Here is a 57,257-nt window from a genome sequence, read left to right as displayed (position 1 = left end):
CCCCAGATGCTCGGCCAGATCCGACAAGATGAGCCAGCCCTCGCCATTCGCGCTTAGATGCTGTGGCAACCGTTTCAGATACTCGCGCAACATCCTGCTGTCCGGGTCATAAATCGCATATTCCACCGGCGCGCTAGGCCGCGCGGGCAACCAGGGCGGGTTGCACACGATTAACGGCGCCTCGCCCTCGGGGAACATATCGGCCTGCAACAAGGTGACGTGTTTATCCAAGCGTAGGCGAGCCAGGTTCTCACGCGCGCAAGCCAAGGCCCGCGGGTCCTGATCGGTCGCGATCACCTCGGTCACGCCACGCTGCGCCAGGACGGCGGCCAGCACGCCCGTCCCCGTTCCGATGTCGAAGGCTCGCGCGTGATCGGCCGGCAGCGGCGCGCGCGCGACCAGATCGATATATTCGCCGCGCACTGGGGAAAAAACCCCATAGTGCGGATGAATGCGCGCATTGAGCGCTGGAATAGGCACGCCTTTTTTTCGCCACTCATGGGCGCCGATGATGCCCTGCAATTCACGCAACGACGCCAAATAAGGCCCTGGCGCGGGACCGAAGGCTTCCAGGCACGCTGGCCTGACATCGGGCGCGCGGCGCAGCATCACCGTGTGATCGGCATCAAAGGGCAACAACACACTGCCCAGTATCCGCGCCCGCTGCGATTGCGCCTGACGGTGGCGGTTAAACGCATCCAACGGGGTTGCGGCCGGCTTGCGCGGTTTTTTATCGATACGCCGGGCCAGCGCCTGCACCAGCTGCCGTGCATTGTGAAAATCCCCACGCCAGAGTAGCTGCGTCCCCTCGCACACCAGTCGATAAGCGCCATCGGCTGACAGTGTGTCATCGGCGATCTGGATACGCGCCGGCACGGGCGCACCCGATTCGGAACGCCAGAATGCGGATTGGGGCTGACCGGATTCGGTCCATTCAACGAGGGGCAATGCGGACATGGCGATAGACAAGAAAGGAGTCCCCGGCAATGTAGCAGTTTCCCGTTGGTAGGGTCGCGCCATCGCGCAGACCGTCGGCGTAGACGGCGCAGCCGTAGCACAGCTCCCCCGCTTAGACATCGAACCCTTGCAGCAACCGCAACCCGAAACCCATCGCGGTGGCCACGTCGCCTGGCACTTCCCAACTCTATTTTTGGGGACAGCGTGACGACTGACGACACTGAACAACGTAAAATGTCGGGCTTCCTGCTTCCACATGCTCCCCTGATGAACCTTGACCGCCTGCGTCGTGAATTTCCCGACTTCGACATAACCACCCTGCCCTCCCTACCCGAGGGGTACGTCGACACGTCGGCCTACATCGATGCAGCGCCCTCATTCGAGAACGCGGAGCGCGGTTTGAAAGTGTATGTCGACTACGCCAACTATGACGACCGCGAATCCGGCCGGAGCGAGCGCTTCTGCGTTTCGCGCTACGACGAGGAAGAGGGCGACTACGAGGACGTCGCTCTGTCGACTAACGACTGGGCCGAAGTCATCCGCTTCCTGAGCGCTTGAACGCGCTCGCGGAACCAGCGTGCCGTAGCTGCGCCACCCGGCCACGCGCGACCTGCTGGGTCGCAGGCGTGGCCGTCCACTAAGGCTGCCCGATCCCCGTCAGCCCGACCAAGCCACCCAACGCAAGCAACCACAAAGGATGCACGCGTGAAAACGTCGCCACCACCGCGACAATGGCCGTGATCGCGCCCAGCAGCCAGGTATGCACCGATGCCTCGGTAATGAGCGAGGCGCTAGCTGCGACGAGGCCCACGGTTACGGGGAAGATCCCAGTCTGCACGATACCGCGCCATGGCTTGTCCTTGAACCGTTCCCATAATCCCAACGCGATGCCAGTCAGTATCGAAGAGGGACCGAACTTGGCGATCGTTGCTACCAGCGCCCCCTGCCATCCCGCGACCTGCCATCCGACCAGCGTCACGATCATCATGTTCGGCCCGGGCGCGGCCTGGCTTAACGCGAAGAGCGCGCTGAATTCGGCGGCCGTCATCCAGCCATGGACCTCGACGACTTCCCGCTGCATCTCCGGCAGGATCGTATTGCCGCCGCCAAACGCCAGTACCGAAAGCTGCGTGAAAATAATAAAGAGGGCAATCAATACGGAAGTCATCGACGCAGCCTCCAGCTGACCAGGATACTGATAGGCGTCAACACCAACATGGTGGACACCAAGGGAAAACGCAGCACCGCGATGCACACGAAACAGATTACGGCCACGGCGATGCCAAACCACTGCCCGCGCAATGGGCGGGCAATTTTGACCGCCATCGAGATCAGCAAGCCCGCGGCGGCGGCGGCCAGACCGGCGAACAGATGCTGAATATGCGGATCGTTCGCGTATCGGTCGTACACCATGCCCAGGGAGATGATGATGAGCGATGGCGCCAGAATCAGGCCCATCAGCGCGACGAAGCCACCTTTGACCCCACGAAATTTCAGGCCTAAAGCAACGGACATATTGATCATATTTCCGCCGGGCAGAAACTGGCACAGACCCAGCAATTCCGTAAACGCGTCGGGCGAGAGCCAGCGGTTCTTCTCCACCACCATGTGTCGCGCCAACGGCAATGCGCCGCCAAATGCCATCACGCCCAGCAAGAAAAAGTTTTTGAATAGCGCCCAGCAGGTAGGCGGCGAGCTAGTGACACCGGTGGCATCGAAGGTAGGAGGGGATGAAGGCATCGAAGGGTCCTGCAATGTCTAGAAAATGACCGGCCCCCGCATTGGCGCGAAAACAGTGTCAGCATGAGCACCGGAAACGGCACGAAGCCTACTCCTGAGTGGAAAAGACCGCAACGCGGGCGCCGGGGCTGTCCCGTCTAAGCCGACGCCAACATCGTCGGCTCGTGGCAAACCGCGCCCGCGCGCGAACCCTCTCGTGCATTGACTTAGAATGACAGCCCCTTATCGCGCCCAGCGCATGCGCAATGTCCAGCCCTAGCTCTCAGACGCCGTCGTCGCTCACTCCCATCCTCCTGCTCATCCTGGCCATGGCTTCGCTTCAGGGCGGTGCGGCGCTGGCCAAGACGCTCTTTCCCGTGATCGGTGCGGAGGGTACGTCCGCATTGCGTTTGTTGTTCTCCGCCTTGATGCTGCAGCTCTATTTCCGGCCGTGGCGGGTACGGATGAACGCGCGCGGCTGGGCGCTGATCGTGGCGTATGGCCTGTCGCTAGGCGGCATGAACCTGCTGTTCTATATGTCGTTGCGCACGATACCGCTAGGGATCGCGGTGGCGCTGGAATTCACCGGGCCGCTGGCCGTGGCGCTCTTGACCTCGCGCAAACGCATGGACTTTCTATGGATCGCGTTGGCGGCCGTGGGGATCTCGCTATTGATTCCGCGCGGGTTTGCATCGCAGCCGCTGGACCCCGCCGGGATGATGTATGCCCTGACGGCGGGGCTGTGCTGGGCGGCTTATATTGTGGTGGGCAGACGGGCGGGCCAAGCCCACGGCGCGCAGACAGTCGCGCTGGCCTCCACGGTGGCCGCGCTATGCCTGCTGCCCATCGGGCTGCTGCACGCCGGATCCGCGCTGTTTGCCCCCGATATACTGCCTTGGGCGCTTGCCGTGGCGCTGCTCTCGAGCGCCCTGCCCTATGCCCTGGAAATCAATGTATTGCCGAAATTGCCGGTACGTGTGTTTGGCACACTGCTGAGTCTGGAACCCGTTCTGGGCGCATTGTGCGGCTTGATGTTCCTGAAGGAAACCTTGACCTTCATGCAATGGATGGCGATCCTGGCCATCGTCACGGCCTCGGCCGGCATCACGCTCGGCAATCGGCGCGCCTCGGAGAAAACATCAACATCTAAGCGCAGGCGCCGTCCCTAGTCGGATCCAGAGGCAGCAGACCAGCTGCCTCTGCAATTACCCGATCAGTCGCGGAAGTTCTGAAACTGCAAAGGCAGATCCACGTCCGTCTTGCGCAGCAAGGCGATCGCTTGCTGCAAGTCATCGCGTTTCTTGCCGGTCACGCGCAGCTTGTCGCCGTTGATCTGGCTTTCGACCTTGAGCTTGGCACCCTTGATGGCGGCGATCAGCTTTTTGGCCACGGGTTGTTCGATCCCTTGGCGCACCGTGATTTTCTGCCGCGCGCCACCCAGGTTTTCCAACGGAGCGTCGATCTCCAGGCACCGCACATCGATCCCGCGCGCCGACAGACGGCCGCGCAGGATATCTATCATCTGCTTGAGCTGAAACGCACTGGGTGCGCTTTGGGTGACGACAAAACCTTCGAGTTCGAATTTGGCGTCGGTTCCCTTGAAGTCAAAGCGCGTGGCCAGCTCGCGATTGGCCTGATCGACCGCGTTGCTGAGTTCGTGTTTATCTACTTCGGACACCACGTCAAAACTGGGCATGGATGCATCCTACGAAAAATGATTCAAAACCAGTGCCGCCAAACCGGCGACACTTTTCACACAGAATGCAAGTGTAAGACCTTTCGAGCAGCTATGATGCCCAAGGCGCGGCACGCCTTATCCCCGAAGCCGCCATAATGAGGACGAACTACGATGTTTTATAGCATTCTGAAGCTCGCGCATCTGCTCGCCATCGTGCTTTGGGTAGGCGGCATGATTTTCGCGCACTGTTTTCTGCGTCCGTCGTTGGGCGCATTGGAACCCCCGCACCGACTGCGCCTGATGCAGGATGTCTTAGGCCGCTTCTTCAGTGCGGTACTCGGCGCCGTAATTGTGGTGCTGGCCAGCGGCGCCTGGATGATAGGACGCACGGCGCGTCAGGTCGCGGAAACGGGTGGCAGCTTTCAGATGCCGTATGCCTGGATCACGATGGCGATTCTGGGCGTGGTCATGGCGGCAATCTTTGGCCATATTCGTTTTGCGCTCTATCCGCGCCTGGATCGTGCGGTACAGGCCGCGCAATGGTCCGACGGCGCGAACGCCATGGCCGCGATCCGGAAATGGGTCACCGTGAACCTGGCGCTGGGCGTGTTGACCATTGCGGTCATCATGCTCGGTTGACGCGCCGGTAGTGACGCGGCCCGCCGGAATCATCCAAGCGGGCCGCGCGACAGGCGAGTCAGAATCAATCCACGGTCGCACCCGACATCTTCACGATTTCAGCCCAGCGCTCGATATCTGCCTTGTGCACTTTTTCGAACGCGGCCTGGCTCGGATCCGACGGCGGCGTAATGCCTTGGGTTTCGATCAGCCAACGCTGAAACTCAGGCTTGCTGATCTCTTCGATCACGGCTTCGCTCATGCGCTTCTGAATGTCGGCGGGCAACTTGGCCGGCCCGAACAGACCATACCAAGTGCTGCTTTCATAGCCCGGCAAGCCACAACCCTCGGCCACGGTGGGCACATCCGGCAACGCCTCCATGGGTTTGGAAACGGTCACACCCAACGCGCGCGCCTGGCCAGATTTCACCGCGGCGATGGACGCCGCGCTCTGGTTAAAGAAGAAATCCACCTCGCCCGATAGCAGCGCCGTCATCGCGGGACCTTGGCCCCGATACGGCACATGCACGATATCCACATCGGCCATCTTGGTAAACAATGCGCCAGCCAGATGGCCCGAAGCGCCGTTGCCGGTCGAGGCGTAGTTCATCTTGCCGGGATTCTTGCGTGCCAGCTCGATCAAGTCCTTGCAGGTCTTGATATCGGGATGTTTCTGCGGATTCACGAGCAGCACGTTGGGCACATCGCCCAACAACGCGATATGGGTGAAGTCGTTCCACACATCGAACGGCAGCGTCTTGTACAGCGACGCGTTGATCGCGTGCGTCCCGGCCGTGCCGAACAGGAACGTATAGCCATCGGGCGCCGAACGCGCCACGACGTCAGAAGCAACGTTGCCACCCGCGCCGGTGCGGCTCTCGGCCACGATGGGCACGCCGAGTTTTTCCGATAATCCTTGGCCGAGTTTACGCGTGTACAGGTCCGTACCGGCACCTACGGGAAACCCGCCAACGATGGTGATAGGACGAGTGGGCCACTTGGTGTCCTGCGCCATGGCGGGCGCGAGCGAGGCCAGGGTGAGAGCCGCGACGGCGGCTAATTTGAATCGACGCAACATAGTAGTTCCCCTTGGTGATGTGCTTACTACTGACTACATGGTTTAGGTCAACTGCTTGACGGCCTGCGCGATGCGTTGCAAGGCCGTCTTCAACTGCGCCTCCGAGGTGGCGTAGCTGATACGGAAATACGGCGCCAGGCCAAAGATCGTGCCGGGCACGACGGCCACATCGTGATCCAACAACAGGTATTCGCAGAAGTCGGCATCGGTCTCCAGACGTTTGCCCTTGGGTGTGACACGGCCCAGTACGCCCGCGCAGCTTGCGTAGGTGTAGAAGGCGCCCTCGGGGCGGCGACAACTGAGGCCCTCGATCGCGTTCAAGCCATCGACCACCAAGTCACGACGTTTCTGGAAAGACGCACGGCGTTCGGCCAGCACCTCCTGTGGGCCATCCAGCGCCTCGATGGCGGCGGCCTGACTGATCGAGCACGGGTTCGACGTGCTCTGACTTTGCACCACGGCCATGGCGGCGATGAGTTCCTTGGGCCCGCCCGCGTAACCCAAGCGCCAGCCCGTCATGGCATAGGCCTTGGACAGGCCGTTTACCGTCAGGGTGCGCGACTTCAGGCGCGGCTCGACCTGCGCCATGGTCTTGAACGCAAAGTCGCCGTAAATCAGATGTTCGTAAATATCGTCGGCCAGAATCCACACATGCGGGTGGCGCAACAACACGTCCGCCAACGCGCGCAGATCGGCTTCGCCATAGGCGGCGCCTGTCGGGTTCGACGGCGAGTTCAGCATGACCCAGCGCGTGCGCGGCGTGATGGCGCGCTCGAGGTCCTGGGGCTGCATGCGAAAGCCGTTTTCTTCGCGGCAAGCGACTTCGACCGTTTTGCCGCCCGCGATCGCGATCATGTCGGCATAGGACGTCCAATACGGCACGCCCACGATGACTTCATCGCCTTCGTCCAGCGTCGCCATCAAGGCGTTGTGCAGCACTTGCTTGGCACCGGCGCCGACATTGATTTCGTCCAGCCCGTAGGTCAGGCCATTTTCGCGCTCGAACTTGCGGGCGATCGCGGCTTTCAAAGCCAGCGTACCATCGAGCAGCGTGTATTTGGTTTCACCGGCATGAATCGCACGGATAGCGGCTTCTTTGACATTGTCGGGAGTGTCGAAATCGGGCTCGCCCGCACCCAAGACAATCACGTCACGCCCTTCGCGCTTGAGCTGCGCGGCGCGCGCGCCAATGCGCAGGATCTCGGATACCGCAATCTTGGAGATGCGGCTGGCACGGCGAAACGCGGGGGAATCCATAGACATTGCTTAACCTATCACTCTGCAAAGCTGCGCCGACCGCGGCGCAGCTGGGTAAAAAACGCCTCTTACAACGCGGCGGTCACCATGATTTCGACCAGGATCTCGGGCGCGGCCAACTCCACCGAGCCGCAGCAGCGCGCAGGCGCTTGCCCTTGCACGATCCAAGCGTCGTAGACTTCATTCATGGCGTTGAAGTCGCTCATGTGCTGCAGCCAGATCGTGACGTTGAGCAGCTTGGATTTATCCGTGCCCGCGGCGGCCAGCATCTCGTCGATCTTGGCCAGCACCTGACGGGTTTGACCAGCGGCATCCAGGCTGCGGTCATCGGCGGTATGCCCGGCGAGATAAACCGTGCCGTTATGAATCACGGCGCGCGAACGGCGGGTATTCTGATCCAGACGGGTGATGGGCGCGCTCATTGTTGAACTCCTTGGCCCGAGATACGGCGGCAGTGATTCAGCGCGGCCTGGAACAGGTTGTCGCTGGCCTCGGGCGTACGGAAGGCCGAGTGCGCGGACAAGGTCACATTTTCCAGCTTGGTCAACGGATGATCCTTGGGCATCGGTTCCGTCACGAACACATCCAGACCGGCATGCAAGAGCTTGCCGGACTTCAACGCCTCGATCATCGCGTCCTCGTCGACCAGCGCGCCGCGCGCGGTGTTGATCAGGATCGCGCCATCGCGCATGGATTGGATGCGCTCGCGCGTGATCATGCCGCGCGTTTCGTCGGTCAAGAGCAGGTGCAGGGACACGACATCGCTCGTAGCCAGCAGTTCGTCCAGTTCGACGAAGGTCACGCCGGGGTGCGTTTTGGGGCTGCGGTTCCAGGCGATAACTTTCATGCCCGCGCCCGTGGCCAGGCGCGCGAGTTCGGCGGCGATACCGCCAAAGCCGACCAGACCCAGCGTCTTGCCCGTCAGTTGCACAGCGTCGCTGCGCAGCCAATTGCCCGCACGCATTTCACGATCCATACGACCGAAGTTCTTGGCCGAGGCCCACATCAAGGCAAACGCGCATTCGGCCACGGCCGTATCGCCATAGCCCTTGATGATGTGCACTTCGATGCCGATTTCGGCGAGCTCTTCCGGGTTCATGTAGGAACGCGGGCCCGTGCCCAGGAAGACGACGTGCTTCAAGTTCTGGCATTGACGCGCGATGTCGGTCGGCAGATGCGTATGGTCGATGATGACAATCTCGGCATCGCCCAGCGCGGCCGGCACTTGCTCGGACGTGATGTCCGGTTGGCGATTGATGATCAACTCCAGATCATCGGGGCGATGCAGGCGCTCTGCAACGGCCGCCAAAGTGGGGTTGGCGTCAATGAAAACAGCTTTCATGAAATCTTCCTCTGTAAGAGTGCTTCGGAAAACAAAACGGCAGATGAATGTCGGTGCGTTTTTGCGGAGATGCGTTATGAAAGAGCCGAAACAAAGCGGCGATGGATGAACGCTCGCGTCCGGCGGTTCCGGTAGGAAAGTAAGTGACCCGGCTTACCCTCCCTGCTCCGCGGAGGCCAGCTCTTTCGCGCCTTCGACAAATCGCGATTCCGCATAGTCGGCCAAGGCGTTGCCGGTATAGATCTCGGCATAACCCGCGCGCGTCAATTCGATAACTTGATCCAAATGCTTTTCGATGTGCTGGCTCATCAGCGCCTGCACCGTAGCCTGATCGCGCGCTTGCAGCGCGCGAACGATATCGGGGTGATCGTTACGCGTCTGCGACCGCCGCACTTTCAAATCGATCCAGCGCGGAAAGCGCAAGCGTTCATTAATGGACCGCACCGAACGCAGGAATTCGGGATTGCCCGCCAGCGCGGCGAGACGCTCGTGAAAGGCTTCGTCCAGCGATAACAGGCGCAGCGCCTGCGCGTCGCTTTCTACCTCGTCGCGGCTGCCTTCGACCATTCGGGCCAGATCGGCCAGTTCCTCGTCAGTCGCGCGCTCGCAGACCAGCCGCACGACACCCAGCTCTACGGTGGCGCGGTATTCGTACAGCGCCATGAGCTGTTTGGCGTCAAGCGGACGCACGGAATAGCCACGGTTTGGCGTCGCGATCAGGAAGCCCTCAGCCGCGATGCGATTGAGCGCCTCGCGCACGGGAGTGCGGCTGACGCCCAGTTGGCGCGCCAATTCCAGTTCGTTGACCTTTTCCCCGGGCCGAAGCCGGAACGTCGTGGCCATGGCCTTGATACGGTCATAGACGGCGCCGTGAGGACTCGTCACAACGTGTGGTTCGGAGACAACTTCCATGGCTTACGCACGTAGAAAAGTGGATAGCCACTATCTTGCCCGAGTGCACACCAAGTTGTCTACACCATCTGAATAATTTTTTGTATACACTTTGTTTTTGGGCGCGATCCCGCGCGACCCGTCGGATCGACGAGCCCATGAAGCGCGGATGTATGTAGGCCTGCTACGCTGCCCTGGCGCCCTGGAGCCTGAACACCAATGAGTCCAACTGAGCGACCCCGCGTGTTTTGAATTTAGGCTCTTTGTCGAGGATGTCGCGCCGGTCGATCAAGGTCGCCATCGAATGCGCCGAGTAAAGGCGCTGGACTTCATCGGCGGAAACGCTGAACGGCGGCCCTTCCATTTGGGATTGCTCGTAATCCAAGGTGATCAACAGGCCCCGGTAATCCGGGGCAAGTCGACCATATACCGTGGCGGCGTATTGCGCACGCATGGATTGCGGCAGGGCGACGAGGGCGGCACGGTCAAACACGCCGGTGCATGCGCCCAACACCTCTGGCGGCATGTCGAAAATATCGCCGCAGTAAATCTCGATGGGTCCTGCGGCGTAATAGCGCCCGCCGTCCGCCTCGCGTAGGGTCGGGGTCAGGTCGTTTTCCTCGTAGAACTGTTCTACGGCCAACGATGACAGTTCGGCGCCCAACACCTGATGCCCCTGCTCGGCGAGCCACAACATGTCGAGCGTTTTCCCGCAAAGCGGCACCAGCACCTTGCTGTGCGCGGGCAATTCAAGCGTGGGCCAATACTTCGTCAGCGGGGGCGTCACCCGCGTTTGATGAAAATGAGTGCGCCCATCGCGCCACCGTTCCAGCCAGAATTCTGCGTCCATCCTTGTTTTCCTGTTCGCGGTCGATAGCAGGAATAGTACAGAATGGCGCTACCATGCCGATCAGTCGGCTGCCTGGGTTTGTGACCGAAAGCCGGAGCTTTGTGAGCCTGCATTCAATAATAGCCGGCCCAAGTCGTAACCAAAATCGTCGTGATTACGATAAGAACGCGCAGAGCGTCCATTGCGATCTTTAAGGTCGGGATCAGCACCCGCGTCGATCAGTGCCTCGATAATCTCTAAAGACTTTGCGTGTATCGCATGCAGAAGGGGCGTAAGCCCTTCGTTGTCGCGTTCATCGATGCGAGCCCCGTTGGCCAGCAGCACAGTCACCAAATCCACGTATTTTCTTTCAGACGCATAGGACAATGCGGTGCGTCCCGAATTGTTCTTCGCATTGACGTCGGCGCCTTGTCTGATCAATTCCTTTACGATATCCAACGAACCTTTCGCCGCAGCGATCAACAACGGTGTATTTCCGACATGATCGCGTGACTCCAACGTCTCGGAAGGCGACGATGCCGTCAGGCCCAAGGCATGCAAAAGGGATTTCACCATTTCCAGCGATCGCGACCATACCGCCCAGAACAGCGCAGTCCAGCCGTTGTCGTCGGTAGCGGTGGGATCGGCGCCAGCGTCGAGCAGGAAGTTCGCCGACTCCACGGTGTCCGCCCGCGCTGCGTGCATGAGAGGTGTCAATCCCTCGGTTCGAGATTCCAACAGCGCGGGCATATAGTAGTACGCCACCTCCCACACCTCTTCCTGCCGCTGCTTCGCACACACGACGTTGAACGCTCTGCACGTGCGGATGCGGTCGTCCGCGGCCAGTGCTTTTAGTACGTCCTCAGTACAACGCGACAACCAGTACTCGAGTGACTGTACATTCAAATCGAGAATCGCCGAGCGCACGTGGTTAACGAGCCGGTCCGACGGCTCATGGATATCTTGCACCAAGCCGGCAAGGGCGGGACTGAGTCGATTTGTAATTTCCATGGGTGAAATCCTAAATGTAGAGTTGGTATGCGTCCTCGGAGGACGAGCTCAGCCAAATGAGCGCCCTCTGAGTAACGCTCGCCTGTGCAACCGTTCCCGCTATGTCTCAAGGATTTTTCCAGCTGAAACCATAGATTTCACCCCTGCGGGTCGTAGCCCGACTTATCCGCTCGACGGGTGCACGACAGCTTGTCGTGTCATGCCATCCGCGTGTACGCTGGTCATTCACGACCCGGCGTAGCCAGCCCAGCATCGCGGCCGGCGATGTCAGGGCTCCACAGAACTCATGGGAGACAGTCATGCAAGGTTTGCGCATCACTCTGTTCACAGGCCTGCTCGCGGCCAGCGCATACGCTCACGCCGACGTGAGTGTTCCCGTGCACGCGGTATCGGCTGACGGTGTCGGCCCGCAGATTGGCTCGGTCTCGTTGGCCGATAGCAAGTACGGGCTGGTGGTCACGCCCGATCTGAAGAACTTGCCCGCGGGCGTACACGGCTTTCACGTGCATGAGAAAGGCAGTTGCGACGTGACGCAGCAGGATGGCAAGCCGGTGCCCGCCGGGGCGGCGGGAGGCCATTACGATCCGGATGGCACGAAAAAGCACAGCACGCCTTGGGACGACGGGGGTCATCGTGGCGATCTGCCTGCGCTCTATGTGAGTAGCGATGGCACGGCCACGACGCCCGTGCTCGCCCCGCGCTTGAAGGCGTCTGAAGTCGCCGGGCGGGCAATCATGGTCCATGCCGGCGGGGACAACCACAGCGATCATCCCAAGGCACTAGGCGGCGGAGGCGGACGGATCGCTTGCGGCGTGATCCCACAATAGAAACCTGGGAGAAGGCTTTGTGCGTCAGGGCGGCTCGATTCCAGCGATCGAAGGCGTCCCGCGACTCTTGCGCGTCGCGCGGGCGCTGCGCGTCAGCGTTCCACTCGCGATGCGCTTTCGAAGCCATCGATCGTTGCGTCGATATACTGCATCGCGGTCATACCGGCGTGGTCCTTGATGTTTTCATCGGCGCCCGATTCGACCAGCCAGGCGATTTCTGCCCCCGTGGTCATTTCGCTTAACTCCGCAAGCATCAATGCCGTTCTGCCCTCGGCGTTGGTCGCGTTGATATCGGATCCGCGATCCAGGAGTTCCCTGGCGGCTTCCAAGTTGCCATTGGCGATGGCAGTCATAAAGGCAGTGTTGCCTTGTGAATCCCGATGGTTCAACGCCTGCCAAACGCCCTCGGCCCCCAAGACCGATCCCAACAGGGTCACGATGACACTCACCGCGCCCGAATAGGCCGCAAAAAACAGCGGCGTCCATCCGCGTTTGTCGGCCGCCGTCTGTGAGGCACCCGCCCGTAGCAACACCCTGGCGCTATAGTCCTGACCGGCCTCGGCGGCCACCATCAGAGGCGTCAGTCCGGCTTCGTTGCGGGCATTGACGGCGACGGCCGGCAGATATTGGATCAGCGTCAACAGTACGTCCACGCCATGTGAGTTGACTTTAGCGGACGAGGATCCCCCCGCGGCTTCGTTGATCCATCGCAAGCGCGCGGCCCAATGTAAAGGCGTATCGCCTTGCGCCAAACTCGCAATCACCGCCGGCGGTGGCCCCCCGCGAAAAAAAGCCCGGATGCCATCCACGTCATGATTTTTCGTCAATGACCACAGCGTGGCTGTCGCCTGCTCAATGTCCCTCTGCGATGCAACTCCGTAGTCTGAACCCTTTTCGGGCCATATCGGCAATACTGTCCCAACACCAATCGTCACGGTTCGTCTCCCAGAGTGGCCTCTGCTCCAGGAACGCCGACGGCGATGCTCAAACCCGGAGCAGGAATCATCCCTTACCGTACGCTTGGTAACTAGGACGCGTCCTAGGTTCCAAATATCAGCCCGCGACGGCCTGTTCAGCCTGATTTTCCGGCTCCAGCGCATACTCCACCGCGTCCTCGATACGGTCCAGGAGCAGGAAAGTCAGCTTGCGACGAGCTTCGGCGGGCACGTCTTCCAGGTCTTTTTCGTTACGGCGCGGGATCATCACCGTCGTGATGCCTGCGCGCAGCGCGGCGAGCGTTTTCTCCTTAACACCGCCAATCGGTAGCACCAAGCCGCGTAAACTGACTTCACCCGTCATGGCAATGTCCGAGCGCACCGGACGGCCAGAGAGCAACGAGGCCACGGCCAGGAACATCGCCACGCCGGCGCTGGGACCGTCCTTGGGCGTGGCGCCGGCGGGCACGTGGATGTGCACGTCCGTTTTTTCCAGCGAATCGCTGCTCCAGATTTTGGCCAAGGTCAGCGCGGTCTGCGCGCTTTCCTTCATCACGTCGCCCAATTGCCCCGTCAGGATCAGGCGGCCGGAGCCGGGGGTCTTGCTGGCTTCGATGAAGAGAATGTCGCCGCCCACCGGCGTCCAGGCAAGGCCCGTTGCCACGCCCGGAACGCTGGTACGCAAGGCGACCTCGTTCTCGAAACGATGCGGTCCGAGAATGGCGGGCAGGTCCTCGCTGTCGACGCGGACGTGTTCGGCCTGACCTTCCGCGACCTGCATCGCGACATGACGCAATACCGCCCCGATCTCGCGTTCGAGCTGACGCACGCCCGCCTCGCGGGTGTAATCGCCCACGATGGAGGACAACGCGGCGTCGGTGACCTCGGCCTGCTGGTCGGTCAGACCGTTCGATTCGAGTTGGCGCGCCACCAGATACCGGCGCGCGATCTGGATTTTTTCCTCTTCGGTGTAACCCGGTAGTTGGATGATCTCCATCCGGTCGCGCAGCGGCCCCGGAATCGTATCGAGCACGTTGGCCGTGCAGATAAACATGACGTGCGACAGATCGAAATCCACGCCCAGATAGTTGTCGCGGAATTTTTGATTTTGCTCGGGGTCCAGCACTTCGAGTAATGCGCTGCCTGGGTCACCATGAAAACCGCCCGCGCCCAGCTTGTCGATTTCGTCGAGCATGATCACGGGGTTATTCGTGCCCGCGCGACGCATCGCCTGGATGACATTGCCCGGCAAGGCACCCAGGTAGGTGCGACGATGCCCGCGAATTTCGGCTTCGTCGTGTACGCCGCCGAGCGCCACGCGTTGGAACGCACGGCCGGTCGCACGCGCTATGGATTGGCCCAACGAGGTCTTGCCCACACCCGGGGGCCCGGAGAAGCATAAGATCGGACTACGGCCTTGCGGATTGAGCTTTCGCACCGCCAGGTATTCAAGGATGCGACGCTTGATCTTGTCCAGGCCGAAATGATCTTCGTCCAGGATTTTGCGCGCCTCGGCCAGATCGATAGGTTCCAGTGGCGTCGGTTTCCAGGGCAGCTCGGTCAGCCATTCGAGATACGTGCGCAGCATGGCGGACTCGCCGCTGGATTCGCCCATGCGTTGCAGGCGGCCGAGTTCTTTGCGGGCATGGCTGAGCACTTCCTCGGACATACCGGCAGACTCGATGCGCTCTTTCAGCCGCGCGATTTCCTCGGCGCTATCGTCGAGTTCGCCGAGTTCCTTCTGGATCTGGCGCAGTTGTTCGCGCAGCACGGTTTCGCGCTGGCGCTCGTCGAATTGTGCGCGGGTACGGTCGCCGATTTCCTTGGACAGGCGCAGCACTTCCACGCGGCCGGCAAGCAGTTCTATGACTTTGTCCAGACGCCGTGCCAGGCTAAAGGTCTCCAGAATGTCCTGCTTTTGCTGGGGCTTGAGGTCGATCATGTGCGTGACCATATCGGCCAGCAGGCCCGGCGATTCAATGCCGCGCACGACCTCGGCGAGTTCGGCGGGCATGTTGGGGAGCAGCCCGATGGCCTCGATGGCGCGCTCCTTTAGCTGCAGGAAACGCGCCTCGACCTCGCTGTCTTGCTCGTCCGTTTGCTCGATCTGCGCCACGCGCGCGACCATATAGGGCCAACCTTCCAGGAATTCCAGCACGCGAAAGCGCGCCTGACCCTGGACCAGTAGATGATGCGCGCCTTCCTGCCCGGTGATGTAGCGGGCGATGGGGCCCTCGGTGCCAACCCAGCATAAATCCTCGGGACCGATGTCGGTTTTAGCGGGATCGCGTTGCAGCAGAAAGCCGACCGCGCGCTCTTGCTTGACCGCTTCTTGCGCGGCCGCAATAGAAGACTCCCTGCGCACGGTGACCGGCGACAGCACGCCGGGAAACAACACCGCGTCGCGCAGCGGAATAATGATGCGCGCGTCATCGGGCAGAATACGGGCCTCGCTCATCGCAGCTCCCTGACTTTATTGAGTGTAATGACCAGACAACCGTCTTCCAGTGCGGAAGACTCGGGTTCCAGCGCATGCAGTGGCAGTGCGATGCGTCGGCGAAAACGGCCATAGGGGATCTCGAACCGGTGGATGCGGGCGTTGGCCGCGCACGGCATCGGGCGGGTGCCAGACACCGTAATACCACCGGGGTCGAATGCCACAACCAGCGTATCGGAAGGAACCCCTGGCAATGCCACGTACACCAGCACCGCGGTAGCGGTTTCAATGATGTCGATGGGGGGTTCCCAATGCGGGGAGTCGTTGGCCCCCGCGCGTAACGCGTGCCGGTGCAATCGTTCGGCATGCTCCAACAGCGACAAGGCGTCGCCCCAGATCCAGGATGAAAAATCTCGCGATCTCATGAACTTGCCCTCTTGGCCATAGTTCGTAGGTAGCGGCGAGTTCGCGGTTTTCAAGGCCCGGGAGCCGAGCGCGCGCGTGCCGCTCTGACGGCGGTCGGATGGGCATGACCGCCGAGCGCCCCACGCGGGGCGCGGGAGGCGCTTTTAGGGCATGATGCGCCCGGGTGGCGCTGTAGTGCAAGTGCATGGCCCCGACAAGCGGGGCCAAAGGGTATCAGCGGCCGGCGACTTTGACCGGACGACCGTAGAAGGGATAGTTCGGGTCGTTGTACCCGTGCGTCGAGGCGTGCCCCGGCGTGACCCAGTTATCGACCATGGCTTCCTCCTCGGGTGTGATCTCCAGATCGACCGCGCCGTAGTAGTCCTCCATTTGCGCGAGCGTACGGGGGCCGGCGATCACCGAGGACACCAGCGGGTTGGCAAGCACCCAAGCCGTGGCGAAATGGCCCGGTTTGATACCGCGTTCCTGGCTATAGGCCACCAACTCGGCGGCGATCTTTAGCGATTCTTCCCGGAACTCGGTATCCATGATGCGCTTGTCACCACGGCCGGCGCGCGTGTCGGGCGCTGGGGCCTGACCCGGTGCGTATTTGCCCGTGAGCACACCGCGCGCGATCGGGCTATAGGGCACCACGCCCAACCCAAAATGACCGCAGGCCGGCAGGATTTCGACTTCAGGACCGCGATTGAGCATGTTGTAGTACGGCTGGCAGACCACGGGTTGCGGCACGCCCAGATCCCGGCAGAGGTGAGTGATCTCGGCGATACGCCAGCCACGGAAATTCGACACACCGAAACTGCGCAATTTGCCCGCGCGTATCAGGTCGCCCAGCGCGAGCACCGCCTCTTCCAGATTCTCTTGGTGGTAATCGCGATGCATATACAGGATGTCGATATAGTCCGTACCGAGCCGCTGCAAACTGGTCTCGACGCTACGCACGATCCACTGGCGCGAGTAATGCGAATGATTGGGGGCCTTGGCGACGGCATTACCCATCTTGGTGGCCAACACCCAGTCGTGCCGGTGCGGGGCGATCAGTTTACCCACCACCTCTTCAGATTTGCCTTCGTTATAAACGTCGGCCGTATCGATGAAATTGATGCCCGCGTCTCGGGCCGACGCGACAATGCGTTCGGCCTCCTCGAAAGGGGTCTGTTGCCCGAACATCATGGTGCCCAGGCACAGAGGGGAAACACGCAGGTTACTGCGGCCGAGACGGCGGTATTTCATAGCTAGTGTCCTTGCTGAGTGGTCTGACGAAAATCGGGTAAACGCATGATCCTAACGCTTCACGAGGCCGTGCAATAGGGGTTGGGCTCACAAATTTCCCACTAGCTTTAAAACAGCGATGTCAGAGACAGCCTGCGACAGGCCACCGTATGAGCTCAGGCATTCACCAAGACCAGATCGGCAAAGGCCTTGCCTTTGCCAATGATGTGTTCGCGCATCGCCGATGCCGCCATATCGCCATCTCCCGCCACAAGCGCGTTCACCAAGGCAGTATGTTCAGCAAAAGACGCCCGCAGACGACCGGGCTGGTTGAAAACGTGCCGGCGGAAATTCGACAGACGCCGCTGGGCATGGACGATTTCCTCGTTAATCACGAGATTGCCGCTGCAGTGATAGATATGTTCATGCAAGGCCCGGTTGGCCTCCTCATAGCGGTGGCGCTCGCCCAATTGAGCCAGCGACTCGGATGACTGATGAATCTGCATCAAGTGGCTGCGCTGCTCGGCGGTCATCCGCAAGGCCGCCAGGCGCGCGGCGACGCCCTCCAGTTCCCCCAAATACTCAAGCAGCGCGATCAGCTCTATTGCCGATGGCTTGTACACCATGCTGCCCGCGCGGGGCACCGTGACGACCAGCTTTTGCGCGGCGAGCATCAAAAGCGCTTCTCGGATGGGGGTGCGCGACACCCCGTATTTTGCGGCCATGGCTTTTTCATCAATGACCTCGCCGGCGCGCAAGGTGCCGCTTTCGATCTCTGATTGAAGTTTCAGGCGGATGCGCTCTGGGGTGCTATGCGGACTCGTCATAAAAATATTTTTCGGGATAGCGCTGTAATTACAGAAGCCTCTTAGGATATTACAACACCAATAACTGAGGAGCAGACAATGAAACCCTTCTTGGCCGGCCTGTTGCTGGCAAGCGCCATCTCCCCGGCGTTCGCCACCGAATTCCCCCAGCGTCCCGTCAAAATCACGGTGCCCGTGGCCCCCGCCGGTATCCTTGATCAGGTCTCGCGCATCATCGCGCCGACCCTGGCGGAGAATCTCGGCCAGACCGTCATTGTGGAAAACCGGCCCGGCGCCAGTGGAAACATCGCCGCCACCCATGTTGCGCGGTCTAAACCGGACGGCTATAGCCTGCTGGCGGGCTATTCCATGTTCCATGTGGGAAACCCGGTGATGTATCCCAAACTGGACTGGGATCCGATCAAGGATTTCAAGCCGGTCGCGATGCTGGTGGTCTCGCCGCACATCGTGACGGTCAACCCCAAGCAGCCTTTCCAGACCCTGCAGGACGTAGTGGACTATGCGAAGAAAAACCCGAAAACGCTGAATCACGCCACATCGGGTAATGGCTCGGTGCCCCATATCGGGGTGGAGCTCTTCAAGCAGCGCACGGGCGTGGACATCGTCCATGTGCCCTACAAGGGAGCGGGTCCGGCGGTGCAGGACGTGATCGCGGGCAATGTGGAAATCACCGTGGCCACGCCGCCCTCGGTGGTCGGCTTCATCCGTAGCGGTCAACTGCGCCCGCTGGCGGTCGCCAGCGAAAAACGCCTGCCCTTCCTGCCCGATGTCCCGACGACGGCGCAGGCCGGTTTTCCCGACTTTGTCCTCGACGCCTGGGTCGCGCTGTTTGCACCCGCCGATACGCCGGACGATGTCGTCGCCAAGCTGACCGAAGCGGTGAAAAAGACGCTGGCGACCGAACGGGTGCAGCAGTCTTTGGATGGAGTCGGCGTGCAGGTCCGTTATATGACCCCCACACAGCTGGATGAACAGGTCCGCAAAGATATCGCGTATTGGCAACCGGTCATCCGCGAAGCCGGCATCTCTATTGAATAAACCTTTCTCATCGTACGAGGTAGTTATGACGCAGCACGCCACTGATGCAAACGTTTTGCGAGCATCCAAACTCGATTGCGCCGCGCTCAGCGACGCATTGGACCGTCTCTCGATCGTCGGTCAATGCCACAAGATCCGTCCCTGCGATCCGAATTTCCGTATGGCGGGTCGCGCATATACGGTGTTGTACGAGGCGGTACAGGATCAACCAGGAACCGTGGGGGAATTCATCGACGACGTGCCGCCGGGCAGCGTGATCGTCATCGACAATCAGGGTAAAGACGATGTGGGCACGTGGGGCAACATCCTGACGGAAGCGGCCCACCGGCGCGGCATGGCGGGAACGGTGATTGACGGGAACAACCGCGATGTCGCGCTCTGCCGCTCTCTGGGCTATCCGATCTACAGCCGCAACACCTGGATGCGCACCGGCAAAGGCCGTATTCAGCTCAAGGCACTGCAAGTCGCCGTCAACATCGGCGGCGTGACCGTGAATCCGGGGGACATCGTCGTGGGCGACCCTGACGGCGTCGTGGTGCTGCCGCAGGCGCAGGAAGATGCGATTCTGAGCGCCGCCGAGCAGATCACCTTGCAGGAAAACCAGTTGCGCGAAGCCATCCGCAGCGGCATGCGCATGGACAAGGCGCGGGCCCAGTTCCATTATCACGACTTGCAAAGCCCGGGATATACGGGAACGCGTCCCTGAAATAGGGAACCTGCTTTTCGCGACAGCGTGAGCGCGTAATAACACAAGCTGCCCCCCAACATCCATGCGGTATTGGGGGGCAGCGGACTTCAAGACCCCGGCACGACGCACCATCCCTACCCTTCACGATATGTGAAGCGGCCTTCACTTCCGCGCTCTACCTGCGGTTGCCAACTCCTCTTACCCTAGATTCAGCGACGCTGAACGAAAGCAGCGCCAATTCCAATTCTGATAAATCCCACGAGACAAAACGATGCCTGGACCTGGTGTATTGCAAATCCCCTCCATGCGAGAGAAATGTTCCCCCGAAGAATGGCAGGCGCGCGTCGATCTGGCGGCCTGTTACCGGTTGGTCGAACACTATGGCATGGCCGATATGATGGCCAACCATATCTCGGCACGCGTGCCTGGTGAAGACGGGGCCTTTCTCATCAATGCGTACGGCATGATGTACGAGGAGATCACGGCCTCCAGCCTGATCAAGGTCGATCTCGACGGCAATATTCTGGCCAAACCGGATTTCGGCGAGCTGAACTACGGCATTAACAAAGCCGGCTATGTCATTCACAGTGCGATTCATCGTGCGCGTCATGAAGTTGACTGCGTGATACATACCCATAGCTGGGCTTCGATGGCCGTATCGTCGCTCGCTTGCGGGTTATTGCCGCTGACACAGACCGCTATGCGTTTCCTGAAAATTGGCTATCACGATTATCAGGGCGTGGTGCTGGATACCAAGGAACAGGCGTCCTTGATCGAGGACCTGGGCGACGGCGAGGCGCTGATATTGCGCAATCACGGTGCGCTGACCGTCGGCCGCACGATTGGCGAGGCGTTCAACTGGATGCATAGGCTCGAGCTTGCGTGCCGGGCCCAGTTGGCCGCGCAAGCCACGCAGCAGCCGCTGCAAGCCGTCCCGCCCGAGGTGTTACAGGAGACGTGGAACAACTACCAACCCGGCACGCGCCGTCCCTACGGCGTCATGGAATGGCCGGCGTTGCTGCGTAAGTTGGATCGCATGGACCCGAGTTATCGGCACTGAGCCATCCCAGCACGACAAGGCTGAGCACTACAAGACAACCACGAGGAGACAGTATGAAGAAGACCATAGGCACTGCCTTGGCCGCCGCGGCCCTATTCGGGATCGTCGCAGCATCCCCGGCCCGTGCCGCCTACCCGGAACGTCCGGTCAAGGTGGTCGTGGCCTTCACCGCGGGAGGCACAACCGATAAGTTGACGCGCAGCACGAGCGAACATCTCAGCCAGGCGCTCCAGCAGTCTTTCATCGTCGAAAACCGGCCGGGTGCGGGCGGCAATATCGGCACCGAATATGTGGTGCGATCTGATCCCGACGGCTATACGCTGATCGTCGACTCGGTCGGGCCCATTGCCGTGAACCCCTCGCTCACGAAGCTGAGCTACGATCCGCTGACTGACCTGGTCCCGATCGTCCAGATCGCCACGGTACCCAATGTCCTGGTCGTGCCGCCAGAACTGCCGGTCAAGACGTTCGACGAATTTCTGGAATACGCGAAAACGAAAAAATCGTTGAATTATGGGTCCACCGGCGTAGGCACCTCGTCACACCTGGCGAGCCACCTGCTGATGCAACAGCTCGGCGCGAAAGACGCCACGCACGTCCCCTATAAGGGAGCCGATGCGATCAATGATCTGATCGCGGGACGCCTGGACTTCATGTTCGCCACGGTTCCTTCGGTCATGGGCCAAATTCGTGCGGGCAAATTGCGACCGCTGGCACTTAGCACCAAACAGCGGCTGGCCTCGCTACCCGATCTGCCGACTGTGGCCGAGAAAGGGTTTCCCGATTTCGATGCCGGATCGTGGTTCGGTTTCTTCGCCCCCAAAAATACGCCCCAGGAAGTTGTGACGACGATCAATAAAGGCGTCAATGATGCCCTACCGTCACTCAAGGAGGCGATGCTAAGCGAAGGCGCGATCGCCGTGGGCGGCACGCCCGATGATTTCGACAAGTTCACCCACGCCGAATACGAAAAGTGGAAAAAAATCGTCGAACAACTGGGGCCGAATGCGCAGTGAGGCCCTGGAACCCGCCAGGTGCGGCGTCACCTGGCTGCCACCGATCAGGGAACGCTGACTCGCTGATTCCCACCACCTGAACCCGCAGCCATTTCCTGGCCACGCCCGCGCCGTCAATCGGGCCGACAGGAGGGATTCACGCAACATGCGCATGGGGGAGCCACCCCATGCGCATGTGTCGCGTAGAATCTGTGCGCGCATTTGCGTGCTTTCCCCGGTTACAGGAGGTTAAATTGCCCGAAATGGCCTCATTGCGTGCCCATCCGGCCCACTGCTTGTAAACTGCCGGATTTTGCCCGCAGCCTTATGGTGCAAGTCCCCCGGCGAGGCGTCAGCGGTCCTACGCTTATCCGTCTGCTTGCCAGACTGACGGACGCTGACGTTTCCGAGTCCCGCCAATCGCTATCCGACCGTCTCAGCCTCTGGCTGGGCTGGACGGATGCGATCGCCTTGTCAACGGTGCTCGAGGGCAAGCCGTTGGCGGTGACGCCCAACACGCAGGCTCTGGACAGCGCGCTCGAGCGCGACTACGAACGCATGCGCGCAGCGCTGGGGCATGCCATCGCCGACGAAAAAGCCTTTGTGGCCGACGTATTCGTGCCTACTCGCCCTGGCGTGAAGCCGCCGTCGCCCGCCGAGGCCATGACGAATTTCACCATTTATCGTCAACGGTATCAGACCCTGCAGCAGGCAATGGAGACGCATATAGCCAAGCTACGCGTGAACTTGCGTGCTGCCCTCACCGCCCAGACACCCGCACGGGCACGTCTGGCCATGGTGGACGCCATCGTCGAGCGCTCGTTGAGCATTCAGGAACGCCGCCTGTTGGCCGCCATACCCGGAATGCTGGAAAAGCATTTCAAGCATCTGCGTCAGAGCGCGGAGATGGCGGCGAAAGAAGCGGCCCAACGTGCCGATGCGCCGGCACAGAACGCGGAGACGTCCGACGCGCCGCAGCAAGCGCAGCCTCTTAAGCCGTCGCCTGGCGAGCCCGGCGCGAGCGACGCTTCTACAGTCGGCGGCAGTGCGGCCAAAACCGAGAGCGCGACCGGGACTGGGACTCCGACTGCGCAGACCATGCCAGAGACCGCAGCGCCCTCCCCGGCCACCAAGGCCGCGCTGCCCAAGCGCGCCGTGCCGCTGATCAATAGCCGCCTCGCGCCGCGCGCCAATCAGCCCGTGACGCCTCCCGTGCCGGGCTGGCTGGCCACGTTTCGCAAAGATATGCGCAGCGTGCTGCTGGCCGAATTGGATATCCGTTTACAACCGATCGAAGGCTTGCTGGCCGCCTTGCGTGATCGTTAACTGACCCCCTATGACTAGAACCCTTATCTCTCTTGTCGTTTTCCTGGCCGGTCTGGCCGTTGCAGGTTGGATTGGCGCTGGCTACATAGGTAGCAACCCGCTGGCCCTGGCCATCATCGGGCTGATCGGCGTGGTGTATCTGACAGGCGCGATAGAGCTGCTGCGCTATCAGCGCGCAACCAACGCGTTGGCGTCGGCCGTCAATGGCCTGACGGTCGCGCCAGCCAGTCTGGATGGCTGGCTGACTCAGCTGCCTGCCAATTTGCGTGGTGCGGTCCGTCTGCGCATTGAAGGCCCGCGCGTTGCGCTGCCTGGGCCTGCGCTCACGCCCTATCTGGTCGGAATGCTGGTGTTGCTCGGCATGCTGGGGACCTTCCTGGGCATGGTGGCCACGTTGCGCGGCACGGGTATCGCGCTTGAAAGCGCGGTGGATCTGCAGGCGATCCGGTCATCGCTTGCCTCGCCGATTCAGGGACTAGGATTTGCCTTTGGCACCTCGGTCGCCGGGGTGGCGACCTCGGCGGCTTTGGGACTGCTGGCGACGATTTGCCGCCGCTCGCGTATTCAGGCCGCGCAGTCGCTGGATGTGATGATCGCCACCACGCTACGCCCCTTTAGCCAAAACCATCAGGGCGAGCAAACCTATAAGTTGCTGCAGCAACAAGCCCATGCCATGCCCGAGCTGGTCGATCGCCTGCAGACCATGATCGCGGCGATGGAAAAGCAGACGAACGCGCTGCACGAGCGCCTGGCGACCAGTCAGGATGCCTTCTATGGCCGGACAGAGATGGCCTACACGCGTCTGGCCGGCTCATTGGAAGCATCGCTAAAACAAACCGTGGTGGAAAGCGCCCGAGCCGCTGGCGAGGCGATCCAACCCGCCGTGCAGCAGACGCTTGCCGGCCTGGCGCGCGAGACCAGTGCGTGGCAGGACACGCTGGCGTTGGCCATCCGTCAACAGCTGGAAACCCTGTCCGGACGCTTCGAGGCCACGACTTCGTCGGTCGCCGATATCTGGCAGCAAGCACTGGCTAAACAAGAACAGACCAACAGCCGTCTGGCCGAAGACAACCAGCGTGCGCTCACGACCGCCGCTGCGACATTGGAGCGACACGCGCAGGCCCTGGTGCATAGCCTCGGTCAGTCGCATACCGAGCTGCAAGACAAACTCGTGGCACAGGATCAGGCGCGTCTGGACAGCTGGCAGTCCTCGATCGAGGCCCTCGCCGCGAAATGGAACACTTCGCTGCAGGGCACGGCCGGCAGCGTGCATGAGACGATGACGCACACCGCCTCGACGCTACAGGCGTCTCTCGCGGACGTGATTGCCTCGCTGGACGCGTCGCTCAAGGCCACCAGCGCCAGCCTGCGCGAACAGTGGCAACAGACTACCGCCAGCGCCGCGGATCAGCAGCAGCGCATTTGCCAGACGCTCGCCACCACCGCGCGCGAACTGACCGACCAAACCCAGGCGCATGCACGCGAGACCATCTCGGAAGTGTCGCAATTGCTGCACACCGTGTCGCAGGCGCCCAAGGCCGCGGCCGAGGTCATCGCCGAGCTGCGTCAGTCGCATGTGGATCTGCAGTCGCAACTGATCGCCCAAGATCAGCAGCGCCTGAACGATTGGAAGTCCACGCTCGATCACATCGCCTCGCACTGGAATCAATCGCTGGAGACGAGCGCTGGCGCCCTGCACAACACGATGGCCACCACGGCGTCGTCGTTGACCGCGTCGCTCACCGACACGGCGGCGACACTGCAAAGATCGGTCGAGGGCATGACCACATCGTTGGACTCCTCGCTCAAGAGCACAGCCGCCACGCTCAGCCAGGAATGGGCGCAATCAGGCACCCAAGCCGCACAAGTCCAGCAAGCCATCTGCGATACCCTGGCTCGCACGGCGCAGGAACTCTCCACGCAGACGCAAGCCCAAGCGCGCGACACCATCCGCGAGGTCGCACAGCTGCTGCATATCGTGTCCGAAGCCCCGAAAGCCGCGGCCGAGGTCATCGCCGAGCTGCGTCAGTCGCATGTGGATTTGCAAGACCGTCTGATTTCCCTGGATCAGCAGCGACTGGACACCTGGAAGACCTCGCTCGACAAGGTGGCGGCAACCTGGAACCGTTCGCTGGAAAACACCACGCAGACCGTCGGCAGCGCATTACAAAGCGCGGCCGAGACGGTCAACAGCTCGCTGCAAGGCACGGCGCAGACCGTCAACGCCTCGATGCAAGGCCACGCGCAAGAGATAAGCGCGACGCTTCAGACCACGGCGCAGACGGTCAACGCATCTATCCAGTCCACCGTGGACTCGTTGAATCAGTCGCTGCAATCGCGCACCGACGCATTGGCCACCACGCTTGAAAAATCCGCGAGCGCCGTCGGGACGACGATGCAAGACATCGCGACGTCGCTGGATGGCACCTTGCAAAGCACGGCCAATGCGCTCAACGCCTCGCTGGAAAAAACAGCAACCACGCTGGACGCTACGCTGCAGACGACCGCCACATCGCTGAGCGAATCGCTGCAGAGCACGGCTACTACGCTCACGTCCTCGCTGCAAGGCACGGTCGAAATCGTGAACACGTCGCTCGAGAAAACGACGGACACCGTGGGCGCGAAACTGGACGACACCGCTTCCTCGCTGAACGCCGCGTTGCTTACCACGACCCAGGCACTGACCACCTCGCTTGAAGACACGACCAACAGCATCGGTGCGCGCATGGAAGACACGGCCGCATCTCTGAGCGCTTCCTTGCAAGGCACCACGTCTACACTGACTGTGACGTTGGAGAACACCGCCTCGTCGCTGCACAATACGTTTGACGATATTGCCTCCAGCCTGAACGTATCGCTGGAAAACACGGCCTACACGCTGCGTCAGGAATGGGAGCAAGCCAGCACCCAAGCCGCGCAACGCCAGCAGGAAATCTGCGACACCCTGGCCCGTACCGCGGACGAGATCGCCACCAGCACGAAGACACACGCGAGCGAGACCATCGCCGAAGTCGCGCAACTGGTCCAAGCCGCGGCCGAGGCGCCGCGCGTTGCTGCCTCCGTAATTTCCGAGTTGCGCCAGAAGCTCACCGACGCCATGGCGCGCGATAACGAGATGCTGGAGGAACGCACTCGCTTGATGGACACGCTCAGCACGCTGTTGGACGCGGTCAATCACGCTTCGACCCAGCAGCGCGAGACGGTGGACAGCCTTATTTCGCATTCGTCGGAACTACTCGAACGCGTGGGCTCGCAGTTCACCGCTCACGTGCAACGCGAGACCGAGAAACTCGCCGACGTGTCGGCCCAACTGACCGGCAGCGCGGTGGAAGTCGCCAGCCTGGGTGAAGTCTTCGGCACCTCGGTCGAACGCTTCCAACAATCCAACGACAAGTTGCTCGAGCATTTGCAACGCGTCGAAGCCGCATTGGATAAATCCATGGCGCGCAGCGACGAGCAACTGGCCTACTACGTCGCGCAGGCGCGCGAAGTTGTGGACCTGAGCATCCTGTCGCAAAAGCAAATCATCGAAGACTTGCAACGGCTCGCCGGTCAGCAGCAAGCCGTGGCCCACACTGATACGCCGGCATGAACGACGACATCGATACAGGGGTAGAGCCCTCTTCCGTGGCCTGGGCGGTATTCGGCGATTTGATGTCGGTGCTGATGGGTGCGTTCGTGCTGATCCTGGTCGGCGTGATCGCGCTGCAGCTCGAGTTGTCGACCGCGCTGGAATCCGAGGTAAAGAAGCGCCTGGACCTGTCGGATCGTCTGCAAACCGAAGTGCAACACCGCGAGGAAGAGACCCAACGTCGTCAGGCGCTGGAGCAAGCGCTTGCCGTGCCGCTCGCCGCTGGCCAAGTGACGCTTGTCGATGGCCGCATCGGTATTAGCGGCAGCGTGTTGTTCGCATTGAATTCCGATCAGCTGCAACCCGAGGGCCGCGCCGTGCTGCAAAGCCTGATCGAGCCGCTGACCGAGTATTTGAAGACCCACGACGAAGTATTGATGGTCAGCGGCTTTACCGATGATCAGCCCATCCATCAGAACAATCGTCGTTATGCCGATAACTGGGAACTGTCAGCCCAGCGCGCCCTGACCGTCACGCGCGCGCTGATCACGGAAGGCATCTCGCCGGATATCGTATTTGCGGCCGCTTTTGGCGAGCAGCGTCCGGTCGCCGACAACAGCGACGAGGCGGGGCGCGCAAGCAATCGACGCGTCGAAATCGCACCCATTCCGAAATCATCCAACTCGGCAGGATCAGCGGGTGACTGAGCAAGCTTTCGCCACGCTGCGACAAACCCTGCAAGCCTGGCGCGAGCAGGGGCTGGATCGCATCGATGTGTTGTCGTTCAGTTTGATGGACACCCTGCTCGCCCGGGCCGAGCAAGCCGAGGATGAGCGCGTGCGCCGCGTGTTGCAGGCACGTTTGCGGACGCTGGTCGAACGCTATGCGCTGCGCATCGAAGCAGCGAACGTGAACGCCGACGCGGACGCGGACGCACACAGCGCCACGCAAACACAAGGAGCCCCCGAGGACACGATGGCGCGCTTTGCTTCGCTGGCTGTGCCGCACGAGTCCGACACCCTCATGAACCTGCGCGGGAATTATCCAGAACTGCCGGTCCTCGACGAATTCCGCGCCATCTGGTCACGCGTGAGCGCCAACCGTCGTATCCAGCAGTCCGAGGAACAGGTACACGAAAACGCCGGCCCCTTGAACTCCGGCCACTTGGTGCATCGCACGTTGTCGTTCATGCGCGATGTGTCGCCGGGTTATCTGCATCAGTTCCTGAGCTATCTTGACGACTTGGCATGGGTCGAACAGTTGCATGTGGCGACTGCACCCCCACCGAAAGAAACCAAGCGCAGCGCCACCAAGACGGCGAAGAAAAGCGCGGCCCGCAAGACTACGCGAAAAGCGAGCTAAGACCGCCATACGGCAGACGCCGCCCGCCACGAACCGGCTTCCTCCCCGCCGCTAACCGGCTTCCTCCCATCAGCCGGATTTCGCCGGCCATCACTTTGTATAGCCATCCCTGCGGCAGCGCTTTACGCACATCCTCCCGGGGGTCAAGTGCCACTGCCATTAGATTCCGGGTAAAAAATACAGGTTCCAAACTGCGGTACAGTCCTCCCGCGCTGTTGCGCGAGCGCACCCATGCCGGCCCTCGCGACAAGCGTCTAGATACATAAATACTGGAGAATTCAAGATGGCTACATCATTACAGGAAAGCCGGTCAGCCCGGTTCGCCATGCGTTGCGCGAGCTGGGCGGAACGCTGGTTTCCCGATTCCTGGGTCTTTGCCACGATGGGCGTGCTCATCGTGGTGCTGGCCGCGCTGGCAATGGGCGCACCGGCCGGTGACACCGCCAAGGCATTCGGCGACGGGTTTTGGAGTCTGATTCCGTTCACGATGCAAATGGCGTTCGTGGTGATCGGGGGTTACGTGGTGGCGAGCTCCAAGCCTGCCTCGCGCCTGATTGATTTGCTGGCGAAAATCCCGCGCAATGGCCGCACGGCCGTGGCCTGGGTGGCGCTGATTTCGATGACGGCGTCGTTGTTGAACTGGGGTCTGAGCCTTGTGTTTGGCGGCTTGCTCGTCAAGGCCCTGGCGCGTCGCACCGATATCAAGATGGACTATCGGGCCGCGGGCGCGGCCGCCTATCTGGGACTGGGCGCCGTGTGGGCCTTGGGCCTGTCCTCGTCGGCCGCGCAATTGCAGGCCAACCCCGCCAGCTTGCCGCCGTCGATCCTGGCCATCACGGGCGTGATTCCGTTTACGGAAACGATTTTCCTGTGGCAGTCCGGCGCCATGCTGCTGGTCTTGATGGTGGCCTCCATCATCATCGCGTATATGACCGCCCCCGGTGAAAAAGGCGCGCGCGACGCCCAGGCTTGCGGGATCGACCCCGTGGTGGTCGTGCCCGACCTGCCGCCGCGCACGCGTCCCGGCGAATGGCTGGAGTACAGCCCGTTCCTGATCATCGTCCTTGTGGCGCTGGCCGGTGGCTGGCTTTGGCACGAGTTCGCCACCAAGCCCGCGATCCTGGCGATCTCTGGTTTGAACACGTACAACCTGCTGTTCCTGATGGCGGGCGCCCTGCTGCACTGGCGTCCGCGCAGCTTTCTCGATGCCGTCGCGCGCGCCGTGCCCACCACGACGGGCGTGCTGATTCAGTTTCCGCTGTACGGCTCGATCGCGGCCATCATGACAACGGTGCAAGGCTCGGACGGCGTGACGATTGCCCATCACATCTCGGAATTCTTTGTCCGTATCGCCTCGCACGATACCTATGCCCTGTTGATGGGCGTGTACTCGGCGATCCTGGGCTTTTTCATTCCGTCGGGCGGTGGCAAATGGATCATCGAGGCGCCGTACGTGATGCAGGTGGCCAACGATCTGCAATACCACTTGGGCTGGGCGGTACAGATTTATAACGCGGCCGAAGCGCTGCCGAATCTGATCAACCCGTTCTACATGCTGCCGCTGCTGGGTGTATTGGGACTGAAGGCGCGCGATCTGATCGGCTTTACGTTTGTGCAGTTGCTCGTGCACATCCCGCTGGTGCTGATTCTGTTGTGGGGCCTGGGCGCGACGTTGACATACTTCGCACCGATACAGCCGTGACCTCGGGGATAAATCCCTAACGTGATGGGCTGCGCGATCCGGTAGCTGTCCGGAAATTCCTCGGATTTGCCGGTCGCGTGAAAATAGCAGAAGGCCAGACACTGCGTAGCACAGTGTCTGGCCTTTGTGTTTCCCGCGGCAAAGCGAAACGCGTGGCTTAGGCCGTGGCGCCCGCGATCAAGGCCTTGAGCTGTTCCTTTTCCTGCGCCGTCAGGTTGGTCAAGGGCGGACGTACCGGGCCGGGCTTGTGGCCGATGAGCTCGACGCCTGCCTTGATCATCGATACGGCATAGCCTTTTTGCCGATCGCGCAGCGCGGCGAACGGGAAGAAGAACGCATCCAGAAGCTTGGCCATGGTGGCGTTGTCGTTGCTGTTCAGAGCCTTGTAGAAGCTCAATGCGAGCTCGGGTACGAAGTTAAACACCGCCGACGAATAGGTGCTCAGACCCAGTCCGTTAAAGCCTTGCGCATACAACTCGTGCGTGGGCATACCGCCGATGTACGACAGACGATCGCCCAGCTTGTGCGTGATGTGGCGCACCAGCTCGGTCTTGCCCGTGCCGTCTTTGAAGCCGATCAGGTTGGGGCAGGCCTCGGCCAGACGCGCGACGGTGTCCGCGCTGGCGACCGAGTTGGCGCGGTTGTAGATGATGACGCCCAGGCCCGTGGAATCGCACACTGCTTTGACGTGCTGATAAATGCCTTCTTGCGGGGCTTCCATCAGGTAGTGCGGCAGCAGCAGCAGGCCATCGGCGCCAGCGGCCTCGGCACGGCGGGCGATGTCCTTGGCCATGGCGGTGCCATAGCCACAACCTGAGATGATGGGCACATTACCGGCCACGGCCTTGGCCGCACGCGTGACTTCGCCGATTTCCTCGGGCGTGAGCGAGAACATTTCGCCCGTGCCACCGGCGGCGAACAGCGCGGCGGCGTCATAACCCGACAGCCAGCCTACATGCTCCTGATAGCTGTCCAGGTTGAGGCTGAAGTCCTCTTTGAAATGGGTGACCGGAAACGACAACAGGCCGGACGCGATACGGGTCTTGAGCTCTTGGGGCGACATGTGATCCTCACAAAGTCATCATATAAATTCCACGGAAATCATAGTATGACTGCCGGCGCTCGTCAATCTTCCTGCGCCACTGGTGTCGCCGCGCTGCGCTTTAGCGATCGGTAGCGTTGAATGCCGATCAGCAGGTGCCGGCGCATGGCGTCGCGTGCGCTATCGATATCGCTGGCGAAAATCGCATCCGCGATGGCTTGGTGCTCTTGCAGAATCGTGTGATCCCGATTGGGCAGCGGATCGAACCCGCCCATGACCGTACGCAACTTCACGCGCGGAATCATGCGGCGACCGATATGCTCGAGAAAAGTTTTGAACCGCGTGTTGTTGGTCGCTGCCGCGATGGCCATGTGAAAACGGAAATCCGATTCATCGGTGGATTTCCCCTCGGCCATCAGTTGCGCGAAATGATCGAGTTCTGCCTGTATCGCCGCTTCCTGCGCGGGCGAGCTACGCGCGGCGGCCAAGCCCGCCGCCTCGACCTCGATGCCGATACGCAGCTCCAGCTCTTCGATAATGTCGGAGATCTTGTCGCTCGCGTGAGAAAAAAGCGTGAGCGTTTCCTCCGACGCGGGCGGCGCCAGGACATAGACACCGGCGCCCTGGCGCGATTCCAGCAGGCCATCGGCGCGCAAGGTGGCCACCGCCTCGCGAATCACCGTCCGGCTGCAGCCGAATTTTTCGACCAGAGCCTGTTCGGTCGGCAGCTTATCGCCCGGCGCATAGACGCCGCCCTCTATCCGGGCGCGCAGTTCTTCGGCGACTTGGGACGAGAGAGTTTTCCGTTTCGCGGGGCCAGGGACGCTGGCGGTCATGAGTTTCTCCTGCTAAGAAGGCGCAATAAGCGCCATCTTAACGGGAAACGTAGTCATATGATGACTTGAGCGGGATAGGCTTAATGCGACGGAGCGTTGGCCGCGAGCTTCGCGAAGTCACTATCGAGTTGCGCCAAGGACTGATCGATATGAGCGCGTCGCGATTGAATCCACCCGGCCTGATCCGCCAGACGCGATTTGGCCTCTTTGAGCATGCGCTGCATTTCCTCGGGTTGCGGGCCACCAACGGTTCGACGGTTTCTCACGATGGCCACCGGGTCCAGCGTGGCACGAAACTCCGCTTCGCTCATGGGCAGTTCGGCTGGATAGTCCGTTCCCTTGACCGCCTCGGCATAGATGCGCCGCGCCTGATCGTATGGGAAGTCCAGCGGCAAAACGTTGTTCGCCCGGGCATAGTCCACGATTTCCGAGGCCACATGGTGACCCACGCGGAAAGGCAGCTTGTATTGACGCATCAACACGTCGGCCACCTCTTGCGAGGCTGTCCAGTCGCTATTGAGCTCTTCCAACGCGCGTTCGCGATTGACGACCAGCGCCTTCATGACGCGGTCCCAGCGCTTTAACGACGCGATCGCGCTATCGACCATCGCGGCATTCTGTTTGACGTCTTTCGGGTCACTCATGCCGGGCGTGATGTTGTGCGTCTGCCAGACCGGCCCCATGGCCAGCGTCACGGCGGTCGATGCGTCGCTACGCGTATTATTTAATAAGCCGGGGTTGCGCTTTTGCGGCATCGCACTGGACACATAGGTATTGCCCCCGCCCTCTTGCAGCAAGATCCAGGGACGCGATTGCGCATACTGGGTCATCACGTCTTCGATGAAGTTGCCTGTATGCAGCGCAATACTCGTGACGATGGCGCCGACTTCAACAGGTTGATCCATGGAAGATATCTGCGATGCGTCATAGGCGTTTTCGACCAGCGCCGTGAATCCGAGATATTTGGCCATGCGCTCGCGATCCAGCGGCCAACTGGTGCCATTGAGCACCGTGGTGCCCATGGGCGAGCGGTCGATGCGGGCATACGCCTCGCGTATGCGCTGCGCATCGCGATCCAACGCGGCCGCGTGGCCCAATAAGTAATGCCCATAACTATTGGGTTGCGCCGCGACACCATTGGTGTAGTTGGGAACAACCGTATCCGCATGTTCGGCGGCCAGGTCCACCAAGGTCGTCGCCGTGATGTTCAACTGATCCGCCAGCTCCAACAATTTATCCCGCAGAATCGCACTGCGGTAAGTCGCGTGCATGTCCTGACTGGAACGCCCGGCGTGTAAAAGCGTGATGTCTTGCCCCGCGGCCTTGATCAGCAAGGGCTCGAAGGTAATGACGGTGGAGGGCCGCTTTGCGCCCGGCTGGTTACCGTCTTCGATCACGCGCGCCACGCCCGCTGCCAGGCGCGCGCCCATGGCCGGCTCCAGCAGCCCCGCGTCTGTGTTGATGACCGCCGTGGCTTTATTGATCTCGCCTAGCCAGAAAAAGGGATCGCGGGCGGCAACGTTTGCCTTCGGCGCAGGCGTGTTCTGGACGACTGCTGGTGGATTGGCTTTTGCCGTCTCGGCAGGCTGAGCCCCGGTCACGCCGCTGACAAGTAACGCCGTCAGGGTCAGGCTAAAAATATAAGGTGCGCGTCGCATCGTAGTCCCTCCTTTTTTTGGTCGGATGCTCCATCGACAAGCGATGGAGCATCCGAGTGTACCGACTACCCGCGCACGCAACGATGGCCGGACTTCAAGCTTGCGAGCCGCCCGTGGCATCGGCATCGCGAGCCCAGCGTTTTTCAAACTCCCAGACTTCGGGGAAGCCAACCAGCTGGCAGAACTCACCAAAGTCGAACATATCGATCTCCGGCGACTGACTGACCCCTTGGTCCTTTAGCATGCGCAGGGATTTCTCCATCGCTGCCGCGGCAACGAGGCTGGTCATCGATGGATAAATGGCCATCGAATAGCCAATTTCGCGCAGAACATTAGCCGGCAGTATCGGGGTTTTCCCGCCGTCGGACATATTCGCCAGCATGGGCACATCGAATGCCTCGCAGGCACGACGCATCTCTTCTTCGGACTGCGGGGCCTCAAAAAACAGGATGTCAGCGCCCGCGCGCGCATAGGCTTCCATGCGTCGCATGGCTTCGTCCACGCCGAGCGAGGCGCGTGCATCCGTTCGCGCAATGATCAGGAAGTTCTCTTTGTCTTGGCGCGCCTCGGCCGCGACTTTGATTTTCTCGACCATGTCTTGCGTGGGCACGCAGCGCTTGAACGGCGTGTGACCGCACTTCTTGGGGAACTCTTGGTCCTCGAGCTGAATGGCGGTCACGCCCGCGGCCTCATAGCCGCGGACGGTGTGATGCACATTGAGCAAACCGCCATACCCCGTATCCGCGTCCGCGATCAGCGCAGCGTCCGTGGTTTGCGCCACCGTACGCATGCGATCGACCATCTGGGTGTAGGTCGCGATACCGGCATCGGGCAAGCCCAACGCCGATGCCGTCAGCCAATATCCCGTGCCGTAAACAATGTCGAATCCGACCTTCTTGGTCATCAACGCGGCGATCATGTCCTGCACGCCGGGAACTACGATGAATTCGCCGGCGTTCAGACGCTGGCGCAGAATAGGGTTAGCCATAGGTTAATGTGCCGTGAAAGGGTAAAAATAATCAGTCGAGCTTCAGGTTAGCCGCTTGCGCGATTTCCTTGTTCTTTTGCAGGTCGCGCTCCATCTCCTTGGTGAACGCTTCGGGCTTGCCCGGCGTGGTGACCACGCCCAGGTTCATCAGGCGCTCTTTGGTCTCGTTGTCATTCAACACGGCCTGCAGCTCGGTGTTCAAGCGGTTGATAATGGGTTCCGGCGTCCCAGCCGGCGCGACCAAGCCTACCCAAGAGTTGAACTCGTAGCCTTTGACGCCTTGCTCATCGAGCGTGGGAACGTCGGGCATCGAGGGCGCGCGCTGCAAAGACGTCATGGCGATAGGACGAGCCTGCTTGCCCTGTACGAACGGCATCGCGCCCGCCACCGACGAAATCGTCATCGGCAACACGCCACCCGCGACGTCCACGACCGCGGCGCTTCCACCTTTATAAGGCACGGGATTCATGGGGATGCCGGCTTTCAGACTCAGCATCGTGCCAGCCAAATGCGGCGTACTGCCATTGCCAGCCGTGCCATAGAAGATGCCTTCCTTGGTCTTTTTGGCTTCGGCCATCAGATCCGCGAAATTGTGAATAGGCAATTTCGGGTTGACCAGAATGACCAGCAACGCATCACCGATCTTGCCGACCGAGGTGAAGTCCTTCAAGGTGTCAAAAGGCACCTGGGTATAGACGTTCGGGTTGATCACCAAGGTGCCGTCATACGCCAGCAGCAAGGTATAGCCATCGGGCGTGGCACGGGCGACTTCCGCCGTCCCGATGTTGCCGCCAGCGCCGGGGCGGTTTTCGACAATCACCGCCTTGCCCAGGCGCTGTCCCAAGCGCTCGGCCACGATGCGCGCGGCCGCGTCGGTCACGCCGCCACCGACAAACGGCACGACCAGACGTATCGGTTTGCTGGGATAGTCGGCTTGCGCATGAACAGCCGACACGCCGCCAAAAGCCACGGCCAGCGAGGCGGCCGCCATGAGCACAGAGCGGCGTAGGGAAAATTTTTTGTTCGAGGTCACGTTCGGTCTCCTTATAGATGTGGTGTGGTAGCGAAGTCCGATGCGCAACGCCCGGCCCGGATCTTCATTCAAAAGTGTCGGACACTTTTGAATGACTTTATTGTATGATCAAAATGGTTTAAATAGAATCGTGTCTTTAGCGTCAATATGGTTGGACATTTATGAGCTCGACGGAGTTAGACGCCCAAGGCGCGACGGAAGAACCGACCGCGCGCTCTGGCGAAACGGTGGAGCGCGTCGCGGATGAACTGAAGGCAGGCATTCTGGAAGGCCGCTATGCCCCAGGGCAGCGGTTGATCTCGCGCGACATCGTCGAGGTGTTGGGCGTGAGCCGCAGTTCGCTACGCGAGGCGTTTCGCCGTTTGGAAGCAGACGGATTGGTGCACCTGATCCCCAATCGGGGCGCTGTGGTGCGACGTTTGTCGCCGGACGAGATTCGCCACATCTACCAGATCCGCGAAGCCCTCGAAGGCTACGCCGCGCAATATACCGCGCAGCGTATCAACGAAGGCGACAACCGGCGCCGGCTGACCGCCGTGGTAGAACGCGGCCGTAAACATCGCGAGCAGTTGAACTTTCAACAATTCGCGATCGACAACCGCGACTTTCATCGCGAGATCGTGCGCATTAGCGGCAACCCGTTGTTGGCGGAGTTGATCGAGAAATACCATCAGCCTGTCTTCATCAGCCAACTACGGCAGTTGATCAGCGTCGAAGACGTCATCCTGCTTGCCGTGGACGAACATGACTTGATCGCCGAAGCCATCCTGGCTGGCGATCCAAGCGCGGCCTATGAGGCCATGAAGAAGCACCTGTGGCGTTCCGCCGACCAAATGCTGGCGCGGCTAGGCGGGACCGCTGCGCACTGACATTAACGCCGGCGTTGCTATGACTTTGAAGGATTGCACATGAGCAAGGGGACAATGTTCGACAAGATTTGGGATGCCCACGTGGTGTCCCAGATCTCGGAAGACGAGGCGTTGCTGCACATCGACCGCCATCTGGCCCACGAACTGACCACGGTCGAAGCCATTCGCGTTATTGAAGCGCGTGACCTGACGGTACGAAACCCCGAGCTGACCTTCGCGACGCTAGACCATGTCATTGGCACCGCGCCCGGTAACGTCGAGGCGGGCCCTGCGTCCGCCCAAGCGATGATGCAGGGCCTGCGCGAGCAGGCCAGCCGCTTGCGTATGCCGATGTTCGATATCGCGGACGGCCGGCAAGGGATCGTGCACGTGATCGGGCCCGAACAGGGATTGAGTTTGCCCGGCACGACGATTGTGTGTGGCGACAGTCATACCTGCACCCATGGCGCCTTTGGCGCATTGGCCTGGGGCATCGGGTCGTCGGAACAGGCGCATGTCCTGGCCACGCAAACGCTACGCCAGCGTCGTCCGCCGACCATGCGTGTGACGATCACCGGCCGCCCCGGTCCACAGGCCACGGCGAAGGACGTGATTCTTCACGTGATCGGGACATTAGGCACGGCTGCGGCCACGGGCCATGCCGTCGAATTCGCCGGCGACTGCGTACGCGCCTTCGACATGGAAGCGCGCATGACCCTGTGCAATCTCGCCATCGAGATGGGTGCACGGGTCGGCATGATCGCGCCCGACGCAACGACCTACGCGTATTTGGCCAATCGTCCCTATGCGCCGAAAGGCGAGGCATTCGATCAGGCCGTACGAGCTTGGTCCTCGCTGCCCTCCGAACCGGATGCGGTATTTGATAAAGAAGCGGTCGTGGATGTAGAGGGGCTAGGGCCCGTGATCACCTGGGGCACCAGCCCCGAGCATACGATGGCGATCACGGCGCGCATCCCATTGCCTGCGGAAGTCGCCGACGCGGCGCGGCGGCAAGGCCGTCAAGCCGCATTGGACTATATGCGCTTGGAGGCCGGCGAGCCGATCATGGGCACACCCGTCGATTGGGTCTTCATCGGTTCGTGCGCCAACAGCCGTCTGTCCGACCTGCGCGCGGCCGCGGCGGTCGTGCGCGGCCAGCGCGTGGCACCGGGCGTGCAGGCGTGGGTGGTGCCTGGGTCGCTTCCGGTCAAGGCACAAGCCGAAGCCGAAGGCCTGCATCATATTTTTCGCGAGGCGGGGTTCCAATGGCGTGAGCCCGGATGCTCGATGTGCGTCGGCGCCAATGGCGACATGGTGCCTCCAGGCAAACGCTGCGTCTCAACGTCCAATCGCAATTTCGTCGGACGCCAAGGGCCGGGCGCGTTAACACACCTCGCCAGCCCCGCCACGGCGGCCGCCTGCGCGATAGCCGGACACATCACCACCGCAGCCGAATTAGAACAGGTCAACGCATGAAGCCCTTTATCGAATGCAGCAGCGTGGCGGCCGTCATCGCCCGCGATAACGTCGATACTGACATGATCGTCCGTATCGAGCGCATGACAACGCTCAAGCGCGGACAATTCGCGCCGTGGGCGTTTGAAATGCTGCGCTATCGCGCGGACGGCAGCGAAGATCCCGGCTTTGTCCTGAATCAAGCGCCATTCCGTGAGGCAAAGATCTTGATCAGTGGCGCCAACTTTGGCTGCGGCAGCTCGCGCGAGATGGCGGTGTGGGCGTTGGATGATTTCGGCATTCGCTGCATCCTCGCCGAAAGCTATGGCGATATCTTCTACAACAACTGTTTGCAAAACGGCATCCTGCCCATCCGCCTGCAAGCCGATGAACTCGCCTCGCTCGCCGCTCACGCCCGCGCGGGCGCCTTGTTGCGGGTGGATCTGCGCGCCACGACCGTCAATGTCGAAGGCGGTGATCCCATCACGTTCGAGATCCCCGCGCAACAGCGAGAAGCCCTGCTCAATGGCTGGGACGACATCGACAAGAGCCTGGCCCGTAGCCAGGAAATCATAGACTTTCAGCAGCGCGATCGCCGCCTGCGCCCGTGGATCTACGACTTGTACACACAAGCGTAAGGCACCACCGGTACACGCCGCCCATCATCTAATTCGGAGCAAGCTATGCAACGATTTGAGTTTTCCACCGTGCCCCAGCTGATCGTCGAGCTGGGCGCGGCCCAACGCCTAGGTAGCCTGTTGCGCGCCAAGTATAAGCAGACGCGCCTGTGCCTGGTGACAGATAAATTCCTGCACCAAAGCGGGCTGTTGGACCCCGCGCTATCGGACCTGCGCGCCAGCGGCTGGGAAGTGACCGTGATTGACGATGTGGTCGCCGACCCGCCCGATCACGTCGTGCTTAAAGCCGTGGAGCGCGCACGCGATGCCCGCGCCGAAGTCGTCTTGGGCCTGGGCGGCGGCTCGTCTCTGGACGTCGCCAAGCTGATCGCCGTGCTGTGCGGATCGGATCAGCCGCTGTCGCAGATGTATGGGATCGGCAACGTCACCGGCCCTCGCCTGCCCTTGGTCCTGATGCCCACGACGGCAGGCACTGGGTCGGAGGTCACCGCTATTTCCATCGTGACCACTGGCGAAACGACCAAGAGTGGCGTGGTGTCGCCCTTCTTGATGGCGGACGTGGCCATCCTCGATGCCGAACTCACCAAGGGTTTGCCACCCGCCGCGACCGCCGCGACGGGTATCGATGCCATGGTGCATGCGATCGAGGCCTACACCTCGGCTCGCTTGAAGAACCCCTTATCCGACATGCTGGCCATGCAGGCGCTGCGTTTGTTGTCACACAATCTCTTGCCCGCTTGCCGCCATGGCGACGATATCGCGGCGCGCGAAGCCATGCTGCTGGGCGCCACGCTTGCCGGACAGGCCTTCTCGAATGCGCCCGTTGCCGCGGTTCACGCATTGGCCTATCCGCTAGGCGGGCATTATCACGTGCCACATGGCTTATCCAACTCGCTCGTGTTGAGTCATGTGCTGCGCTTTAACCTGCCGATGGCACAAAGCCTGTATGCCGAGCTCGCACCGCTATTGCCGGGTGACGCGTGCCCGTCCGAGCCGGCTGCCGCCGCACAAGCCTTCATCGAACGAATTGAAGCGTTAGTGCGTGAAACCGGCATTCCATGCCGCCTGCGCGACGTGGGCGTGACCGAGGATGCTTTGCCCATGCTGGCGCGTGACGCGATGGCGCAGCAACGCTTGCTGGTGAACAACCCACGGCCAGTGACCGAGGCGGATGCGTTTGCGATCTACCAGGCGGCGTACTAAACACAAGACAGGCCAGGGCAATGAAACGTTGCCCGATTCTGGACTGCTGTCCAGGATTCGGGAACCTTTCAGCGCCCTGGCCTGTTTATATAAAGCCTGACGCGCCCGACTGCTCTAGCCTGGCGCGCGTCGCGCATCGGCAGCATGAGCTACCGATACGCAATATTTATTACGCCGCCAACTGTGCGGGCGTTACATCGATCTTGCGGAATCCGCGATTGAAATACACCAGCGGGGTCGCTTCGCTCAATTCCACATGTGCGACTTCACCCACCAGCACGGTGTGATCGCCCGCGTCATAGGCATCGTGAGCCACGCAGTGCAGCGATGCGAGTGAACCATGCAACACCGGCGGATGCGGATCTTGCGCTGTGCCATAGCGGAACGGGTGCGCGGAGAACTTGTCCTCGCCCTTGCGCGCGAAGTGCATCGCGACGCCCTCTTGATGCTCGGCCAAAATATTGATGGCGTACCGTCGTGCTTTTAAGAACGCGGCGTGCGAATCCGCTTTCTTTGCCAAACACACCAGAACCAGCGGCGGATCCATGGATACCGACGAAAACGAACTGGCCGTGAACCCCCAATGGCGGCCCTCATCATCGGTCGTCGAGACGATAGTCACACCACTGGGAAACGTGCTGAGCGCGTCACGGAAAGTCTTGGCGTCTTGCAAGGCCATATGCGTAAATTCCTAGAATGATTCTTGCGATGAAATGGACCGCGTAGCTGCATGTCTTGGGAAATAGTCTAAGTAGCGCGCTGCCCCAGAACAATTTAGAACTCGCAATGGATTAATCAGGAAAACGAATAGATGACCTGAAATGCCCACCGTCTCCGGGGCGTTTTTCATTTATTAGAAACGCCTATTGGTCCATCTCATAAAGGAAATAGTCGGGATCGAACGCCATCCTCATAATGCGCAGCCACACAGCTTTCGCGGCAACCCATATGCGGAATGCCCAGGCAATATCAGTGAGGGAGATTGCGTTGAAGGAAGAAATTCGGATTCTGACCCCTAATGGAATTCTCGGTTATGGCATTCCTGAAGAGGACTTCTGGCGAGGCGTAGAGCGTCAGCCGGACGCCATGATCGTCGATGGCGGCTCGACCGATCCCGGCCCCTATCTGCTGGGCCTGCCCAAGACCATCGTGTCACGCGACGCCTATCTGCGCGATCTGACCTTGATGCTCAACGCGTGCGCGACCCGCAAGATCCCGGTCTACATCAGCTCCGCTGGCGGGGCGGGCATCCGCGAGCAAGTCGACATGATGGTCGAGCTGATCGAGCAGATCGCTAAACGTGACGGCTATCACTTCAAGATCGCCAAGATCTATTCGGATATCGATCCCGAACTCGTACGCCAGGGTCTAGCGCAAGGCAAGATCGCGCCCTGCGGCTCCGCGCCCGCCCTGCAAGAAGAAGACATCGATCAGTCTGCGCGCATCGTCGCGCAGATTGGCGCGGAACCCTTCATCAAAGTGCTGCGCGAGCACCCCGATGTCGACATCATCGTCTCCGGTCGCGCGTATGACCCGGCGCCGTTCGCGGCCTTGTGCGCGATGCATGGGATCGAGCCAGGCATCTACTGGCATATGGGCAAGATCGTCGAATGCGGCGCAAACTGCGCTGAACCCAAGGGCAAGGTGATCCTCGCCACCGTGCGACGCGACAGCTTCGACCTCGAACCGATGAGCTTGAAAGAACGCTGCACGCCGGCCTCGGTCGCGGCTCACACGCTCTACGAGAAAGCCCGTCCCGATCTACTGACTGGCCCCGGTGGCACCATCGATCTGCGCGAAGCCACATACGAGCCCATCAGCGATCGCGCCGTACGCGTGAGCGGCAGCCGCTTTATCGAAGCGCCCGCCTATACCGTGAAACTGGAAGGCGCAGGCATTGTCGGCATGCGCACGATCTTCATCGGCGGTATCCGCGATCCCATACTCATTGGCCAGATCGATGACTACCTGTGCCGTGTCAAGGCGGAGGCGTTCAAGACCTATCCCGAGCTACGTTCGGGCCAAGCCCAGTTGATCTTCCATGTGTACGGTATGAACGGCGTGATGGGCGAGTTCGAGCCCTTGGCTGACGTCGTGCCGCATGAGATCGGCTTGCTCGGCGAAGTGACCGCGCCCACGCAAGAGCTCGCCAACACGATCTGCAATAGCGTGCGCATCGATGTGCTGCACATGCCTTATGAAGGACAAGTCGCCACTGCGGGGAACTTCGCGATTCCGCTGAACCCACCTGAGAATCCGATCGGCCCGGTATGCAAATTCACGGTGTATCACGTGATGGAAATCGAATCGGCCGACGCCTTGTTCCCCTTTGAAATCGTGGAGATTTGAACGATGACTTCGACCCACAGCACTCGCACCCTGCGCGAACTGGCCAAAGTGGTACGCAGCAAGAACTCGGGCCCGTTTGAAATCACATTCGATGTCATTTTCGACACCGAAGAACGCTACAACAAAGTCAAAGAAAGCGGCGTGCTTAACGAGGCACTTATCTGCCGCTTGTATAGCGTCACGCCCGAGGACATCGTCACGTTGATGTTCTTCGATCCGGCCCGCGCATTCAAGTTGACGCTCAAGCGCGCCTGGGGACAAGGCACCGTCGGTGAGCGCGACACCTTCGGCGCGCAACAGCATGCCCCGCTGCTGACCGTGGAAATTCCGGGCGTTTAAGCGACCCAAACAGAACTAAGGAGAACCGAATTATGTCTACCCCTAACTCCCGGCAGATGACCCTGATTGGTTTCATGCAGGCGCAGAACTGCTCGACCTATCCGGGGTCCTGGCGGCATAGCGCGGCGATGCAGGACTTCCTGAAGCCCGAATACTATCAACGCATCGCCCGCACGCTGGAAGATGGCAAGTTCCACCTGGCCTTCTTCGACGACCGTCTGGCCATGCCCGACATCTACGGCAATGATCATCGCAAGACCGTCGAAAATGGCGTGCGCGCGGTCAAGCTCGACCCGACGCCGGTGCTGATGGCCATGGCCGCCGCCACCAAGAACCTGGGACTGGGTGCCACCTACTCCACCACGTATTACGAGCCCTACCACGTCGCCCGTCACTTCTCGACGCTGGACTTGATGACGCACGGCCGTGTCGCGTGGAACGTCGTGACCTCGCTGAACGACTCCGAGGCCGCGAACTTCGGCGCTGCCGGCCACTTGGAACACGATCTGCGCTATGACCGCGCCGATGAGTTCCTCGAGACCGTCATGGGCCACTGGGATTCGTGGGAAGACGACGCGCTCGTGCTGGACAAAGAATCCGGGCTGTTCGCGCATCCCGAGAAAGTCCATCGTCTGTCGCACGAGGGCAAGTACTTCAAATCGCGTGGCCCGCTCACCGTGCCCCGCTCCGACCAAGGCCACCCCGTGCTCATTCAGGCAGGCCAAAGCGGCCGCGGCCGCGCGTTTGCTTCGCGCTGGGGCGAGCTGGTGTTCGTGGTGTACCCCAACCTCGAAGCCGCCAAAAAGCAATACGCCGAGCTCAAGCAGTCGGTCGAATTGGCCGGGCGCAACCCGGACCATGTGAAGGTTTCCACCGCGATCTACACCGTGATCGCAGAATCCGACGAAATCGCGCAACAGCAAAAGGCCTACATCGATTCGCTGGCTCGCCCGATCGATTCTTTGACCTTGCTGTGCGAGATCCTCAACACGGACTTCTCGACCCGCGACTACGACACGCCGTTTACGGATGCCGAGATGCAAAGCATCTCCGGCTGGACTGGATTCCGCGACCGCGTGGTCATGCTGTCTGGCAAGAAGAACCCCTCGGTGCGCGACTTTGTGGAGTTCTCCAACCGGGCGCGTATCAAGGAGTTCCCGGTCTTCGCGGGTACTGCCAAGACGGTGGCCGATCAACTCGAGCAATGGTTCGTGGAAGGCGGTTGCGACGGCTTCGTGATTTCGCCCACGCACATCCCCGGCAGCTACGAAGATTTCGTCCGTCACGTCGTGCCCGAGCTGCAACGCCGTGGCGTGTTCCGTAAGGAATACACCGGCTCCACGCTGCGCGAGAACCTGGGCCTGCCGCGCCCCAACGCAGGCGACTGGCGCAAACAAGCCTATGCCGGCGTTAACGCCGAGCTACTGAAGAAAACCGTTTGATCAACCCAAAGGAGGCGCGCCCGCTTGCGGGCGCGTTCGTTCGTCGAGGAGACATCGTATGTCGGATAAATCAGATATCCGTAGGGTATCGCTCGCCAGTGCGATTGGCAGCACACTGGAGTGGTACGACTTTTTTATTTTTGGCGCGTCGGCCGCGCTGGTGTTCAACGTTCTCTTTTTCCCATCGTCTGACCCCTTGGCGGGGACCATCGCGTCGCTGGCGAGTTTCGCCGTCGGCTTTATCGCCCGACCCCTGGGCGGCGTTCTCTTTGGCCACTTTGGGGATCGCATCGGCCGCAAGGCCATGCTCGTGCTGAGTCTGATCATGATGGGCGGCGTGACCTTTGTGATTGGCCTGCTGCCGACGTATGAAAGCATCGGCATCTGGGCACCGATACTGCTGACCGGGCTGCGCCTGCTGCAAGGTCTGGCCGTCGGTGGCGAATGGGGCGGCGCGACGTTGATGGTGGTCGAGCATGCACCGGCCAAGCATCGCGGCTTTTATGGCAGCTGGCCGCAGATGGGCATCCCCGCCGCGTTGATTCTGTCCACGGGCGTGATGGCCGCCGTAAACGCCTTCACCACGAAAGAGGAATTCCTGGCCTGGGGCTGGCGCATCCCGTTCTTGCTGAGCGCCATCCTCGTCATCGTCGGTTATTTCATTCGCAAGCGCGTCTCCGAGTCGCCCAGCTTTAACCGTCTGAAGAGCACCAAGGCGCAAGCACGCTTGCCCATCGCCACCATTTTCAAGACGCAGAAGAAACGCGTCCTGTTGATGGTCGGCTCGCAAGCCGCCGAGAACACCAGCTTTTACATCGCCGCGGTGTTCTCCTTGGTGTATCTCACTCAGACCTTGCAGATCGATCGTTCGGTGGCCTTGCGGGCACTCATGATCGCGGCCGCCTTTACGTTGATCGCACAGCCGTTGTTTGGCGCATTGTCCGATCGTATCGGTCGCAAGAAGGTGTTCATGGGCGGCATGATTTTTCTGGGTCTGTTTGCGTTCCCGTTCTTCGAAATGCTCAATACGCGTAATGAGTTCATCATCACCGTTGCCATGGTGTTGTCGCTCATGATCGGTCAGGGCAGCACGCAGGCCATCCAACCCAGTCTGTTTGGCGAGCAGTTCCCGGCGGCTATCCGCTATAGCGGTGTGTCCGTCGCCTATCAGCTCGCGACCGTCGTGTGGAGCGGCCCCACGCCTGTGCTTGCCGCCATGTTCGTGGTCTGGACGGGCAGCTACTGGCCGATCGCGGCCTACGTGCTGATCGCAGGCTTGATCTCCACGCTGTGCATTCTGCCGCTGCGTGAAGCCGCCGCGGTCGAACTCGAACAGATCGAGCATGAAGAGTCCGACGTCGCCGTCGCCGCGCAACCCGCCGTGTCGCGCGCCATGGGGGGGCAAACCGCATGATTCGCTTCAAGATCGGCAGCGTGACCGCGACGCTGGTGCAGGAAATGGTCGACACCATGTTCGACTTCATGAAGTTCTTTCCGCTTGCCACCCCCGAAGCCGTCCAGAGCAATCTGTCATGGATGGCTCCCGGCCACTATGACCCGGCCACCGGCCGGATGCTGTTGAGCATGCACTCGTGGCTGCTCGATACCGGCACGCATAAGATCTTGATCGATGGTTGCGTGGGCAACGGCAAGGACCGCCCGGGCCGCCCGGACTGGTGCGGGCTGGATACGCCCTTTCTGAACCGCTTGGCCGAGGCGGGCGCGCGGCCCGAAGACATCGACTTCGTGCTCTGCACCCACTTGCACGCCGACCATATCGGCTGGAACACCCAGCTGATCAACGGGCGGTGGGTGCCGACCTTCCCGAATGCGAAGTATGTGTTCTCGCGCCGCGAGCACGCCTACTGGGAAGAGAAGCTCGCTGCCTCGCCGAACGGTCCGCACACGCTGGCCTATCAGGACAGCGTGTTGCCGGTCATCGAGGCGGGTCAGGCGTTGATAGTCGACGACTATGCCGAGATCGCCGACTGTCTCGTTCTCGCGCCAGCGCCCGGCCATACGCCGGGCCACGTGGCGATCTGGCTGAAATCGGACGGCGAGCATGCGGTGCTCACCGGGGATATTCTGCATCACCCCATCCAGGTGAAGTACCCGTCATGGAGCTGCTTCGGCTGCCAAGATCAGGTGCAGTCGGCCGTCACGCGGCGACGCGTGCTGGAACAAGCATGTGAGCGGCATGCCTTGCTGCTGCCGGGCCACTTCATGCCGCCTCATGCGGGCTTTATCCACGAAGGTTCAGATAAAGGGCCTGACAACGGCTTCGAACTGCGCTTTGTGGACGAACAATAGTAGGACGCACCCGGGGTCGCGGGGGAATTCTCCCCCACGACCCCGGTGGACGGCTCGCCCATTGCGTGATCCGATGCGGGAAGCGATACACTGCCCTCCGATTCACGCGAGAGCACCATGACCTTCATCCCCGCCGATATCACTGCCGTCTTTGCCTCTGTCCTGATTTTCGCGAGCTTTCTGACCTCTGCCCTGACCGCCGCCATGGGCCTGGGCGGCGGTGTCGCCATGCTGGCGATTCTCAGTCTGGGATTACCCGTCACGAGCGTACTCCCCGTCCACGGCGTGGTGCAGATGGGATCCAACGCGGGCCGGGTGATTATTCAGCGCCGTTATCTGGTGATGCCGCTATTGCTCTGGTTCTTTCTGGGCAGCGTCGTCGGGATTGCGCTGGGCGCTTCGGTCGTGGTCAATATCCCAGATGCCCTGGCGAAGTGGGCACTGGCGCTATTCATCCTGTGGTCGGTTTATCGCAAAAAGCCCAGCGCCGCGGCGCAACGTCACGGCAAGACCTTTTTCGTCCTCGGTGGGGCGATATCGAGCTTCTGCACCATGCTAGTAGGCGCAACCGGTCCGCTGGTGGCCGCCTTGATTGCCCGCACCGGGCTGGTCAAACAGCCGTTGGTCGCCACACACGCCGCCTGTATGGTCATCCAGCATGGATTGAAGATCGCCGCGTTCGGCACGCTGGGATTCGCCTACGCCGAATGGGCGCCGCTGATTGCCGCGATGATCGCCAGCGGCGTGGTCGGCACCTGGGTGGGCACGCGCACGCTCGACAATCTGCCCGAATCCACATTCCGCCTGGGATTCAAGATCGTCATGACCCTCGTTAGCCTGCATATGATTTGGCAGACGTTTTAAAGGCCTGATCCGCTGCGCCGATGCGCATCGCCGCCCTAGCGCGCTGGCTCGACCGCGAGCAATATGTCCCCGATAGCATGTAACATTGGCCAACATGCCGGTGCGCGCAAGCTCGCTTGCGTTGCGGCCGTCATCCTGCTGACTCCCAACTTTGCAGAGATATGACGCGTAAGGCCATGCTTTTCAACGTATTCATCGGGTTGGCGATTTTCGCCGCTGCCGTCTGGGGCACCGGCGCCTTGTGGTATCAGGCGCCCGCCCCGGCCGTCCTCGTCGCGATCTGGCTCATACTGGCCGGCGCCGCGGCGATCGGACTGTGCAAAGGCGCTTATCTGCCCTTGGCGTGCTTCGTCGCCGCTTGGCTGGCCATGCAGGCCTGGTGGTGGTTGGGCGTCCGTCCCTCCAATGACCGCGCCTGGATGCCCGAGGTCGCCGAACAAACGTACGGGTCCGTGAGTGGGGACATGGTGACGTTACACAACGTACGGGATTTCGAATGGCGGTCGCCCACCGATTTCGATGAGCGTTGGGTCACGCGCACCTATGACCTGTCGCAGTTGCAATCCGTGGACCTGGTGCTGTCTTATTGGGGCCGCCCCGCGATCGCGCACACCATGGTGTCGTTCGGTTTTGCCGACGGCCAATATGTTGTTTTCTCCGTCGAGATCCGCCGCAAATCAGGCGATGAATTTTCCGAGATTGGCGGGTTCTTTCGGCGGTATGAGCTATCGGTCTTGGCCTCCACCGAAACCGACAGCTTGCGCGTGCGTACCAATGTGCGCGATGAAGACGGCTATCTCTACCGGGTTTACATGCCTGAAGGGCAAGCCGCCGCGCGCGCATTATTTTTATCGTATCTGGACACCGCCAACCAGTTGCGAGATCAACCCCGCTTCTACAACACGATCACCGCCAACTGCACCACGATTATTTATCAGCTCGCCAGCAGAATCGTGCAAGGATTGCCCTTGGACTACCGGCTGTTGGTTTCCGGTTATCTGCCCGAATACCTGTATGACCTGGATGCGCTGCGCGGCGCGCAAAGCATTGAAGAGTATCGGCGGCGCGGGCATTACACCGAACGCGCGCGCGCTTCGCGCGATCCCGCGCGGTTCTCGCACGAAATTCGACAAGGGGTACCCGGTGTCGATACCGAACATTGATTGAAGCCATGGATATGTCGAGGATGCACTCGCAGGAAACCTGGGTCAACACCGCGCGTGGGAGGCTCTTCGTCAAAAGCTGGCAAGCAGACACCGTAAGTCCGAAGCGCGCACCCATCATCATGCAACACGACTCATTGGGCTGCGTGACTCTATGGCGCGATCTGCCCGAACGTATGGCCCTTGCCACCGGGCGACGCATTGTCGCCTACGACCGTTTGGGATTCGGTCGTTCGGACCCGCATCCTGATCGTGTCGGATTCGACCTCGTGCATGCAGAGGCCACGGGAGATTTCCGCCTCGTTCGCGACGCGCTACACATCGGCAAGTTCGTCGCTTTCGGCCATAGCGTGGGCGGCGGCATGAGCATGGCATGCGCGGCGGTCCATCGCTCCGACTGTGTCGGGCTCATAACGGAATCCGCTCACGCATTCGTCGAACCGCACACCGTCGAGGGCGTTCGTCAAACCAAGGCGATGTTCGCCCGGCCGGGCGAACTCGACCGGCTGAAGAAATACCACGGCGACAAAGCGGCCTGGGTGCTCGAGGCCTGGACCGCGACCTGGCTGGCTCCCGCGTTTGCGGACTGGACGCTGGATCCCTTTTTACGCGAGGTGCAATGCCCCGTACTCAGCTTCCACGGCGATTGCGATGAATACGGAACCTTGGCGCATTTGCATCGCATCCAGGCCGCCACGCACGCGACCCCAGTGGTAATGCGGGGATGCGGCCATGTCCCGCACCGTGAACAGCCCGGCGCATTCATCGCTGCGATAGAAGCTTGGCTGCAGTCCATCGAATAATGCTGGGAACACTCTGCCCATGTAGCTCTCGATGCCGACTATTTGCTATACCAAAATTCATAGAAATCGGTAGCTTCCTCGCAAGGCATCGGTGAGCGCTTTTCGGTTATACATGGCGTTTAGGCGTCGCAAATAATCCCTTTTCGGGCGCTGACCATGTTGGCTCCCCTCAAACGGCATCGATGAAGCCGAGGCGATGTTGCGCGCCTCGTTGCATTCTCGATTCGACGTTTCTGCATGACCTCCCCTCTTTGTTTGACCGACTTGGCCGTACACGACCGCGCCGTCGTCGAGCGCGTTCTGGATGCGCGGCCTGACGATCCTATCGCCGCACGCCTGCGCGATCTGGGCTTTGTGGCCGGCGAACCATTAAGGCTTGCCGCGCGCGGGCCTTTCGGCGGCAACCCCGTGCTCATCGCGATAGGTGGCACCCGCTTTGCCTTGCGACGCGGCGAGGCGGCGCGTGTCATCGTACGTCGTGAGGGCGTGCATGACTGACCTCACGTTGCGCATCGCATTGGTGGGCAATCCCAACACCGGCAAAACCGCGCTTTTCAACCGTCTGACCGGGAGCCGCCAGAAAGTCGCGAACTATGCGGGCGTCACCGTGGATCGCAAGATCGGCTTTTCCTCCACGCCGCGCGGCCGTCGCGTGTGCCTGCTGGATCTGCCGGGAACGTACAGTCTGGCCTCGCGCAGCGCGGATGAGGCAGTCACGGCCGCAATCCTGCAAGGCCGGCATCACGAAGAGCCGACGCCGCAAGCGATCGTCTTCGTCATGGACGCCACGAACCTGCGCCTGCATCTACGCCTGCTGCTCGAGATCCGGCAGCTGGGGCTACCGGTCGTGGTGGCCTTGAACATGGTCGACCAGGCGGTGCGACGCGGCGTCCATATCGATGTGAACCGGCTTTCCAGGCGACTTGGCATGCCAGTCATCGAAACGGTTGCCGTGCGCCGCGACGGCGCGGCGCGTTTACTCGCGCAGCTCGACGAGGACATGCCGCCACCGGGCGACCTCGCAGCGCCGCCAGACCTGCATCACGAGGTGCGCGCGATCATGTCAGAGACAGTGCGGCAATCCGCAAGCACGATGACCTGGGATGACAAGATAGATCGTTGGGCGCTGCACCCCTTGTTCGGCCCCATGATTTTGGCGACCGTCATGTTCCTGAGTTTTCAGACGGTTTATGCCGTGGGCAGACCGATTACGGGAGCGATTGGCGATGCGATGGCATGGCTGGGCGATAACGTGACCACTTGGATCGGCGTGGGCCCACTCGCGGGCCTTATCGCTGACGGGGTGTGCGCCGGTCTGGGCAGCCTGCTGGGGTTTTTACCGCAGATCCTGGCGCTGTTCTTCATCCTGCTTGTATTGGAAGAGTCAGGTTACCTGCCACGCGCCGCGTTTTTGCTCGATCGCGTCATGGTGGCGGTCGGGCTAAGCGGCCGCGCCTTTATCCCATTGCTATCGAGTTTCGCGTGCGCCATACCCAGCATCACCGGTGCGCGCAGCATACCGGATCGACGCGACCGGCTGGTCGCCATCCTGGTTGCGCCGCTGATGACCTGCGCCGCCCGGCTGCCCGTCTACACCTTGCTGATTGGCGCGTTCATACCGCAACGCTCGGTCGGCATTTTCAATCTTCAAGGCGTCGTGTTGTTCGCGCTCTATGCCGCGGGCATCTTGGGGGGCATGACGGTTGCGATGATCGGCAAGATTTTGCGCCGTCATGGCGATGACACCGCACTATTGATGGAGCTGCCCTCCTATCGACTGCCCAAATGGCGCGATATCGGCTTGACCCTCTGGGAGCGTGCGTGGGTTTTTCTCCGTCGACTGACGGGAGTCATGCTGGCGCTCAGCATTGTGATGTGGGGGATTGCCAATTTTCCCGCGGCGCCCGTGGACGCCGCGCGCCCCGCGATCGAATCCAGTTTCGCCGGGATGTTGGGGCTGGCGATGCAGCCGCTATTCGCTCCCTTGGGATTTAACTGGCAGATCACGCTTGCCCTCATCCCCGCATTTGCCGCGCGGGAGTCGGCCGTGACCACGCTGGCCACGATATACAGCGTGGCCGACGGGGCCGACAGTCAGCTGGGCAGCATGCTGGCGGCCAACCTCGCTATGCCCACCGCCCTGGCTCTCATGGTGTGGTTCGCCTTTGCGCCGCAATGCATGTCTACCCTGGCCGTCATCCGCCGCGAAACCGGGGATTGGCGGGTCGTCCTGCTGTCATTTGCATATATGTTTGTGCTGGCCTATGGCGCTGCGTTCGCGACCTATCAGCTAGCCCTGCGATGGCTGTAATGGCTGTAATGGCTGTATGGGCGCATAGGTTTACTCGGTAATCATAGTGATCGACATGTTTGACAGTACCGCATGGTGGCAAACCTGCGTGGTTTGGGCCCTGTTTGCTCTCAGTCTGGCGCGCTTGGCGCTGCATTTTTTTCCTGGATTGCCGGCGCACATGCGCGAAAGTGCCCGAGGGTTACTGCAACGCGCCGGACTAGCGAATGCAGCCGATGGTGTGGGGGCCGCTCGGAACGGCGATCCTAATACGTATGGTTGCAGAAGCTGCAGCGGCTGCGCATGCGCGCCACAGCGCGAAGCCACGCTGCAACTGTACCGACGCGCGAGGATGGGCAACCAAGCTCCGTTATCGAGTCCTAAACGCGTGGGTCTTTAACGCCTTATCGTCAGAGTAATAAAGCAGTCGGCTAAAAGGGTATAGCAGCGGGGCGTTGCGCCCCGGACGCCCATAAACACGATCCGTCGCGCGGCCATGCCGGGCCGGCACAGCGGATTCCACTCCATGATTTCGAAACCATGCCTCTGCAATCTATTGTGACTTGGCTAATGACATTGACGATGAGCCTGGCCTCGCCGGCCATCGCATGCCCAGCTCCGATGGCTGAGCCGGAACGCCCTCTTGCCATCACGCAGGCAACAGAGATCCGCAGTCAGGTCGCCTATGAGCGCCTGGTGCACAACCGGGGTATCACGTTGCAGTGGCTATGGTCGGATAATCTCGGCCGTCTTCAGGTCACGAACCTCGATGGCTTCGTGAGCCTCGCCGGCAGTCAGGTCAACCAACATGGAGCGGTTCACCTACAAGGCGACGTTGTCTCGATCGATAACAAAGGGTTCGCCTTCCGTGGCACTATTCTGATCGAGGATGCCCCAGAGCCTGGGCGCCGGTGCGAACGCACGGGCGACTTCTACTTCAAGGCGAGCGGAAAGCGTCGTTTCTGGCGTCTGCAACAGATGCAAAGCTGCGACCACTTCACGGACTACGTCGATATTTATTATTGAACGGGCCCTGAGGCGTACCTGATCGCGTTGCCACGTATCTAACGAACCGACATCCGAAACATGTACCTGCCCACTCATTTCAACGAAAGCCGCCCCGACGCGCTGCACCGCATTATCAAGGAATCGCCGCTCGGCATCCTGGTCACGCATGACGAAAATGGCCTTGACGCCGATCACATTCCTTTCGAACTGGATCCCGAGGCGGGCGCTCATGGCGTGCTTTCGGCACACATTGCACGCGCCAATCCTCTCTGGCAGCGGCTTGACGACGGCGCCGGGGTTCTGGTCATTTTTCGAGGCGCTCAGGGCTATATCTCGCCTAGCTGGTATCCCAGCAAACACGAGACGCATCGCCAGGTCCCGACATGGAACTACGAGGTCGTGCATGCGCACGGCAAACTGTCCATCCATGATGACGAGCGATATGTCCGCCGATTGGTGGCACGGCTGACCAAACGACACGAGGCCTCGGAACCCGCCCCCTGGAAAATGGGCGATGCGCCACCCGATTACATCGACGAGATGCTACGCAACATAGTCGGCATCGAGATCGCCATCACCGCGTTGATCGGCAAACGCAAACTCAGTCAAAACAAGGCCCAGTCTGACCGCCTCGGGGCCGTCGAGGCGTTGACGCAGCGCGGCTCGACATCGTTAGCGCATGCTATGCGCGACGACGAATAAGATATCAGGAGAATCGATGAACCCACATTGCAACCTCTCTCGCATCGTGGCTCTCATCGTCACTCTATGCGCGTGCATGGGCGCGGGCAGTCTGGCTGCCCTTTGGGCGCAGCCCACGCTTCCCATGTCTCAGACACTGCACGCGCCCACGATGAAGACCTCGTGGCCTCGCACCTTGGAAATAGACGGAAAGCAATATGCCGTCTATCCCCCCCAGATCAATGCATGGCGAGGCAATCGCATCGCCGGGCATATGGCGGTCGCCGTCCTGTCGCAGGACGGGCCGCCGGTCTATGGGGTCACCCGTTTTACCGCCGACGCCGATATAGACAAGTCCCAAGACGAGGTGCACCTCACCCAGGTGAAAGTCACTGCGGTGCAAGCTCCTGCCGCGTCCGACAACGGTGAGTCTTTGCGTGAACAGCTCGCCGCATTGCTGCCTGTAGAAATAACGCTGCGGCTAAGCCACCTGCTACGGAGCTACACCGCTGCCAAACAACTATCGAACCGGCACGCGATGCTTGTGCAGAATACGCCTCCGCGCATTAAGGTCGAGACCGACCCCACCGTGCTGGTGATGATTGATGGAGACCCCGTGCTCGCCCCGGTCCCCCGCCACGCCGGCTGGCAGCGGGTCGTCAACAGCCGCGCGCTGATCCTACGAGCCCATGATGGCGACTATCACATCAATGCCGCCGGTCACTGGTACACCGCGGGCACTTTGTCGGGAACATGGCAAAGTGAGTCCGCCTCGCGGCAATTGCTTACGGTGGCGGCGGCCGTTGCCCGCCAGGTAGAGGTGGACCCGATACAACTGGAACGCCCCATTGAAGCGGACAAAGCTCCGACGTTGTTGGTTTCTTCGGAACCGTCAGAATTGATACTGCTGGATGGCCCGGCACAGTTCAGACCGGTCCTGGGGACGAGTCTCCAATCGGTCAGCAACGCGGATCATCCGCTGTTCGTCCTCCCTTCCGAACATCGCTATTACCTGTTAATTTCTGGGCGTTGGTTCAGCGCTGAAAGCCTGCATGGCCCATGGCGTCACGTCCCTAGCGATCAACTGAATCCAGAGTTCGCGCATATCAGCGTCCACGATCCCCACGCTAACGTGCTCATGTCCGTGGCCGGTACGCCCCAGGCGAAAGAAGCCCTCATCGCCGCCACGATTCCGCAAACGGCGACCGTCTCACGGCGAGAGGCCATGTTAAACGTGCGATATTTTGGCGATACACCGCAGTTCGCCGCAGTCCCCGGCACGTCGCTGCACTTTGCCACCAACACGCACACACCGGTTATCCAAGTCAATAATGAGGAATACTATGCGCTCTACCAGGCCGTATGGTTCATCTCTAGCTCCCCGTCCGGTCCGTGGCGCGTCGCGGATGCGGTGACGCCCGCCATTTATACGATTCCACCTGAGTCGCCGCTGTATTACGTCACCTACGTACACATCTATGACGCCACCCCCGATACCGTCGTGGTCGGCTACACGCCCGGGTATCTTGGCGTGATTATCAATCCGGAAGGCACAGTGGTTTACGGCTCGGGCTATACCTATCCACCAGCGATCATGCGCAATACATGGGTGGGCTTTCCCCCCACCTACGGCTATAACGCTGCGCTGGACACCACGAAGGGATTGTCATTCGGGTTTTCGACCGCCAATGGCTTTGTCGCGGAACCATATTGGGGTCCCTATGGCGAACTCCCGTATGCCCGCGGGGTCGATATCAATCGCATCGACGTGTACGACACCTGGAGCCACGGCATCATCACTCGAAGCGTGGGCTACCACAACTGGAGCGATCAAGACTGGGGCCCGCGCCAAGTCGAAATCAACCCTGTGTCTGGAAACGCGCAAACCACCGGATCTGCGGGAGATACCGCACACGATAAGGTCAGGTCTTTGTATGCTGACGACCATGGCCACGTATATCGGCACACTGCCAGCGGATGGCAACAATACACGTCATCTGGCTGGCAGCCTATCCAGCGCAAAACTTATACCGACAGCAATGTTACGGACTATCTCGAGGGGCAACGCAGGGCGCGGATAGGGAGGAGCGATCGATACACCACTCATCACGATCATGAAGCAGCGAGCTTCATGTCACCAGCAATCGGCGACAACGGATCGTCACGGCTTTCATCACCCTGCCCCAGCGCCAGATTCCATACCCAACGCAGATCTGAGACCCCTTCGGCCTGCTGCCGCCCCATTTCCGAGCCGCGCGGAGCAGGCAACATCTGACCAGATTAACGCCTGCCTGCTGGACAAGAATCCCCCGCCGACAAAACCGGGGAATCTAATCCAGGGTGGGACTCCGTCCCACCCAAGCGTGATTAGAACCGGATATCCATCGCTAGCCAGAGACGACGGCCATCTTCGACAAATTGATAGTCGTCGTAGTTGATGTCTTTATCCAGCAGGTTATAGATGCCAGCGTGCATGGTCACGTTCTTGTTCAGCTTGTACGAGCCGCCCAGATCGACCAGGGTATAGGACGGCGCGATAAATTCGCCACCCGATGAAGGCGTGGTCGTCGCATCGCTTTCCTTGCCGCGGAAATGCAATCGTGCCCAGGCGTTGATCGCCTCGGTCGCCTGCCAATCGGCACCCAGGTTGAACATGTGCTTGGGCAGCTGATTCAACGGCTTGCCCGCGTACTGGCCGGATTTTTGCTTCGAGTACGTGTAGGTGTACGACGAATTGATCGACACCGTGCGTGTCAGCGGGGCGCTAAAGCTGGCTTCCACCCCGCGCGTCACTGCATCGTCCACGTTCTGGTAGGTGGTGGGCACGTTACCAAACCGGTTCGGTGGTCCGCATTCCGGGCAGGACACTCGGGTAATTTTGTCCTTGAAATCGTTCGTGAACAACGTCAGGCTGGTTTGCAGGCCGGATTCACCGCTATAAAGCAGGCCGATTTCCTTGGTGATCGATTTTTCCGGCTTTAGATTTGGATTGCCATACCGGTCGCCACCACGGCTCGAGTTGCCCCAGTCGCCAATCGTCTGCCGGATGCTGGGCGCCTTAAAGCCCGTCGACACCCCTCCCTTGACCGTCCAGTTCTCATTCAGGTGGTACACACCATAAATACGCGGCGACCAGTGATCGCCCGCCGTTTTTTCCTTGTCCCAGCGCAAGCCCGTCGTCAACGCAAAAGCGTCCGTCATGCGCCATTCGTTTTCCGCGAAGAACGCATATTGCCAACGGTCTGCCGCCGACAAATTTGACAGCGTATTGGACGTCGTGTCGGTCAAATCATTCTTTTCATAATACGCACCGACCATCGTGGTATTGCGATCGAAAAGATACGTCGCGTTCGTGCTCAACACCGTATTTTCGATCGTCATATCGCGCGAGAGGTTCTTTGTTTTCTCGCGCTGCACATAGGAGTCCGTGATGAAACGCTGCGTCCATCGGCCCGTATGCGACAAGGCATAACGCTCACGCTCGAATCGATTCGTGGCATCCGCCGAACTGCTGTCTTCCGGATCCTGCGTCTTGCCGACACGCGAATCGAATCGCTGCTTGTACCCTTCGCCTTCGAGTACGATGTCGTGATCCCTGGTCGGCGTCAAAGCCAGCTTGACGGTCCCGCCAAAGTTGCGAGCCTTGTTGTAGCCCTCAAAGATATCGTCCTCGTCGCGATGCGAGTACGCGCCATACAGGCTGATACCCAGCAGGTCCGTCTTGATCGGCCCGCTTAGATACACATTGCCGCGCTGCTCATCACCCGAATGCGAATGCTGCTGCAGCGTCGTTTCGGCCCGCACCTGCCCGGTCCATTCTTCGGCCACTTTGCGCGTGATGATGTTAACGACGCCACCCATCGCATCCGAGCCATACAGCGACGACATCGGCCCGCGCACCACCTCGATCCGGTCGATAGCGGCCAACGGTGGTGTCCAGCTCTGGTCCGTACCCGTGCTGCCATTATTCTGAGTTTCGCGCGTCGTCGTACGCTTGCCGTCGACCAAGATCAGCGTATAAGCCGACCCCATCCCACGCAAACTAATATCACCCCGACCATTGTTGTCGCTATTGCTGGTGATGATCAAACCCGGAACATCGCGCAATGCATCGTTCAGATCACGATAAGAGCCCTGTTCCAGCTTTTCCCTCGGAATCACCGAAATCGATGCCGGCGCATCGACCACGTTTTGCTCAAAACCGCTGGCGGTCACGACCACGTTGTCCATCACTGTAACGTTATCGGCGTCAGCGCTCTGCGCGACGACAGTACCAGTGAAAGAAGCCAAAATAGCCACTGCCAGTGTGTTCGGCAACAGCACGTGCGCGGGTGTTCGAGCGCAGGTCATGCGTTCTCCAGTCGAGAAAAGGGGGATCGCCCAGCCCCGCAGTGAACCCCCGCAGGGTATCCACCACAGAGCCTTTCAGGCATTAGTCAGAAATGTGCGCGAAAGATTACAGCAAACAAGAATGATTCGCAACCGCACGTAACCATCCCTGCCCCCCAAACCGCATCCCCATCC

53 protein-coding genes (1 of these 53 running past the window's edge) are annotated in these 57,257 nt (G+C 60.8%); 30 read left to right on the top strand and 23 right to left on the bottom strand.

Annotated elements, in window-relative coordinates; translation table 11 throughout:
- A protein-coding gene (locus tag GOQ28_RS11280) for a methyltransferase (protein WP_160356513.1) crosses the window boundary here: on the bottom strand, positions 1 to 957 show its 5' portion. 168 nt of this gene lie to the left of the window's left edge; the window shows 957 of its 1,125 coding nt (coding positions 1-957); its start codon is at positions 955 to 957; its stop codon lies off the left edge, out of view.
- 204 nt (positions 958 to 1,161) lie between these two features.
- Between GOQ28_RS11280 and GOQ28_RS11275 the strand changes: the two genes are divergently transcribed.
- Entirely contained in the window at positions 1,162 to 1,515 is a 354-nt protein-coding gene (locus GOQ28_RS11275; RefSeq protein WP_336603768.1) for a hypothetical protein, read from the top strand.
- Between the two features lie 79 nt (positions 1,516 to 1,594).
- Here GOQ28_RS11275 and GOQ28_RS11270 read toward each other — a convergent pair whose 3' ends face one another.
- Positions 1,595 to 2,125: a chromate transporter gene (locus GOQ28_RS11270; protein ID WP_160349357.1), complete on the bottom strand. Its 531-nt coding sequence runs from the start codon at positions 2,123 to 2,125 to the stop codon at positions 1,595 to 1,597.
- The gene (locus GOQ28_RS11265; RefSeq protein ID WP_160356512.1) at positions 2,122 to 2,697 is read right to left on the bottom strand and encodes a chromate transporter; all 576 of its coding nucleotides are present in this window, start codon (positions 2,695 to 2,697) and stop codon (positions 2,122 to 2,124) included. The genes GOQ28_RS11270 and GOQ28_RS11265 overlap by 4 nt, the downstream gene beginning before the upstream one ends.
- A gap of 245 nt (positions 2,698 to 2,942) precedes the next feature.
- Between GOQ28_RS11265 and rhtA the strand changes: the two genes are divergently transcribed.
- Positions 2,943 to 3,845, top strand: coding sequence for a threonine/homoserine exporter RhtA (gene rhtA / locus GOQ28_RS11260; RefSeq protein WP_160356511.1), 903 nt, complete (start codon positions 2,943 to 2,945; stop codon positions 3,843 to 3,845).
- Between the two features lie 44 nt (positions 3,846 to 3,889).
- Here rhtA and GOQ28_RS11255 read toward each other — a convergent pair whose 3' ends face one another.
- The gene (locus GOQ28_RS11255; RefSeq protein WP_160356510.1) at positions 3,890 to 4,372 is read right to left on the bottom strand and encodes a YajQ family cyclic di-GMP-binding protein; all 483 of its coding nucleotides are present in this window, start codon (positions 4,370 to 4,372) and stop codon (positions 3,890 to 3,892) included.
- A gap of 153 nt (positions 4,373 to 4,525) precedes the next feature.
- Here GOQ28_RS11255 and GOQ28_RS11250 point away from each other — a divergent pair, with 153 nt between their 5' ends.
- On the top strand, positions 4,526 to 4,993 hold the full coding sequence (locus tag GOQ28_RS11250; RefSeq protein ID WP_160356509.1) for a CopD family protein: 468 nt from the start codon (positions 4,526 to 4,528) through the stop codon (positions 4,991 to 4,993).
- 64 nt (positions 4,994 to 5,057) lie between these two features.
- Here GOQ28_RS11250 and GOQ28_RS11245 read toward each other — a convergent pair whose 3' ends face one another.
- From GOQ28_RS11245 to GOQ28_RS11215, 7 genes are all read right to left on the bottom strand, one after another.
- Complete coding sequence (locus GOQ28_RS11245; protein ID WP_160356508.1) at positions 5,058 to 6,050, bottom strand: Bug family tripartite tricarboxylate transporter substrate binding protein; 993 nt, start codon at positions 6,048 to 6,050, stop codon at positions 5,058 to 5,060.
- Between the two features lie 42 nt (positions 6,051 to 6,092).
- The gene (locus GOQ28_RS11240; protein ID WP_160349363.1) at positions 6,093 to 7,313 is read right to left on the bottom strand and encodes a pyridoxal phosphate-dependent aminotransferase; all 1,221 of its coding nucleotides are present in this window, start codon (positions 7,311 to 7,313) and stop codon (positions 6,093 to 6,095) included.
- 62 nt (positions 7,314 to 7,375) lie between these two features.
- Positions 7,376 to 7,729 carry a RidA family protein gene (locus GOQ28_RS11235; RefSeq protein WP_160356507.1) on the bottom strand — a complete coding sequence of 118 codons (354 nt, stop codon included), beginning with the start codon at positions 7,727 to 7,729 and terminating at the stop codon, positions 7,376 to 7,378.
- Positions 7,726 to 8,649: an NAD(P)-dependent oxidoreductase gene (locus GOQ28_RS11230; protein ID WP_160349365.1), complete on the bottom strand. Its 924-nt coding sequence runs from the start codon at positions 8,647 to 8,649 to the stop codon at positions 7,726 to 7,728. Before GOQ28_RS11230 ends, GOQ28_RS11235 begins: the two co-directional genes overlap by 4 nt.
- Positions 8,650 to 8,802: 153 nt before the next feature.
- The gene (locus GOQ28_RS11225) at positions 8,803 to 9,561 is read right to left on the bottom strand and encodes a GntR family transcriptional regulator (RefSeq protein WP_160349366.1); all 759 of its coding nucleotides are present in this window, start codon (positions 9,559 to 9,561) and stop codon (positions 8,803 to 8,805) included.
- 163 nt (positions 9,562 to 9,724) lie between these two features.
- A complete protein-coding gene (locus GOQ28_RS11220) occupies positions 9,725 to 10,390 on the bottom strand; it encodes a thiopurine S-methyltransferase (protein WP_160356506.1) in 666 nt (221 codons plus the stop codon).
- A 60-nt stretch (positions 10,391 to 10,450) separates the two neighbouring features.
- Positions 10,451 to 11,380: an ankyrin repeat domain-containing protein gene (locus GOQ28_RS11215; RefSeq protein WP_160356505.1), complete on the bottom strand. Its 930-nt coding sequence runs from the start codon at positions 11,378 to 11,380 to the stop codon at positions 10,451 to 10,453.
- Positions 11,381 to 11,679: 299 nt separating this feature from the next.
- Between GOQ28_RS11215 and sodC the strand changes: the two genes are divergently transcribed.
- Positions 11,680 to 12,207 (top strand): superoxide dismutase family protein, encoded by a 528-nt coding sequence (sodC, locus tag GOQ28_RS11210; protein ID WP_160356504.1) that lies wholly within the window; start codon positions 11,680 to 11,682, stop codon positions 12,205 to 12,207.
- A 92-nt stretch (positions 12,208 to 12,299) separates the two neighbouring features.
- Here the strand turns inward: sodC and GOQ28_RS11205 are convergent, their stop codons facing one another.
- From GOQ28_RS11205 to GOQ28_RS11185, 5 genes are all read right to left on the bottom strand, one after another.
- The gene (locus tag GOQ28_RS11205) at positions 12,300 to 13,034 is read right to left on the bottom strand and encodes an ankyrin repeat domain-containing protein (RefSeq protein ID WP_160356503.1); all 735 of its coding nucleotides are present in this window, start codon (positions 13,032 to 13,034) and stop codon (positions 12,300 to 12,302) included.
- Between the two features lie 226 nt (positions 13,035 to 13,260).
- On the bottom strand, positions 13,261 to 15,600 hold the full coding sequence (gene lon / locus GOQ28_RS11200; RefSeq protein WP_160356502.1) for an endopeptidase La: 2,340 nt from the start codon (positions 15,598 to 15,600) through the stop codon (positions 13,261 to 13,263).
- Positions 15,597 to 16,004 carry an Hsp20/alpha crystallin family protein gene (locus tag GOQ28_RS11195; RefSeq protein ID WP_160349372.1) on the bottom strand — a complete coding sequence of 136 codons (408 nt, stop codon included), beginning with the start codon at positions 16,002 to 16,004 and terminating at the stop codon, positions 15,597 to 15,599. The genes lon and GOQ28_RS11195 overlap by 4 nt, the downstream gene beginning before the upstream one ends.
- A 214-nt stretch (positions 16,005 to 16,218) precedes the next feature.
- On the bottom strand, positions 16,219 to 17,235 hold the full coding sequence (locus GOQ28_RS11190) for an aldo/keto reductase (RefSeq protein WP_160356501.1): 1,017 nt from the start codon (positions 17,233 to 17,235) through the stop codon (positions 16,219 to 16,221).
- 155 nt (positions 17,236 to 17,390) lie between these two features.
- A complete protein-coding gene (locus GOQ28_RS11185) occupies positions 17,391 to 18,041 on the bottom strand; it encodes a GntR family transcriptional regulator (protein ID WP_160349374.1) in 651 nt (216 codons plus the stop codon).
- Between the two features lie 78 nt (positions 18,042 to 18,119).
- Between GOQ28_RS11185 and GOQ28_RS11180 the strand changes: the two genes are divergently transcribed.
- From GOQ28_RS11180 to GOQ28_RS11140, 9 genes are all read left to right on the top strand, one after another.
- Positions 18,120 to 19,079: a Bug family tripartite tricarboxylate transporter substrate binding protein gene (locus GOQ28_RS11180; protein WP_160349375.1), complete on the top strand. Its 960-nt coding sequence runs from the start codon at positions 18,120 to 18,122 to the stop codon at positions 19,077 to 19,079.
- Between the two features lie 25 nt (positions 19,080 to 19,104).
- Positions 19,105 to 19,785, top strand: a complete 681-nt coding sequence (locus GOQ28_RS11175; RefSeq protein WP_160356500.1) for an RraA family protein — start codon at positions 19,105 to 19,107, stop codon at positions 19,783 to 19,785.
- 253 nt (positions 19,786 to 20,038) lie between these two features.
- Complete coding sequence (locus tag GOQ28_RS11170) at positions 20,039 to 20,827, top strand: class II aldolase/adducin family protein (protein ID WP_160356499.1); 789 nt, start codon at positions 20,039 to 20,041, stop codon at positions 20,825 to 20,827.
- 53 nt (positions 20,828 to 20,880) lie between these two features.
- Positions 20,881 to 21,843 (top strand): Bug family tripartite tricarboxylate transporter substrate binding protein, encoded by a 963-nt coding sequence (locus tag GOQ28_RS11165; protein ID WP_160356498.1) that lies wholly within the window; start codon positions 20,881 to 20,883, stop codon positions 21,841 to 21,843.
- A gap of 306 nt (positions 21,844 to 22,149) precedes the next feature.
- Positions 22,150 to 23,148 carry a DUF3348 domain-containing protein gene (locus GOQ28_RS11160; protein WP_160356497.1) on the top strand — a complete coding sequence of 333 codons (999 nt, stop codon included), beginning with the start codon at positions 22,150 to 22,152 and terminating at the stop codon, positions 23,146 to 23,148.
- 10 nt (positions 23,149 to 23,158) lie between these two features.
- On the top strand, positions 23,159 to 26,740 hold the full coding sequence (locus GOQ28_RS11155; protein WP_160356496.1) for a DUF802 domain-containing protein: 3,582 nt from the start codon (positions 23,159 to 23,161) through the stop codon (positions 26,738 to 26,740).
- Positions 26,737 to 27,426 (top strand): OmpA family protein, encoded by a 690-nt coding sequence (locus GOQ28_RS11150; RefSeq protein WP_160349381.1) that lies wholly within the window; start codon positions 26,737 to 26,739, stop codon positions 27,424 to 27,426. Before GOQ28_RS11155 ends, GOQ28_RS11150 begins: the two co-directional genes overlap by 4 nt.
- On the top strand, positions 27,419 to 28,081 hold the full coding sequence (locus tag GOQ28_RS11145; protein ID WP_160356495.1) for a DUF2894 domain-containing protein: 663 nt from the start codon (positions 27,419 to 27,421) through the stop codon (positions 28,079 to 28,081). The genes GOQ28_RS11150 and GOQ28_RS11145 overlap by 8 nt, the downstream gene beginning before the upstream one ends.
- Positions 28,082 to 28,364: 283 nt before the next feature.
- Positions 28,365 to 29,783, top strand: a complete 1,419-nt coding sequence (locus GOQ28_RS11140) for a short-chain fatty acid transporter (protein ID WP_160349383.1) — start codon at positions 28,365 to 28,367, stop codon at positions 29,781 to 29,783.
- A gap of 157 nt (positions 29,784 to 29,940) precedes the next feature.
- Here GOQ28_RS11140 and kdgD read toward each other — a convergent pair whose 3' ends face one another.
- From kdgD to GOQ28_RS11115, 5 genes are all read right to left on the bottom strand, one after another.
- Positions 29,941 to 30,846, bottom strand: a complete 906-nt coding sequence (gene kdgD / locus GOQ28_RS11135; protein ID WP_160356494.1) for a 5-dehydro-4-deoxyglucarate dehydratase — start codon at positions 30,844 to 30,846, stop codon at positions 29,941 to 29,943.
- Between the two features lie 62 nt (positions 30,847 to 30,908).
- The gene (locus tag GOQ28_RS11130) at positions 30,909 to 31,661 is read right to left on the bottom strand and encodes a FadR/GntR family transcriptional regulator (RefSeq protein WP_160356493.1); all 753 of its coding nucleotides are present in this window, start codon (positions 31,659 to 31,661) and stop codon (positions 30,909 to 30,911) included.
- An 80-nt stretch (positions 31,662 to 31,741) separates the two neighbouring features.
- Complete coding sequence (locus GOQ28_RS11125) at positions 31,742 to 33,319, bottom strand: argininosuccinate lyase (RefSeq protein ID WP_160356492.1); 1,578 nt, start codon at positions 33,317 to 33,319, stop codon at positions 31,742 to 31,744.
- A 94-nt stretch (positions 33,320 to 33,413) separates the two neighbouring features.
- Positions 33,414 to 34,307: an isocitrate lyase/PEP mutase family protein gene (locus tag GOQ28_RS11120; RefSeq protein ID WP_160356491.1), complete on the bottom strand. Its 894-nt coding sequence runs from the start codon at positions 34,305 to 34,307 to the stop codon at positions 33,414 to 33,416.
- Between the two features lie 31 nt (positions 34,308 to 34,338).
- Positions 34,339 to 35,340, bottom strand: coding sequence for a Bug family tripartite tricarboxylate transporter substrate binding protein (locus GOQ28_RS11115; RefSeq protein WP_336603767.1), 1,002 nt, complete (start codon positions 35,338 to 35,340; stop codon positions 34,339 to 34,341).
- Positions 35,341 to 35,501: 161 nt separating this feature from the next.
- On the opposite strand from GOQ28_RS11115, the gene GOQ28_RS11110 reads away from it, so the two are divergent.
- The 4 genes from GOQ28_RS11110 to GOQ28_RS11095 are packed head-to-tail and all read left to right on the top strand — an operon-like array spanning position 35,502 to position 39,484.
- Entirely contained in the window at positions 35,502 to 36,209 is a 708-nt protein-coding gene (locus GOQ28_RS11110) for a GntR family transcriptional regulator (protein WP_160356490.1), read from the top strand.
- Positions 36,210 to 36,248: 39 nt separating this feature from the next.
- On the top strand, positions 36,249 to 37,664 hold the full coding sequence (leuC, locus tag GOQ28_RS11105) for a 3-isopropylmalate dehydratase large subunit (protein ID WP_160356489.1): 1,416 nt from the start codon (positions 36,249 to 36,251) through the stop codon (positions 37,662 to 37,664).
- Entirely contained in the window at positions 37,661 to 38,281 is a 621-nt protein-coding gene (gene leuD / locus GOQ28_RS11100) for a 3-isopropylmalate dehydratase small subunit (RefSeq protein WP_160356488.1), read from the top strand. The genes leuC and leuD overlap by 4 nt, the downstream gene beginning before the upstream one ends.
- Before the next feature lie 45 nt (positions 38,282 to 38,326).
- Positions 38,327 to 39,484 carry an iron-containing alcohol dehydrogenase gene (locus GOQ28_RS11095; protein ID WP_160356487.1) on the top strand — a complete coding sequence of 386 codons (1,158 nt, stop codon included), beginning with the start codon at positions 38,327 to 38,329 and terminating at the stop codon, positions 39,482 to 39,484.
- A 169-nt stretch (positions 39,485 to 39,653) separates the two neighbouring features.
- On the opposite strand, the gene GOQ28_RS11090 is transcribed toward GOQ28_RS11095, so the two are convergent.
- Positions 39,654 to 40,163, bottom strand: a complete 510-nt coding sequence (locus tag GOQ28_RS11090) for a flavin reductase family protein (RefSeq protein ID WP_160356486.1) — start codon at positions 40,161 to 40,163, stop codon at positions 39,654 to 39,656.
- A 308-nt stretch (positions 40,164 to 40,471) separates the two neighbouring features.
- Here GOQ28_RS11090 and GOQ28_RS11085 point away from each other — a divergent pair, with 308 nt between their 5' ends.
- The 13 genes from GOQ28_RS11085 to GOQ28_RS11025 all read left to right on the top strand — a co-directional run bounded on the left by GOQ28_RS11085 (position 40,472) and on the right by GOQ28_RS11025 (position 55,008).
- Entirely contained in the window at positions 40,472 to 41,833 is a 1,362-nt protein-coding gene (locus GOQ28_RS11085) for an acyclic terpene utilization AtuA family protein (protein WP_160356485.1), read from the top strand.
- Positions 41,834 to 41,836: 3 nt separating this feature from the next.
- Complete coding sequence (locus GOQ28_RS11080) at positions 41,837 to 42,172, top strand: DUF4387 domain-containing protein (protein WP_160356484.1); 336 nt, start codon at positions 41,837 to 41,839, stop codon at positions 42,170 to 42,172.
- A 32-nt stretch (positions 42,173 to 42,204) separates the two neighbouring features.
- Positions 42,205 to 43,614, top strand: a complete 1,410-nt coding sequence (locus tag GOQ28_RS11075; protein WP_160349395.1) for an LLM class flavin-dependent oxidoreductase — start codon at positions 42,205 to 42,207, stop codon at positions 43,612 to 43,614.
- 58 nt (positions 43,615 to 43,672) lie between these two features.
- Complete coding sequence (locus GOQ28_RS11070; RefSeq protein ID WP_160356483.1) at positions 43,673 to 45,028, top strand: MFS transporter; 1,356 nt, start codon at positions 43,673 to 43,675, stop codon at positions 45,026 to 45,028.
- Positions 45,025 to 45,924, top strand: coding sequence for an MBL fold metallo-hydrolase (locus GOQ28_RS11065; protein ID WP_160356482.1), 900 nt, complete (start codon positions 45,025 to 45,027; stop codon positions 45,922 to 45,924). Before GOQ28_RS11070 ends, GOQ28_RS11065 begins: the two co-directional genes overlap by 4 nt.
- A gap of 117 nt (positions 45,925 to 46,041) precedes the next feature.
- Complete coding sequence (locus GOQ28_RS11060; protein WP_160356481.1) at positions 46,042 to 46,788, top strand: sulfite exporter TauE/SafE family protein; 747 nt, start codon at positions 46,042 to 46,044, stop codon at positions 46,786 to 46,788.
- A 176-nt stretch (positions 46,789 to 46,964) separates the two neighbouring features.
- Positions 46,965 to 47,951 (top strand): Lnb N-terminal periplasmic domain-containing protein, encoded by a 987-nt coding sequence (locus GOQ28_RS11055; RefSeq protein WP_160356480.1) that lies wholly within the window; start codon positions 46,965 to 46,967, stop codon positions 47,949 to 47,951.
- An 8-nt stretch (positions 47,952 to 47,959) separates the two neighbouring features.
- Positions 47,960 to 48,754, top strand: a complete 795-nt coding sequence (locus GOQ28_RS11050; protein WP_336603766.1) for an alpha/beta fold hydrolase — start codon at positions 47,960 to 47,962, stop codon at positions 48,752 to 48,754.
- Positions 48,755 to 48,991: 237 nt separating this feature from the next.
- Positions 48,992 to 49,252, top strand: a complete 261-nt coding sequence (locus GOQ28_RS11045; RefSeq protein WP_160349400.1) for a FeoA family protein — start codon at positions 48,992 to 48,994, stop codon at positions 49,250 to 49,252.
- Positions 49,245 to 51,065, top strand: a complete 1,821-nt coding sequence (feoB, locus tag GOQ28_RS11040) for a ferrous iron transporter B (RefSeq protein WP_160356479.1) — start codon at positions 49,245 to 49,247, stop codon at positions 51,063 to 51,065. The genes GOQ28_RS11045 and feoB overlap by 8 nt, the downstream gene beginning before the upstream one ends.
- Before the next feature lie 519 nt (positions 51,066 to 51,584).
- Positions 51,585 to 52,070 carry a hypothetical protein gene (locus GOQ28_RS11035; protein ID WP_160356478.1) on the top strand — a complete coding sequence of 162 codons (486 nt, stop codon included), beginning with the start codon at positions 51,585 to 51,587 and terminating at the stop codon, positions 52,068 to 52,070.
- A 60-nt stretch (positions 52,071 to 52,130) separates the two neighbouring features.
- Positions 52,131 to 52,754 carry an FMN-binding negative transcriptional regulator gene (locus GOQ28_RS11030; protein ID WP_160356477.1) on the top strand — a complete coding sequence of 208 codons (624 nt, stop codon included), beginning with the start codon at positions 52,131 to 52,133 and terminating at the stop codon, positions 52,752 to 52,754.
- A gap of 151 nt (positions 52,755 to 52,905) precedes the next feature.
- Positions 52,906 to 55,008 carry a carbohydrate-binding family V/XII gene (locus tag GOQ28_RS11025; RefSeq protein ID WP_160356476.1) on the top strand — a complete coding sequence of 701 codons (2,103 nt, stop codon included), beginning with the start codon at positions 52,906 to 52,908 and terminating at the stop codon, positions 55,006 to 55,008.
- A 92-nt stretch (positions 55,009 to 55,100) separates the two neighbouring features.
- Here the strand turns inward: GOQ28_RS11025 and GOQ28_RS11020 are convergent, their stop codons facing one another.
- Positions 55,101 to 57,083, bottom strand: a complete 1,983-nt coding sequence (locus tag GOQ28_RS11020; protein WP_160356475.1) for a TonB-dependent receptor domain-containing protein — start codon at positions 57,081 to 57,083, stop codon at positions 55,101 to 55,103.
- Positions 57,084 to 57,257 lie beyond the last annotated feature (174 nt).

Origin of the sequence: Bordetella sp. 02P26C-1 (assembly GCF_009763255.1) — a bacterium.
Classification (GTDB): domain Bacteria; phylum Pseudomonadota; class Gammaproteobacteria; order Burkholderiales; family Burkholderiaceae_B; genus Bordetella_A.
Note: the sequence above shows the minus strand (reverse complement) of the source record. Positions and strands in the feature narration are given on the sequence as shown.

Excerpts from the sequence above, each read along its gene's own strand:
- GOQ28_RS11270 (WP_160349357.1), bottom strand. The coding sequence starts at position 2,125 with ATGACTTCCGTATTGATTGCCCTCTTTATTATTTTCACGCAGCTTTCG.
- GOQ28_RS11265 (WP_160356512.1), bottom strand. The coding sequence starts at position 2,697 with ATGCCTTCATCCCCTCCTACCTTCGATGCCACCGGTGTCACTAGCTCG.
- rhtA (WP_160356511.1), top strand. The coding sequence starts at position 2,943 with ATGTCCAGCCCTAGCTCTCAGACGCCGTCGTCGCTCACTCCCATCCTC.
- GOQ28_RS11255 (WP_160356510.1), bottom strand. The coding sequence starts at position 4,372 with ATGCCCAGTTTTGACGTGGTGTCCGAAGTAGATAAACACGAACTCAGC.
- GOQ28_RS11250 (WP_160356509.1), top strand. The coding sequence starts at position 4,526 with ATGTTTTATAGCATTCTGAAGCTCGCGCATCTGCTCGCCATCGTGCTT.
- GOQ28_RS11245 (WP_160356508.1), bottom strand. The coding sequence starts at position 6,050 with ATGTTGCGTCGATTCAAATTAGCCGCCGTCGCGGCTCTCACCCTGGCC.
- GOQ28_RS11240 (WP_160349363.1), bottom strand. The coding sequence starts at position 7,313 with ATGTCTATGGATTCCCCCGCGTTTCGCCGTGCCAGCCGCATCTCCAAG.
- GOQ28_RS11235 (WP_160356507.1), bottom strand. The coding sequence starts at position 7,729 with ATGAGCGCGCCCATCACCCGTCTGGATCAGAATACCCGCCGTTCGCGC.
- GOQ28_RS11230 (WP_160349365.1), bottom strand. The coding sequence starts at position 8,649 with ATGAAAGCTGTTTTCATTGACGCCAACCCCACTTTGGCGGCCGTTGCA.
- GOQ28_RS11225 (WP_160349366.1), bottom strand. The coding sequence starts at position 9,561 with ATGGAAGTTGTCTCCGAACCACACGTTGTGACGAGTCCTCACGGCGCC.
- GOQ28_RS11220 (WP_160356506.1), bottom strand. The coding sequence starts at position 10,390 with ATGGACGCAGAATTCTGGCTGGAACGGTGGCGCGATGGGCGCACTCAT.
- GOQ28_RS11215 (WP_160356505.1), bottom strand. The coding sequence starts at position 11,380 with ATGGAAATTACAAATCGACTCAGTCCCGCCCTTGCCGGCTTGGTGCAA.
- sodC (WP_160356504.1), top strand. The coding sequence starts at position 11,680 with ATGCAAGGTTTGCGCATCACTCTGTTCACAGGCCTGCTCGCGGCCAGC.
- lon (WP_160356502.1), bottom strand. The coding sequence starts at position 15,600 with ATGAGCGAGGCCCGTATTCTGCCCGATGACGCGCGCATCATTATTCCG.
- GOQ28_RS11195 (WP_160349372.1), bottom strand. The coding sequence starts at position 16,004 with ATGAGATCGCGAGATTTTTCATCCTGGATCTGGGGCGACGCCTTGTCG.
- GOQ28_RS11190 (WP_160356501.1), bottom strand. The coding sequence starts at position 17,235 with ATGAAATACCGCCGTCTCGGCCGCAGTAACCTGCGTGTTTCCCCTCTG.
- GOQ28_RS11185 (WP_160349374.1), bottom strand. The coding sequence starts at position 18,041 with ATGACGAGTCCGCATAGCACCCCAGAGCGCATCCGCCTGAAACTTCAA.
- GOQ28_RS11180 (WP_160349375.1), top strand. The coding sequence starts at position 18,120 with ATGAAACCCTTCTTGGCCGGCCTGTTGCTGGCAAGCGCCATCTCCCCG.
- GOQ28_RS11175 (WP_160356500.1), top strand. The coding sequence starts at position 19,105 with ATGACGCAGCACGCCACTGATGCAAACGTTTTGCGAGCATCCAAACTC.
- GOQ28_RS11170 (WP_160356499.1), top strand. The coding sequence starts at position 20,039 with ATGCCTGGACCTGGTGTATTGCAAATCCCCTCCATGCGAGAGAAATGT.
- GOQ28_RS11165 (WP_160356498.1), top strand. The coding sequence starts at position 20,881 with ATGAAGAAGACCATAGGCACTGCCTTGGCCGCCGCGGCCCTATTCGGG.
- GOQ28_RS11160 (WP_160356497.1), top strand. The coding sequence starts at position 22,150 with ATGGTGCAAGTCCCCCGGCGAGGCGTCAGCGGTCCTACGCTTATCCGT.
- GOQ28_RS11155 (WP_160356496.1), top strand. The coding sequence starts at position 23,159 with ATGACTAGAACCCTTATCTCTCTTGTCGTTTTCCTGGCCGGTCTGGCC.
- GOQ28_RS11150 (WP_160349381.1), top strand. The coding sequence starts at position 26,737 with ATGAACGACGACATCGATACAGGGGTAGAGCCCTCTTCCGTGGCCTGG.
- GOQ28_RS11140 (WP_160349383.1), top strand. The coding sequence starts at position 28,365 with ATGGCTACATCATTACAGGAAAGCCGGTCAGCCCGGTTCGCCATGCGT.
- kdgD (WP_160356494.1), bottom strand. The coding sequence starts at position 30,846 with ATGTCGCCCCAAGAGCTCAAGACCCGTATCGCGTCCGGCCTGTTGTCG.
- GOQ28_RS11130 (WP_160356493.1), bottom strand. The coding sequence starts at position 31,661 with ATGACCGCCAGCGTCCCTGGCCCCGCGAAACGGAAAACTCTCTCGTCC.
- GOQ28_RS11125 (WP_160356492.1), bottom strand. The coding sequence starts at position 33,319 with ATGCGACGCGCACCTTATATTTTTAGCCTGACCCTGACGGCGTTACTT.
- GOQ28_RS11120 (WP_160356491.1), bottom strand. The coding sequence starts at position 34,307 with ATGGCTAACCCTATTCTGCGCCAGCGTCTGAACGCCGGCGAATTCATC.
- GOQ28_RS11110 (WP_160356490.1), top strand. The coding sequence starts at position 35,502 with ATGAGCTCGACGGAGTTAGACGCCCAAGGCGCGACGGAAGAACCGACC.
- leuC (WP_160356489.1), top strand. The coding sequence starts at position 36,249 with ATGAGCAAGGGGACAATGTTCGACAAGATTTGGGATGCCCACGTGGTG.
- leuD (WP_160356488.1), top strand. The coding sequence starts at position 37,661 with ATGAAGCCCTTTATCGAATGCAGCAGCGTGGCGGCCGTCATCGCCCGC.
- GOQ28_RS11095 (WP_160356487.1), top strand. The coding sequence starts at position 38,327 with ATGCAACGATTTGAGTTTTCCACCGTGCCCCAGCTGATCGTCGAGCTG.
- GOQ28_RS11090 (WP_160356486.1), bottom strand. The coding sequence starts at position 40,163 with ATGGCCTTGCAAGACGCCAAGACTTTCCGTGACGCGCTCAGCACGTTT.
- GOQ28_RS11080 (WP_160356484.1), top strand. The coding sequence starts at position 41,837 with ATGACTTCGACCCACAGCACTCGCACCCTGCGCGAACTGGCCAAAGTG.
- GOQ28_RS11075 (WP_160349395.1), top strand. The coding sequence starts at position 42,205 with ATGTCTACCCCTAACTCCCGGCAGATGACCCTGATTGGTTTCATGCAG.
- GOQ28_RS11070 (WP_160356483.1), top strand. The coding sequence starts at position 43,673 with ATGTCGGATAAATCAGATATCCGTAGGGTATCGCTCGCCAGTGCGATT.
- GOQ28_RS11065 (WP_160356482.1), top strand. The coding sequence starts at position 45,025 with ATGATTCGCTTCAAGATCGGCAGCGTGACCGCGACGCTGGTGCAGGAA.
- GOQ28_RS11060 (WP_160356481.1), top strand. The coding sequence starts at position 46,042 with ATGACCTTCATCCCCGCCGATATCACTGCCGTCTTTGCCTCTGTCCTG.
- GOQ28_RS11055 (WP_160356480.1), top strand. The coding sequence starts at position 46,965 with ATGCTTTTCAACGTATTCATCGGGTTGGCGATTTTCGCCGCTGCCGTC.
- GOQ28_RS11050 (WP_336603766.1), top strand. The coding sequence starts at position 47,960 with ATGGATATGTCGAGGATGCACTCGCAGGAAACCTGGGTCAACACCGCG.
- GOQ28_RS11045 (WP_160349400.1), top strand. The coding sequence starts at position 48,992 with ATGACCTCCCCTCTTTGTTTGACCGACTTGGCCGTACACGACCGCGCC.
- feoB (WP_160356479.1), top strand. The coding sequence starts at position 49,245 with ATGACTGACCTCACGTTGCGCATCGCATTGGTGGGCAATCCCAACACC.
- GOQ28_RS11035 (WP_160356478.1), top strand. The coding sequence starts at position 51,585 with ATGCCTCTGCAATCTATTGTGACTTGGCTAATGACATTGACGATGAGC.
- GOQ28_RS11030 (WP_160356477.1), top strand. The coding sequence starts at position 52,131 with ATGTACCTGCCCACTCATTTCAACGAAAGCCGCCCCGACGCGCTGCAC.
- GOQ28_RS11025 (WP_160356476.1), top strand. The coding sequence starts at position 52,906 with ATGAAGACCTCGTGGCCTCGCACCTTGGAAATAGACGGAAAGCAATAT.
- GOQ28_RS11020 (WP_160356475.1), bottom strand. The coding sequence starts at position 57,083 with ATGACCTGCGCTCGAACACCCGCGCACGTGCTGTTGCCGAACACACTG.